Genomic DNA, 56,454 nt, shown 5'->3' with positions numbered 1-56,454 from the left:
TCTGATAAATTGTTAAAGAGCAGTGCCGCGATTTCTCAAGCGGCGCGGGATGCGTATATTACGCTTTCCGCATTTTCAGTCAAGCATTTATTTTTGCTTTTCTGAAGGTTGCTGTAAAAGCCACCTGCTTAACGCGACGCTTCGTAAGCCGTTGTGCCGTGTCAGTGGAGGCGCATTATAGGGAGTTCTTCCGGGCTGACAAGTGCTAATTTCGAATTATTTTCCGAGTGCTGATTTTTTCAGCGAAACCGTCTTAAACCGCCAGTTTTTCGAGCAGCGGAAAGCCATAACGCTGTAAAACGCCCGATAATTGCACAGCCTCTTCATCCATAGATGTACAAAATGCAATGTTGCTGCCAGCAGCGGCCGCATCAGGCGCCTCATGCTCAAGCAGCCAGACGGTACGCCTCGCTATAGCGGCACCGGAATCCACCAGCCGGGTGCCGTCCGGCAGGACCTGCTGCAGTTCATCGCGAAGCAGTGGAAAATGGGTGCAGCCCAGTACAACCGTATCTGGCGGCTCTTTCATACGCAGCCAGGGCTGCACTGCCCGGCGTACATCATCCAGTGATACTGGTTCCCCATGCAGCTTCGCTTCTGCCAGTTCAACCAGCTCAGCGGAGCCCAGCATCTCAATAGTGCATTCCCGGGCGAACTGTTTGACCAGTTCATGAGTATAAGGACGCTTTACCGTTCCCCGTGTTGCCAGCAGTCCAACCACTCCATTCCGTGTCAGACGCGCTGCCGGTTTGATTGCCGGCACTACGCCGACGACCGGAAATGCAAACCGTTCGCGCAGCGCCGGTAAAGAGACGGTGCTGGCGGAGTTGCAGGCAATAATGACTAATGCGAGCGGAAAACGCTGTGTGATGGCCGTGACCACTGCCACTACGCGTTCAACGATATACGTTTCCGTTTTTTCACCATAGGGAAACCCTTCGTTATCGAAAGCATAGAGATAGTGCAGGTCCGGCAGCAACTGCCGGACTTCATCATAGACGGAGAGCCCACCTACGCCGGAGTCAAAAACCAGCACGGTGGGACGGAGATCAGAAGCTGTAGCTGGCGCTAAGGTAGTATTCTCGTCCAGGGGTGCGATAGCCATAAACCGTCTCATAATCCTTATCCAACAGATTGGCAATTTTACCACGAACTGTCAGATGAGACGTGACCGGATACGCAGCTGCGAAATCGACCAGGGTATAACCTGGCATGCGCCGCTGTGTCGCTGCGTACTGGTTGGTATTGTTGTTGTAGCTTTTACCAAAATATTGCCAGGCGAAATCAAAATCGACATCCAGTGCCGTCCAGTCGAGCTGATACTTATATTGCTGACGGGAGCGGTGTGCCAGCACCTCATTATCCTGATCGCGGCGCGGATCGATATACTGCAGCGTAATGCGGTGAGTAAAGATGCCGGTATCCGCACTGCCGCTCCACTCAACGCCTTTTATCGTCGCTGACTGTACGTTGTAATACGTACCAACAAAGTTTTCATCGGCTCTGTAGTCAATCAGGTTATTGATCTTATTTTGATAAACGTAGAGGTGCCACTCCACCGGCCCGCTAAGTCCTTCAATACCGGTTTCAATTTGATGTGACTTCTCAGCCCGGAGAGCAGGGTTGGACGCGACAAACAGACGACTCTGTCCATACATCTGCCCCAGCGTAGGCGCCTGAAATGCGGTGCCGTAGGAGACAATCAGGCGATAATCAGGCATAAACGCCCATCCCGCTGCCGCCTGCCACGTGCCGTTCCAGCCAAACTGATTGTTGTCGTCACCGCGCAGGGCGCCTTCCAGCGTAATCGTATCGAACTGCTGCTGCGTGGTCAGGTAGTAACCGGTGTTATTACGCCTATAGCTGTCGGCATTGAACCGATCGCGGGACACCAGTTTTTGCTGCTGCCAGTCGATGCCGGCGCTGAGTGTGCCATTTGCCATGGCGACACTATTACCCCACTGCAGATTGCGCTGGCTCATATCATCCAGCGACGTGCCGGGACCATAAAGGCCAAGCGTGCTGGCATAGTTATAGTCTTTATAACGCTGGTAGCTGTAGGTCAATTCTGAAGAGTAGCGCTCCTCACTGAACTTCATGCCACCTTCATAGGTGTGATTATAAACCTGCCGTTTATCACTGCCGTCCTGATAGCCTGCATCATACGCACTATTATTACCGTAGCCGTAGCCGCGAAAGAAGGCGGATAAACTGTCGCTGAAACGGTGATTCACACCGGCCCAGAACGTTTTACTGCGAAAGCCATCGCGATCGCCATCAACCGCGTACGCCGACTGTGGCTGGATGTTGTAGCCGCGCGTCGACTGAAAGGCTCCCGCTGCGGTTACCAGCGTATCTTCACCCACCTTTTGTCGCAGTGCAGCGTCATACTGCTGATAGCGATTTGAACCGAGGCCCGCCGTTATCTGTCCGCCTGGCTCGCTGTTCTCAGTGATTATGTTAATCACACCACCAATGGCATCGGCGCCGTAAACGGCGGAGCGTGGTCCGCGGATCAGCTCAATACGCTGAATCAACGCCAGCGGAATCTGGCTAAAGTCAGCGATCCCGGTGATCCCCGACTTCGCCAGCGGAATACCATCGATTAACACCAGCGTATGGCGCGCTTCCGCACCGCGGATATAGATGTAACTGGTCTGGCCCGGCCCGCCGTTTTGCGCAATATCCACACCCGGCAGGCGCCGCATGACATCTGTCAGCGATTTAGCCTGCCAGCGATCAATATCTTCCCGCGTGATCACCTCACCCGGTGCCAGCACGCTGCTGACCGGCTGCTGAAAGCGGTTAGCGGTGACAAGCTGCGTGTTATCATTTTGCCGGGCATAGCCAGAGGGCGCCCAGAGCGACAGCGCTGTTGCACTCAGGGCGAACAGCGATGCAGACGTTATTTTCATTGTTGTAGCATCCAAAAGATCGGGCCGGATGCCGCAGGCCTGAGATCGATAGCACGCGATGATCTCAGCGTTTGCGACGATACACCGGCAGGTCTTCGGGCTGAGAATCATAAATGGTGAAGACTTCCCGTCCGTCAGGACAGTGTCTGCCTGGGCGATCACCATGACATTCTTTTACCGCTGCGCGTCAGCTCCAGATTTGCACTGGATTCCCTTTTAACTCAATGAGGCCGGCGGCCGCAGTCTACGGTTAAGCCCGCTGCCGATCCACCCCTCCCGCTTTCTGACATTCGGTTGGGCTGGACATCAGCAGTTGAATGCCTACAATCGCCCGGCAAGCAGGCTTATTACCAGGATTGAAGATGACACCCGAACAGCTCCCGATTGACCAGTATGATGCGCAACTCGCTGAAAAAGTCAGCCGTTTAGAGGCGATGATGACCCCTTTCACCGCGCCTGACGTGGAGGTGTTCCGATCGCCGGTCAGTCACTACCGTATGCGCGCCGAGTTTCGCATCTGGCACGACGGTGACGACCTCTATCACATCATCTTCGACCAGGGGACCAAACAGCGCATTCGCGTGGACAGCTTCCCGGCCGCCAGCGAACTGATTAACCAGATGATGCCTGAAATGATGGCAGCGATACGCGATAATCAGGTGCTGCGCTTCAAGCTATTCCAGATCGATTATCTCTCCACGATGAGCAACCAGATAGTGATCTCGCTGCTCTATCATCGCAAGCTGGGAGAAGAGTGGCATGCCGCCGCCAGCACACTGCGTGACCAGCTGCGCGCCAAAGGATTTGACGTGCAGCTGATTGGACGCGCCACCAAAACCAAAATTTGTCTGGATCGCGACTACGTGGATGAGCGCCTGCCGGTGGAGGGCAAAGAGATGATTTACCGCCAGGTGGAAAACAGCTTTACCCAGCCTAATGCTGCCATGAACATTCAGATGCTGGAGTGGGCGCTGGATGTTACGCAGCAGTCGCGGGGCGATCTGCTGGAGCTTTACTGCGGCAACGGCAACTTTTCGCTGGCGCTGGCGCGTAATTTCCGTCGCGTGCTGGCAACGGAGATTGCCAAACCTTCGGTGGCGTCGGCCCAGTACAATATCGCCGTGAACCAGATCGATAACGTGCAGATTATTCGTATGGCGGCAGAGGAATTTACACAAGCCATGAACGGCGTGCGCACCTTTAACCGGCTGGAAGGCATCGATCTCAGCAGCTATCAGTGCGAGACCATTTTTGTCGATCCGCCACGCAGCGGGCTGGATGATGAAACGGTAAAAATGGTGCAGGCGTATCCGCGCATTCTGTATATCTCCTGTAATCCGCAGACGCTGTGCGACAATCTGGCTGTACTGTCAGGCACGCATCAGATTGAGCGGCTGGCGCTGTTCGATCAGTTCCCCTATACCCACCATATGGAATGCGGCGTGGTGCTGACGCGTAAAGCATAAAAAAAGGGAACCCGCGGGTTCCCTTTTTATTACTGCCGGCTTCTGGCGCGACGGAAACGCGTGCCAATCCAGAACACCAGCGCCACCATCAGAATGACAGGAATGAAGTTTGAGCCGATATCCGGATATTCTGCGCGCACCATGGCGCTGTAAACCAGGATGCCCAGCAGGAAAAATGCCGCGGCCAGTGACGGCATGCCGTCAGGCATATTGCGATTAAGATAACGCTGATGCAGGCACCATGCTGACAGCCCAAGCGCTATCAGCGGAAAAATGGAAAACGGCACAAAGGTACTGAACAGCGCCGAAAAGGAGCCATTGATTGCTAAACCAGTGATAAAAGCCAGTAATAACGTTCCTTTATCACGAGGATGCTGCTCAATCATTTCATTATCCTTATCACGTTACTTTTCAGGGATTTCCAGGGTTACCGCCAGCCGTTCTTGTTCCCGGCGATACCAGTAGTAGGCGCCTTTGGCGATCATACGCAGCTGCAGTACCAGCCGCTCTTCCAGCTTACGCCGCTGGTCAGGATCCACATCCAGCGCTTCAGCACCGGCGCTAAAAACAATGGTCACCATTGCTTCAGCCTGCGCTTCGGTAAAGCTGCGCGGCATGCGGCTTTCCAGCTCCAGATAGTCAGCCAGTTCTGCAATAAAATGCTGAATCTCACGGGCAACAGCGGCGCGGAAGGCGGCAGACGTGCCGGAGCGTTCACGCAGCAGAAGCCGAAACGCATTCGGGTTGTTGCCGATGAACTCCATAAAGGTTGCCACCGACGTTTTAATGATGCTGCCACCTTTCGCGATACGCTGACGCGCCTGGCGCATCAGCTGGCGCAGCATCAGCCCGCTCTCATCAACCATGGTCAGTCCAAGCTCATCCACATCACGGAAGTGACGATAGAATGAGGTAGGGGCAATGCCGGCTTCACGTGCCACTTCGCGTAAACTCAGGCTGGCAAAACTCCTTTCTGCACTAAGCTGACTGAATGCAGCTTCAATCAGCGAACGTCTTGTACGTTCTTTTTGTTGCGCCCGAACGCCCATTTTTGCGGCCTTGTGAGTAATCAGGCGCTCACTATAACAAACTTTTCAGCGTACAGCCGGGCAAACTTTGTCACCGCCTGTTAACCTCACTGATTGTCAAACTTCTGCATTTTTCACTGTTAGAATTCAGATGTGCGCGGCGAGATGTTAGAATCTCGTTGTAAAAATGTATAGAAGAATAGGACGTACTGGTATGCAAAAGTCTTACGATTACGATGCCATTGTGATTGGCTCCGGTCCGGGCGGCGAAGGTGCGGCGATGGGGCTGGTCAAGCAGGGAGCGCGCATCGCAGTGATCGAACGCTACCACAACATTGGCGGCGGTTGTACACACTGGGGAACCATTCCCTCCAAAGCGCTGCGTCATGCTGTCAGCCGCATCATTGAATTTAATCAGAACCCGCTCTACAGCGATCACACCCGTCTTCTCCGCTCTTCGTTCGCTGACATACTCAATCACACCGAGAACGTTATCAGCCAGCAGACTGCCATGCGCCAGGGTTTTTATGAGCGCAACCGCTGCGAACTCTATCAGGGCGACGCGCACTTTGTGGATGCCAACACGATAGAGGTGGAGCAGCCTGATGGCACTCGCGAGCAGCTGACGGCAGAAAAATTTGTCATTGCCTGCGGCTCACGTCCCTACCATCCGGCCGACGTCGACTTTACGCATCCGCGCATTTACGATTCCGACTCCATTCTGAACCTGCATCATGAACCGGGTCATGTGATTATCTATGGTGCCGGCGTCATTGGTTGTGAATACGCCTCTATCTTCCGGGGTCTTAACGTCAAGGTCGATCTCATTAACACCCGCGATCGTCTGCTGGCGTTTCTCGATCAGGAGATGTCCGACTCTCTCTCTTACCACTTCTGGAACAGCGGCGTGGTGATCCGTCACAACGAGGAATTTGAGAAGATCGAAGGCGTCAGTGATGGCGTGATTATGCATCTGAAGTCAGGCAAAAAAGTGAAAGCGGATTGTCTGCTGTATGCCAATGGCCGGACCGGGAATACCGACTCGCTTTCGCTGGAGAACGTGGGTCTGGAAGCGGATGGACGCGGCCTGCTGAAAGTTAACAGCATGTATCAGACCGCACAGCCGCACATTTATGCCGTGGGCGATGTGATTGGCTATCCGAGTCTGGCTTCCGCCGCTTACGATCAGGGACGCATTGCCGCTCAGGCGATCATCAAAGGTGAAGCGAGTGCGCATCTGATCGAAGATATCCCGACCGGTATCTATACCATCCCTGAAATCAGTTCAGTCGGAAAAACAGAGCAGCAGCTGACCGCGATGAAAGTGCCTTATGAAGTAGGCCGTGCGCAGTTTAAGCATCTGGCACGCGCGCAGATTGTTGGCATGCACGTCGGCAGCCTGAAAATCCTGTTTCACCGCGAGACAAAAGAGATTCTGGGGATCCACTGCTTTGGTGAGCGCGCGGCGGAGATTATTCACATCGGCCAGGCCATTATGGAGCAGAAAAACGGCGGTAACACGATTGAGTACTTCGTGAATACCACCTTTAACTACCCCACCATGGCTGAAGCCTATCGTGTAGCCGCGCTGAACGGATTAAACCGCCTGTTTTAACGCGGCGTCAAAATGGCCCTGCATATGGGTTTTGATTGCTTCTGCCAGCTGCTCATAGCGGCTGCGCAGAGGCGAACCCGGCCGGTAAACCAGCGCGATAGTGCGCTGCGGCACCGGTTTATAACAGGGCAGATAGCAGACGCCGTCGCGCACGCGCTCTTTAGGCACCGCCAGCGAAGGCAGTAGCGTAATGCCGCTGCCGGCCGCCACCATATTACGCAGCGTTTCCAGACTGGTGGCGCGGAAATGGGTATCTTCATCAGCGCCCGCCTCAAAGCAGAAGCCCATCGCCTGATCGCGCAGGCAGTGACCATCTTCCAGCATCAGCAGTTTTTCACCCGCCAGATCGGACATCGGGACGCGATCGCGATCGTGCCATGGGTGATCCTGGTAGACCGCCAGCTTCATGGGCTCATCAAACAGCGGCACTTCAATAAAGGCTTCACTCTCTTTAACCAGCGCCAGAATAGCGCAGTCGAGTTTCCCGCTGTCGAGCTGTGCCAGCAGTTGCTGAGTCTGTGCTTCATGCAGATACATCTCCAGCTTTGGGAAAGTCTGATGCAGCATAGGAATAATATTGGGCAGCAGATAGGGGCCGGTCGTGGGGATCAGCCCGATATGCAGCGGTCCGGACATCGCTTCACCCTGCTGGCTGGCCATCTCTTTCAGGACCTTAACCTCACGCAGTACGGTTCGCGCCTGATCAACCAGCAGCAATCCTGCCTGGGTGAACAATACTTTACGGCTGGTACGTTCCAGCAGCATGACGCCCAGTTCATCTTCCAGCTTACGGATCTGCCCGCTCAGGGTCGGCTGACTGACATGACAGGCATCAGCGGCGCGGCGAAAATGGCGGTGTTCCGCAAGTGAAACCAGATACTCGAGATCGCGAATGTTCATTAATATCCTCCAAACCACGATAGCCCGTGGCGATAGATAGAATAGCAACGAACGATTGGCCCTATCAAGACATGCACGGGAATAATAGCGCTCACTGATTTAAGCCCATGCATTTGTAGAGAAATTTATTTATTTCCTGAACGTGTGCCGGGCCTGAACGCTTTTATAAAAACGCTTTTTATGCAGCAAATCTGTTTTGCTGAACCCAATCACTGTGCTGGCGGGGAGTGCCGGTACGCTGATGATGTGCCTATAAAAATATGCAATTCCGAAGCCAGAGGTTGGCGGGCTTTTTTATAAAGCCCGCTTTTTTTATGGCGCATCAAACCAGCGGCAGCGGCCGGAATTAGCTATTGCAGGCGCGCCTGTGCTTCACGGATTGCCAGGGCGACCTGCTGCGGTGCAACACCGCCGCGCGCGTTACGCTTGTCGAGGCAGGACTGCAGTGAAAGCACCGGATAGACATCCTCTTCAATAACGTCACTGAACTGTTTCAGCTGTGCCAGGCTCAGTGCCTCCAGCGCCACGCCATGCTGGATAGCCGCGACCACCGCCTCTCCCACAATATGGTGCGCCTCGCGGAACGGCACGCCTTTCGCAACCAGATAGTCTGCCAGCTCGGTGGCATTGGCGTAGCCCTGCTCAGCGGCTTCCTGACAACGCGGACGTTTAACCTGAATGCCGTCCAGAACCAGCACTGACATATGCAGACAGTCGAGCCAGGTATCCAGCGCGTCAAACAGCCCCTCTTTATCTTCCTGCATATCTTTGTTGTAGGCCAGCGGCAGGCCTTTTAGCGTCATCATCATGCCGGTCAGTGCGCCCTGTACACGGCCGCATTTACCGCGGATCAGCTCCAGCGCATCAGGGTTTTTCTTTTGCGGCATCAGCGATGAGCCTGACGTCACTTTATCGGACAGCTCGACGAAACCCGCCTCGCCCGTATTAAAGAAAATCAGGTCTTCCGCAAAGCGCGACAGGTGCACCATGCCGATTGACGCATCAGAGAGCAGTTCCAGCACGTGATCGCGATCGGATACGGTATCCAGGCTGTTACGCGTTGCCGACGCAAAACCGAGCCAGCCCGCCAGCTGCTCGCGGTCAATCTCATAAGCGGTACCGGCCAGCGCTCCGCAGCCCAGCGGGCTGACATCCAGCCGCTTCAGCGTATCCTGCAGACGGCTCTCGTCACGCGCCAGCATTTCGGTATACGCCAGACACCAGTGGGCAAACGTCACCGGCTGCGCGCGCTGCAGATGCGTATAGCCCGGCATGACGGCATCCTGATTTGCTTCTGCCGTTGTCACCAGCGCACGCTGCAGCTGACGCGTGGCATCCAGCAGCAGGGCAACCTGCTCTTTACACCAGAGCTTCAGATCGGTGGCAACCTGGTCGTTACGGCTGCGCCCGGTATGCAGCTTTTTACCCAGCGCGCCGACCTTATCGATCAGTTTGCCCTCGACCCAGCTGTGAATATCTTCTGCATCGCTTTCAAGGATCTGCGACGGATTAGCACGTACGTCCGCCAGCAGTTCGTTCAGCGCTGCTTCAAGCTGCTGCTGTTCCGCCTGGGTTAAAACGTTTACGGTCACCAGCGCTTTTGACCACGCCACAGAGCCGGTGATGTCCTGCTCCGCCAGGCGATAATCAAAACGCAGTGAATCATTAAACTGTTTAAACCGCTGATCTGCTGCCTGCGAAAACCGTCCGCCCCAAAGTGCCATCTGCTTGCTCCTGAAATCGTGTTGAAAAAGGCGGCCTGAGCCGCCCTTGCATAACTGCTGCTGCGTGCTTACTTCTTCTGCTCGTTCAGCGCACGAATGCGTGAAGAGAGGGAGAACAGGCGAATAAAGCCGCCCGCGTGACGATGGTCATACACTTCATCTTCACCAAAGGTAGCGAACTCTTCTGAGTAGAGGCTGTTAGCAGATTTTTTCTGAATCGCTGTTGCCTGACCTTTGTAGAGCTGCAGAACCACTTCGCCGTTAACCTCTTCCGCCAGCGATGCTGCCGCTGCCTGAATAGACTGGCGCAGCGGTGCGAACCAGCGACCATCATAAACCACGTAAGACATCTCCTGGCCCAGCTGCTCACGCCATTTGAAGCTGTCGCGATCCAGCACCAGCTGCTCAACCGCACGCAGTGCGTTCACCATGATAGTACCGCCGGGGGTTTCATAGCAGCCGCGTGATTTAATGCCGACCAGACGGTTTTCCACGATATCGATCCGGCCAACGCCATGTTTTGCACCCAGTACATTCAGTTTTTCCAGGCACTGGAACGGGCTCAGCTGTTCGCCGTTCACGGCAACCACACAGCCTTTTTCAACGGTCACGGTGACATTTTCCGGCTGGTCTGGCGCATCAAGCGGATCCACGGTCCATACCCAGCAATCTTTATTCGGTGCGTTCCACGGGCTTTCCAGCACGCCACCTTCGGTGGAGATGTGCCATGCGTTCTCATCACGGCTGTAGATCTTCTCCAGCGACGCGGTCGTCGGGATATTGCGCTCTTTCAGATAGTCGAGCAGCGCCTCACGCGAACGCAGATCCCACTCGCGCCATGGCGCAACAACTTTAAGCTGCGGTGCCAGCGCGGTATAGGTAGTTTCGAAACGCACCTGGTCGTTGCCTTTGCCGGTTGCGCCGTGGCACAGCGCGTCAGCACCCACTTTCAGCGCCAGTTCAACCTGCGCTTTAGCAATGATAGGACGCGCCATGGACGTGCCCAGCAGGTAGGTGCCTTCATACAGAGCACCGGTTTGCAGCACCGGATAGACGTAATCGCTGATAAACTCTTCACGCAGATCCACTACGTGACATTCAGATGCGCCCGACTGCAGCGCTTTTTTCTCAACGCCTTCCAGATCGGCCGGGTCCTGACCAATATTGGCAACAAACGCCACCACTTCACAGCCGCCGTAGTTCTCTTTCAGCCATGGAATGATGGCTGACGTATCGAGGCCGCCTGAGTAGGCCAGAACGATTTTTTTAATGTTTTGCGTGCTCATGTCTTAATCCTTGATTATGCGAGAATCCGGGTGCCAATCGACACGCCGTTGAAAAGGGTTGGCAGCTGCTCAGCATGACGCCAGCTGGCGATATCGACCGGACGGCCCAGCGTGCGTGCGGCATCCAGTGCGGCGTTGACTTTAACAATCATGCCGTCGGTAATAATGCCCTGCGCAATCAGCTGTTCCGCTTTTGCTGCGGTCATTTCAGCAATGCGCTGGCCTTTACCGTCGAGAATGCCGCTGACATCGGAAAGCAGCACCAGATCGGCGCCGATGGTCGCTGCCAGCGCGGTGGCTGCCTGATCAGCATTCACATTCATCAGCGCCCCGCCGGCGGTAATGCCAATCGAACTGATAACCGGCATATAGCCTGCATTCAGCAGCGTGTTCAGCAGCGCAGGGTTGCCCGGCGTGGCCTGTCCGACATGCCCCAGCGCTTCGTCAAACTGCGCGACGTTGACCAGTCCGGCATCGCCCAGGCACAGCCCGACGGCGTTAATACCGTAACGGGTCGCCCACGCCAGCAGCGTTTTGTTCGCTGTACCCGCCAGCGCGCCGGTAATGATGTCAATCTGATCGGCAGGCGTCACGCGCAGGCCATCTTTCTTTTGCACCGGCAGCGCGAGCTTTTTCATCAGCTCGTCAACCAGACAGCCGCCGCCGTGCACAATCACCAGCGGACGCTGATGTTCATTACGGTACGCCAGCAGCGCATCAAACAGCCGGGCCAGTGCTTCTTCGCTATCCAGCAGTACGCCACCCAGTTTAATGATCAGTGGATTGCTCATGGTTACGTTATCCGTCCGTTAAATCAGAGAGAGCGTTTCAGGGAAACCGAAACGAATATTGAGACACTGAATCGCCTGTGATGACGCGCCTTTTAACAGGTTATCTTCTGCCGCGACCACAATCAGATGTTCGTCCTGCACGGCAAAACCGATATCGCAGAATGGCAGACCCACTACCGCTTTCAGCGCCGGGACACCGTTGTCATAGAGACGCACCAGCGGCTTGTCATGATAGGCCGCATAAAAGGCGTCGGTCACATCCTGCTGCGTAATGCCCGCTTTCAGACGGCAGGTAATGGTTGCCAGAATACCGCGGGGAAAATTACCCAGATGCGGCGTAAAAATAACCGGCGCGCCAAGGTGGGCAACAATTTCCGGATGATGACGATGGTTAAACAGGCCATACGGCTGCAGGCTCACTTCGCAAAAGCTGGTCGCGACGCTGGCTTTACGCCCGGCTCCGCTGACGCCGCTGGTGGCGTTGATAACCGGCCACTGTGCGTCATTCAGCAGATCCGCTTTAAGCAGCGGTTTCAGCGCCAGCTGTGCCGCCGTGGGATAACATCCAGGCACTGCCACCAGCTGCGCTTCTTTAATGCGCTCGTGATTCCACTCAGCCAGACCATATACTGCGTTATCCAGCCACGCCTGATGCTGATGACTGAAGCCGTAGTAACGGGTGTAAAACGCCTCATCATTGACCCGGAATGCGCCTGACAGATCGAAGACCACACAGCCTGCTTTCAGAAATTCAGGCGCCAGATCGTGGCTGACTTCATGCGCCGTCGCAAGGAACACCACATCGACTTTCTCTGCCCACGCTGCCGGATCGCTCAGCGGCTGCAGCGGCAAATCAACGATGCCTTTCAGCTGCGGATGGAGATCGGAGAGCAATTTTCCGGCATCCGGGCTTTGCGCTGAAACCGCTAAAGCGGTTATGTTCATATGCGGATGGCGATTCAGGTAAGTGGCAAGCTCTACGCCAGCATAACCACTGGCACCAACGATCAGCGTATTCAACATCAGGCTGTATACCTTTTTACAGTCAACGTATCGGGTCGCGGCCGTGCCCCGTTGCCCACGATGCCGTTTGCACTTTTTCAGTTCACATGCAGACGACGTTAATGTATTTTTATTCACTATTAGTGCATGAATATTGATACATCCTAACCTAAGGACCGTCAACAGTGAAGTCAAAAATTCCACCTTTTATCGAACTCTACCGCCAGTTGATCGCCTCACCATCAATCAGCGCAACCGACAGCGCGCTTGACCAGAGCAACGAAAGTTTAATCAATTTGCTGGCGGGCTGGTTCCGCGATCTGGGCTTCAGCGTTGAAGTTCAGCCGGTACCGGGTACGCGCCATAAGTTCAACCTGCTGGCACGCAGCGGTGAAGGCGCAGGCGGACTGCTGCTGGCGGGCCATACTGACACCGTGCCCTTTGATGACGGGCGCTGGACGCGCGACCCCTTTGTGCTGACTGAACATGACAATAAACTTTACGGACTGGGCACGGCAGACATGAAAGGCTTCTTCGCCTTTATTCTCGATGCGCTGCGCGATGTTGACGTCACTACGCTCAAAAAACCGCTCTATGTGCTGGCGACCGCCGATGAAGAGACCACCATGGCGGGTGCAAAATATTTCGCTGAGTCTGCACAGCTGCGCCCCGACTGCGCCATTATCGGTGAGCCGACCTCGCTCAAACCCGTGCGCGCCCACAAAGGCCATCTATCACACGCTATCCGCATTGAGGGTCAGTCAGGCCACTCCAGCGATCCGGCGCGCGGCGTGAATGCGATTGAGCTGATGCATGCATCCATTACAGAACTGATGAAGCTGCGTCATACCCTGAAAGAGCGCTATCACCACGATGGCTTTGCCATTCCTTATCCGACCATGAACTTTGGTCATATTCATGGCGGTGACGCGGCTAACCGCATCTGCGCCTGCTGCGAACTGCATATGGATATCCGGCCGCTGCCGGGTCTGAGCCTGAACGATCTGGACGGCTTACTGAATGAAGCGCTGGCCCCGGTGAGCGCCCGCTGGCCCGGCCGTCTGACCGTAAGCGAACTGCATCCGCCTATCCCGGGCTATGAATGTCCGGCTGACCATGAGCTGGTCACGGTGGTGGAAAAACTGCTGGGTGTGCCGACGGAAGTGGTTAACTACTGCACCGAAGCGCCGTTTATTCAGCAGCTCTGTCCGACGCTGGTGCTGGGGCCGGGTTCAATTGAACAGGCGCATCAGCCAGATGAATTTATCGATACCGCATTTATTAAGCCCACTCATGCGCTGATAACGCAGGTTGTGCAGCATTTTTGTCACTGATAGATAATCTGCGGGGCATTTCACTGTTTAATCAGCAAAATGCCCCGTCATTATCTGGCGTTTGCTGATAAGAATAACTTATCTCTCTTCTTCCCCGATAAAACTTATCACTTTCCGCACGTTAGCCGCCTGTTTTCGCCAGTTCAGGCTAATTGACGGAGTTCACAAATCGTGGCTAGATAAAAGATGATGTTATACCCGCTGGTTGGGTCCAGGGGGGTTAAAAGACGATAAGGGTGTCAGGGTCAAATGAACGAACAATATTCCGCAATGCGAAGTAATGTCAGTATGCTCGGCAAACTGCTCGGGGATACGATAAAGGATGCACTGGGAGAGAACATTCTCGATCGGGTGGAAACCATCCGCAAACTCTCTAAGTCATCCCGTGCAGGAAATGACTCTCATCGCAGGGAGCTGCTGTCAACGCTGCAGAACCTTTCTAATGATGAGCTGTTGCCGGTGGCCCGCGCCTTTAGTCAGTTTCTTAACCTTACCAACGTGGCTGAACAGTATCAGACCATTTCACGCAGCGGCGATGGCGCTAACCATCCGGAGCTGCTGAAAAAAACGTTTGAACGTCTGAAGCAGCAGGGCGATCTCAGCGAAATGGCTATTCGTCAGGCGATTGAAGAGCTGTCGCTGGAGCTGGTGCTGACCGCCCATCCCACTGAAATTACCCGCCGCACCCTGATCCACAAGCTCGGTGAAGTCAACAGCTGCCTTGAGCAGCTCGATCATGCCGATATCACCGACTATGAGCGCAATCAGGTGATGCGTCGCCTGCGCCAGCTGGTGGCGCAGGCATGGCATACGGATGAGATCCGCAAATACCGTCCGACCCCGGTTGATGAAGCGAAATGGGGCTTCGCCGTCGTAGAAAACAGCCTGTGGGAAGGGGTCCCCGCGTTTCTGCGTGAACTGAATGAACAGGTCGAAGAGACGTTTGGCATTCAGCTGCCGGTGGATTTTGTGCCGATTAAATTCACCTCCTGGATGGGTGGCGATCGCGACGGCAACCCCAACGTGACGGCCCCCATCACCCGCCACGTTATGCAGCTGAGCCGCTGGAAAGCAGCCGATCTCTTCCTGCGCGACGTGGGTGTGCTGATCTCTGAGCTGTCGATGTCGGAGTGCAGCGACGAGGTACGCGTGCTGTGCGGCGATCCGGAGGCAATTGAACCTTACCGTATGATCCTGAAACGCATGCGCAGCCAGCTGATGAACACGCAGGCGTATCTGGAGCAGCGTCTGAAAGGCGAACGCCTGCCGCGGCCTGCCGATCTGCTGGTCTCCAATGAGCAGCTCTGGCAGCCGCTGTTTGCTATTTATCAGTCGCTGCAGCAGTGCGGCATGAGCATTATCGCCAATGGTCAGCTGCTGGACACGCTGCGCCGGGTGAAGTGCTTTGGCGTGCCGCTGGTGCGTATTGATCTCCGCCAGGAGAGTACCCGTCATACCGAAGCGCTGGCTGAAGTCACGCGCTATCTGGGTCTTGGCGACTATGAAAGCTGGTCAGAAGCGGACAAACAGGCGTTTCTGATCCGCGAACTGAATTCCAAACGCCCGCTGCTGCCGCGCCAGTGGGAGCCCGGCGACAACACGCGTGAAGTGCTGGAAACCTGTAAAGTTGCCGCCGAGGCGCCGCAGGGTTCAATCGCGGCCTACGTGATCTCTATGGCTAAGACCCCTTCTGACGTGCTGGCAGTGCATCTGCTGCTGAAAGAGGCGGGTATCCCCTATGCCATGCCGGTCGCACCGCTGTTTGAAACGCTGGATGACCTGAACAACGCCAACGATGTGATGACACAGCTGCTGAACATCGACTGGTATCGCGGCTTTATCAACGGCAAACAGATGGTGATGATTGGCTATTCCGACTCGGCAAAAGACGCCGGCGTAATGGCCGCCAGCTGGGCGCAATATCAGGCGCAGGACGCGCTGATCAAGACCTGTGAAAAAGCGGGTATTACTCTGACGCTGTTCCACGGTCGCGGCGGCTCCATCGGTCGCGGCGGCGCGCCCGCGCACGCGGCCCTGCTTTCTCAGCCGCCGGGTAGCCTTAAAGGCGGCCTGCGCGTGACCGAACAGGGCGAGATGATCCGCTTCAAATATGGTTTACCGGAAGTCACCATCGCCAGCCTGTCGCTCTATACCGGGGCCATTCTGGAAGCGAACCTGATGCCGCCGCCGGAGCCTGCACAGGAATGGCAGGAGATCATGAACGGGCTTTCTGCACACTCCTGCGCCATGTATCGTGGCTATGTACGGGAAAATCCTGACTTTGTCCCCTACTTCCGTTCTGCCACGCCGGAGCAGGAGCTGGGCAAACTGCCGCTGGGTTCGCGCCCGGCTAAACGTCGTCCGACCGGGGGCGTTGAATCCCTGCGCGCCATTCCGTGGATCTTCGCCTGGACGCAAAATCGTCTGATGCTGCCAGCCTGGCTCGGCGCCGGTGCAGCGCTGCAGAAAGCGATGGATGAAGGGCACCAGGATCAGCTGGAAACGATGTGCCGCGACTGGCCATTCTTCTCTACCCGCCTGGGGATGCTGGAGATGGTTTTCTCCAAGGCTGACCTGTGGCTGGCAGAATATTACGATCAGCGCCTGGTCGACAAAGCACTCTGGCCGCTGGGTAAACAGCTGCGCGATCAGCTGGAAGCTGACATTAAAGCGGTGCTGACCATCGCAAATGATGCGCATCTGATGGCGGATCAGCCGTGGATCGCCGAATCAATCGCGCTGCGCAACGTGTATACCGATCCCCTGAACGTATTGCAGGCAGAGCTGCTGCAGCGCGCCCGCGCACAGGAAGCGCGCGGTGACGAACCGGATGCACGGGTTGAGCAGGCGCTGATGGTAACCATCGCCGGCGTGGCCGCCGGCATGCGCAACACCGGTTAGCCGGGACAAAAAAGGAGCCTCAGGCTCCTTTTTTAATCCTCGTTGCTGCGGGATGAATCAAAGCAGCTGGGCCAGGCGATTCAGATCCGACTGCAGCGCGCCAGCGGTCACGTCGCGTCCTGCACCGGGACCGCGGATCACCAGCGGATTATCACGATACCAGCGGCTTTCAATAGCAAAAACGTTATCGCACGGCAGCAGCGCCGCCAGCGGATGTTCAGCCCGCACCGCTTCTACGCCAACGCGGGCTTTGCCGCTGGCATCGAAGCGCGCCACATAGCGCAGCACCAGGCCCAGCTCCTGCGCCGCTTCATAGCGCTGCAGCATCTGATTATTCAGCTCGTCGGCGTTTTCAAAAAAGTGATCAACCGATTCTGCTTCGCAGTCGGCTGGTACCAGCGACTCTACCCGCACCTGATCCGGTTCAATATCATAGCCCGCCTCACGCGCCAGGATCACCAGCTTGCGCTTCACATCCTGTCCGGAGAGATCAACGCGCGGATCGGGTTCCGTCAGCCCCTGCTGCCACGCCTGATCCACCAGCTCGCTAAAGGGAACGCTGCCGTCAAACTGCAAAAACAGCCATGACAGCGTGCCGGAGAATATGCCGCTGATAGAGAGTATCGTGTCACCGCTTTCACGCAGATCGCGTACCGTATGGTTAACCGGCAGACCGGCACCCACCGTTGCGTTATAAAGCCAGTGACGCCCGGTTTTAGCGAATGCATCGCGGATCTGACGCCAGCTCTGGCTGTCTGATGCGCCGGCCACTTTATTCGCACTGATCACGTGAAAACCGTGGCTGGCAAAATCGAGATACTGCTGCGCCAGCGGTGCACTGGCGGTCACGTCAAGCACCACCAGGTCATCAAACGGATGCGCGCACATCCACAGGAACAGCGACTCCTCATCCAGCGTCTGCGCTTCATCATCGAAAAAGGCCAGCGTGCGGCTGGCATCCAGCCCTTCGTAGCTCAGCAGGCTGCGGCGGCTGTCAGCCACGCCGGCCAGCACAAACTCAAAGCCGGTGCGGGCGGAGAGGGTCTCCTGCTCGCGGGCAAACAGCTCCAGCCAGCGCGCGCCGATATTGCCCTTTCCAAACAGCATCAGGCCAATGCGCTTTTCTGCGCGAAACAGCGACTGATGTAATCCCTGAATCAGATGTGCAGTCGGCCCTGTGCGCAGCACCGCGACCAGGCTGATATGCTCTTCTGACTGCCAGACAAACTCAACCGGCTGATCTTTAATCTGCTGCCAGAAACGGTGGCTGTGCAGCGGGTTACGCGTTACGCCGGCGCCTACCAGTGCCACCAGCGCCATGCCATCGCGCAGCTGCAGATGGCCCGGCAGGGCCGCATCCTGTAACAGCGTAAAGGCGCTGTTCACCACTTCAGCGGTATAGCAGAGCTGCAGCAGACGACGATCGGGATGCAGGCCGCTTGCCAGCGGACGCAGCTGGGCACGCTTCAGCAGCTGATCGATCTCTTTTTGCTGCGTGGCAAAGTCGTGACCTTCAGAAAGCTGGATCTCCACCAGACAGACATCGTCGTGACTGGTGACAATCCGCGCGCCGGTGCCGGAAGCAAGCACACGCTCAATACGCGTTGATCCCTGCTCAGGCTGATAGCTGCAGCGCAGCTGTAAATCGATATCGCTGCTGGAGACGGGCTGCAGCGTACGCGTATGCAGTACCGGTGCCGCCAGACGCGCCAGCTCGCTGGCTTCATCCAGTCGCAGCAGCGGCAGCAGGCAGGCATCAGAAACTTTGCGCGGATCGGCGCTATAGACGCCGGCCACATCGCTCCAGATCGTGACGCGTCCCGCCCCGGCGAGCGCACCAATCTGGGTGGCAGAATAGTCAGACCCATTGCGGCCCAGCAGCACGGTTTCACCCGCCTCGTTACGACTGATAAATCCGGTTACCACCAGACGTTTATGCGGATGCTGTGTCAGCAGCGCCTGCAGCAGCGGCCAGGATTTACCCTCATCCACCTGTGGCTGAGCGGCGCGTTCAGCCCGCAGGAAATCACGCGCGTCCAGCCAGGTGGCGTCAATATCGCGCTGACTCAGTACTGCAGCCATCAGGCGCGCTGACCAGATTTCGCCATGCCCGACGACTTCCGCATATACCGCTTCGGTTATCGCGCCATCCAGCAGCGCCGCCAGCCGCTCCAGATCGCGGATAAAGAGGCTGGTCAGGCGGTCGGCCGCTTCAGCCGGCAGCAGGGCAGCAATCAGATCGCTATGGTAGCGGCGAAGCGTCTGTTGCACCTGATGCGCAGAGAGGCGATCGCTCTGACTCAGCTTCAGCCAGCTGATCAGCTGATTCGTGGTGCTGCCTGCGGCAGAGACCACCATCAGATCGCCTGGCTGACTGTAATCAGCCATAATGGCCGCTACACGCTGGTAGCAGCTGGCATCCGCCAGGCTGCTGCCACCAAATTTATGCAACTGCTTCGTCGGCGTTCCCGCGCCTGCTGTACTGGTCATGATTACTCCCCGGCTGCGATTCGGAAGGCATTATCCAAATCGGCAATTAAATCTTCGTGATCTTCAATGCCGACGGAGACCCGCAGCAGCGTTTCAGAGATCCCGGCGGCCGCACGCGCTTCCGCGGACATGCCGGCATGTGTCATGGTGGCCGTATGTGAAATCAGGCTCTCTACCCCGCCCAGCGATTCCGCCAGCGTAAACAGCTGTAACGCTTTCAGAAAACGGCGCAGACGCGCTTCATCTGCATCCAGCTCGAAGCTTAACATTGCGCCAAAGCCGCGTTGCTGACGCCGCGCATATTCATGACCGGCATTTTCCGGCAGAGAAGGATGATACAGCTTTTTCACCAGCGGCTGCTGCTTCAGGTAGTCCACTATCGCCAGCGCGTTACGCTGGGCGGCCGCCATGCGGGGCGCCAGCGTCCGCAGGCCGCGCAGCAGCAGATAGCTGTCAAACGCCGCGCCGGTCACGCCGATGTTATTGGCCCACCAGGCGAGCTCAGTGGCAACGGCCGGATCTTTTGCAATCACCGTACCGGCTACCACATCAGAGTGGCCGTTGAGGTATTTGGTGCAGGAGTGGATCACCAGGTCAGCCCCCAGAGCGAGCGGATTTTGCAGTGCCGGGCTCAGGAAGGTGTTATCCACCACGCTGACGGCGCCCGCCGCGCGCGCGGCCTGACAGATTGCCGCAATATCCACCACGCGCAGCAGAGGATTGCTCGGACTTTCCACCAGCACCAGCTTTGGTTTTTCCGCCAGCGCTGCGGCCAGCGCCGCGCTGTCGCCCTGGTCGACAAATTTCACACGATAAGCGCCGCGCTTGCTCAGACTGTCAAACAGGCGATAACTGCCACCATAGCAGTCGTGAGGAGCAATCAGCAGATCGCCAGGTTTCAGGAACACAGTGGTAACCAGATGAATCGCAGACATGCCGGTATTCGTCAGTACGGCACCCGCGCCGCCCTCCAGCTCGGCCAGCGCGCGCTGCACCACATCACGCGTCGGATTACCACGACGCGAATAGTCATGGGCACGCGGCTCATTAAAGTCGAGAAAATTATAGGTGCTGGAGAGGTGAATGGGCGGGACTACGCAGCCATACTGCTCGTCATCATTCAAACCGCTGCGTACTGCGATGGTTGCCTGTTTGCGCGTCATGGGCTCTGCTGTTCCTGAAGAGGGGTAAAGTGCCCACAGGATAACATTCCGCTAACAGACGTCAATACATCTGGACATCTAAATGTCTTTGCGTATAGATTGAGCGTAACGCGAATAACCGCTAAAATTATACGTTATTGCCTGCTGAGCAGCGCATGCGCTTTATTAACGCCGCGCTGAAGCACAAAATCCACGGCGCAGGCGGTCAGGCACACAAAAATCGGGCATAATCCACGGATTATTCCCTATAACACTTTTATTAATTAAGGTAACTCATGGCTGAATGGAACGGCGAATATATCAGCCCGTACGCTGAGCACGGTAAAAAAAGCGAGCAGGTTAAAAAAATAACGGTTTCTATCCCGCTGAAAGTGCTTAAAATTTTAACCGACGAGCGTACACGTCGCCAGGTTAACAATCTGCGTCACGCCACAAACAGTGAGCTGCTGTGCGAAGCTTTTTTGCACGCGTTTACCGGCCAGCCTCTGCCCGATGACGTTGACCTGCGTAAAGAGCGCAGCGATGAGATCCCGGAAGAAGCGAAGCAGATTATGCGTGAAATGGGCATCGACCCGGATAGCTGGGAATATTAAACGCTGATATAAAAAAACCCAGCCGAAGCTGGGTTTTCTTTTGCATCCGGGATAACCCGGCGGCAAATAAATCTTATTTTTTGCTGCCCGGAATGCTGAAACGCTTGTTGAAGCGATCAACGCGGCCGCCGGTGTCAACAACACGCTGCTTACCAGTGTAGAACGGGTGGCATTTGCCGCACACGTCCAGGTTCAGGTCGTGGTTCATGGTAGAACGGGTGTTGATCACGTTACCGCAAGAGCAAGTGATGGTCACTGCTTCGTACTTCGGGTGAATACCTTGTTTCATGGGAAAACCTCATAAAAGGCCGTGTCGCTCTCCATGCCAGGCGAACCTGCACAGCACCACACGCGGTTGAACATTATATGTATCTCTGGCGAGCCATCTCACCAAAGGCGGCATAGTATACAGAATTTAACCGCCCAAGGCAAACATTGCTCAGCCATACACGCCTGCGGCCCCAGCGTGTACACTACCGTCCCTGATTACAGAACTGGATAGAGATCGCGATGTCCGTCGTAAAGGTTGCCCTGCCCGTCCCGCTACCGCGCCTGTTTGATTATCTGCTTCCTGCTGACGCTTCGCAGCCGGCAACCGGCAGTCGCGTCAGCGTGCCCTTTGGCAATCGTAAGCTGACTGGCATTGTGACCGGCGTGGCCGAAAGCAGCGATTTGCCGCTGAAACAGCTGAAACCGATAGACGCGGTGCTGGATGACAGCAGCCTGTTTTCGCCCGCGCTATGGCGCATTCTGAACTGGGCGGCAGGTTACTACCATTCACCCGTCGGGGAAGTGCTGAGTCATGCGCTGCCGGTTCTGCTCCGCCAGGGTAAACCGGCGCAGGAAGCGCCGCTGTGGCAGTGGGTGATAACGGAGGCCGGGCGTGAAGTGGCTGCTGAAAGTCTGAAGCGCGCACCAAAGCAGCAGCAGGCGCTGGCCGCCCTGCGTCAGCGACCACTCTATCGCCATCAGGTGAGCGAACAGAGTTTTAATGACGCCGCACTGCAGGCGCTCAGAGCCAAAGGGCTATGCGAGCTGCGCGAACATGCGCCACCGACTGCAGACTGGCGGACGCATTTTGCCATTAAAGGCGAGCGTCTGCGGCTTAATACCGATCAGGCCATGGCCGTTGGTGCGATCCGCGCAGAAGACGATCGCTACGTTCCGTGGCTGCTGGCCGGGATCACCGGCTCCGGTAAGACCGAGGTTTATCTCACTATTCTGGAAAACATTCTGTCGCGCGGTATGCAGGCGCTGGTGCTGGTGCCGGAGATTGGCCTGACGCCGCAAACCATCGCACGCTTCCGTGAACGCTTTGATGCCCCGATTGATGTCCTGCACTCTGCGCTGAATGACAGCGAACGGCTGGCGGTCTGGCTGCGCGCCCGGCGCGGCGAAAGTGCGATTATCATTGGTACACGCTCCGCGCTGTTCACCCCACTGGCGCGGCCCGGCGTAATCATTATCGATGAAGAGCACGACAGCTCCTATAAACAGCAGGAGGGCTGGCGTTATCAGGCACGCGATCTGGCGGTGTTTCGCGCGCATGAAGAGAACATCCCGATTGTGATGGGTTCGGCCACTCCCGCGCTGGAGACGCTGCATAACGTGCGCGTCGGCAAATACCGGCAGCTCAACCTCACCCAACGCGCCGGTAATGCAAAACCGGCGTTGCAGCAGTTGATCGATCTTAAAGGACAACCGCTTAAAGGCGGTCTGGCACCGGCGCTGCTCAGTAAAATGCGTCAGCATCTGCAGGCAGACAATCAGGTGCTGCTGTTTCTCAACCGGCGCGGCTTTTCACCGGCGCTGATGTGCCACGACTGCGGCTGGCTGGCGGAGTGCCAGCGGTGTGACAGTTACTACACGCTGCATCAGCATCACCGTCAGCTGCGCTGCCATCATTGCGACAGTCAGCGCCCGCTGCCGCTGCAGTGCCCCGGCTGCGGATCAACCCATCTGATGCCGGTTGGCGTAGGAACAGAGCAGCTGGAGCAGCAGCTGGGCACGCTGTTTCCGGATGTGCCAATCTCGCGCATCGATCGCGATACCACCAGCCGGAAAGGTGCGCTGGAGCAGCATCTGGCGGATGTGCATCGCGGCGGTGCGCGAATACTGGTGGGCACACAGATGCTGGCAAAAGGCCATCACTTCCCTGATGTTACCCTGGTGTCGCTGCTGGACGTTGACGGCGCGCTCTTCTCTGCTGATTTTCGTGCGGCAGAGCGTTTCGCGCAGCTCTATACCCAGGTTGCGGGTCGTGCCGGACGCGCCGGTAAACAGGGCGAAGTGCTGCTGCAGACGCACCATCCGGAACATCCGCTGCTGCAGACGCTGCTGCATCGCGGCTACTTTGCGTTTGCTGACCAGACGCTGCTGGAACGCCAGTCAGTGCAGCTGCCGCCCTGGACCAGCCACGCGCTGTTTCGTGCCGAAGATATGGATAATCAGCAGGCTGCCGCTTTTCTCGTGCAGCTGCGTAATCTGCTGGAGGCGAGCCCGCTGAAAGATGAAGCGACCTGGCTGATGGGCCCGGTACCGGCGCTGGCACCCAAGCGCAGCGGCCGCTGGCGCTGGCAGCTGCTGCTGCAGCATCCGTCACGCAAACGGCTGCAGCAATTATTGGGCAGCTCGCTGCCGCTGCTGAGCACATTACCCGCTGCACGCAAAGTGAAATGGACGCTGGATATCGATCCTGTTGAGAGTTGACAGCGCCTGCATCTGCGAGCCAGATCGAAAAAAGTCGAACAAGTCACAGTTTTTATGCAAATTAAGTAACAACCCTGTCCGCCAATGCGTTATCAATAGAGCAATCCGGCCAGGACCGGCCCTTGCAGGCAAACTGTACGCTGTATCATGCCAGGAGTAATACGTTGGACCCGAAGCAAACTTCATCTGCTGCCACGATGAAAGATGTGGCTGAGCACGCAGGCGTCTCGACGGCGACCGTTTCCCGGGCGCTGATGAATCCGGAGAAAGTGTCTGCTGCCACCCGGCAAAAAGTGGAGCAGGCGGTCGTTGCGACAGGCTACGCAGCGCATGGCCTGGCGCGCAATGCCAGACGCAATGAAACCCGGACTATCCTGGTGATTGTGCCCGATATCTGCGATCCCTTTTTCAGTGAAATTATCCGGGGCATAGAGGTCACTGCCGCGCAGCAGGGGTATCTGGTGCTGATTGGCGACTGCGCGCATCAGGATCATCAGGAAAAAACCTTTCTTAATCTGATGCTGACGCGACAGATTGATGGCATGGTGCTGCTGGGCTCACAGCTGCCGTTTGACGCCGATCCCGAGGCACTGCGCAGCCTGCCACCCATGGTCATGGGCAATGAGTTTGCGCCGGAGATGGCGCTGCCTACCGTGCACATTGACAACCTGACCGCTGCGTTTGAAGCGGTCAACCATTTGCTGCAGCTCGGACATCGTCGTATCGCCTGTGTTACCGGGCCGGAAGCAGTTCCGCTCAGCCAGTATCGTCTGCAGGGTTATATTCAGGCGCTGCGCCGCAGCAGCCTCCCCGTTGAACCCACGTTTATCGTGCGTGGCGATTTCTCTTTCGAAGCCGGTGCACGCGCCCTGAAGCAGCTGATGAGTCTGCCGCAGCCACCGGAAGCGATATTCTGCCACAGCGATCTGATGGCGCTGGGCGCCATGAATCAGGCGCGCAAACTGGGTATGCGCATTCCGCAGGATCTCTCCGTCGTCGGCTTTGATGATATTGAGCTGGCGCGCTATTACGAACCCCCTCTGACTACCGTGGCGCAGCCCCGCTTTGACATTGGCCGTGAAGCAATGCTGCTGCTGCTGGATGAGCTGCAGGGCAAGCGGGTAAATAATGGTTCGCGCCTGCTGGATGCAGAACTGCGCGTGCGCGGCAGTACGGCACCGGCTAAAAAGCGTTAGGTGATGCGTGCCGCACTGCGCATTTTCAGCAGATTCTGAAGACAGAGTCTGCTGGTCAAAGTTCGCACCCTTGAGTAACATGGCGCATTCATTGCCGGGCGGTTTACACCTCATTTACACCCGTCATTTTTCAAGCTGCAGCCAGGCTGGTTGCAACTCACACTGTTCAGGGCCTACGCCCGCAGGCATTTTGAAGGTATCAGGACGAAAGTGGCACAAAGAGATTATGTAGGCCGCGGGCGTTCAACAGGGACGCGTCGCAAAAAACCCGCCGGCCGCAGCAGCAAAAAAAGCAAAGGCGGCTCGGGTATATCGAAAGTGATGGTGGTACTCGCTGCGGCAGTACTGGTCGCTTTTGCCGGTGGCTTATGGTTCATCGCGCACCATAAAAAAGAAGAGACGCCGGTTATTCCGAATCACAAAGTCAATGGTAACGGCCTGCCGCCCAAGCCGGAAGAGCGCTGGAAATACATCAAGGAGCTGGAAAACCGGCAGATCACGGTTCCCTCACCGACTGAGCCTTCTGCTGGCGGTGAAGTGCAGTCGCAGACGCAGCTGACTGATGAACAGCGTCAGCTGCTGGAGCAGATGCAGGCGGATATGCGTCAGCAGCCTACTCAGCTGAACGAGGTGCCGTGGAATGAGCAGACGCCAGCCCAGCGGCAGCAGACATTACAGCGTCAGCAGGTGCAGCAGCAGCAACGTCAGCAGCAGATGCAGGCACAGCAGCAGCAGGTACAGCAGCGGCAGCAGCAACAACAGCAACGTCAGCAACAGTTACAGCAGCAGCGTCAGCAGCAGTTGCAGGCTCAGCAGCGTCAGCAACAGCAGCAGGCTGACCGACCGGCACCGGTACAGCAGGCAAAACCAGAAGCCACCAAAGTGAAGCCGGAAGAGAAAGCCTCTTCACAACGCTGGATGGTGCAGTGTGGCTCCTTTAAAGGCAGCGATCAGGCGGAGTCGGTGCGCGCCGGTCTCGCTTTCGAAGGTTTTGAAAGCCGTATCACCACCGGCGGCGGCTGGAATCGTGTGGTGATTGGTCCGTTTAAAGATCGCAGTAAAGCTGACAGTACCGTGAAGCGGCTGCACAGCGCCGGTCACGGCAGCTGCATTCCGCTAGCCCTGCCCTGATAGTACCAGCCCTGCTCCCGGCGTCTGATGCCACCGGGAGCAGGCGCAGCCGAATTAAGATAAACCCCATCTTCCTGAGGGGTTGAAACCTTCTTAACCCACCCCATATCTGTTTGCATGATACGCCGCGCCGGGTGCGTGGTGTCTTTTTTCAACTGCAACAAGGGGTCTGCCCGTGACAACAATAGTAAGTGTACGACGCAACGGCCGGGTCGTTATTGGTGGTGATGGCCAGGCAACGCTCGGCAACACCGTAATGAAAGGCAACGTCAAAAAAGTGCGTCGTCTTTACAACGATAAAGTGATTGCGGGCTTTGCGGGCGGCACTGCCGACGCCTTTACCCTGTTTGAACTGTTTGAGCGTAAGCTGGAAATGCATCAGGGCCATCTGGTTAAAGCCGCAGTTGAGCTGGCAAAAGACTGGCGCACCGATCGCATGCTGCGCCGTCTTGAAGCGTTGCTGGCTGTAGCGGATGAGAACTCTTCGCTGATCATCAGCGGTAACGGCGATGTTATTCAGCCGGAAAACGATTTAATCGCTATTGGCTCCGGCGGCCCCTACGCCCAGGCAGCGGCCCGTGCGCTGCTGGAAAATACCGACATTGGTGCACACGATATTGTTGAGAAAGCGCTGAACATCGCCGGCGATATCTGTATCTACACCAACCATAATATCAACTACGAAGAATTACCGTCTAAGGCGTAAGGACCAAAACCATGTCTGAGATGACTCCACGCGAGATTGTCAGCGAGCTTAATCGCTTTATCATCGGCCAGGACGGCGCTAAAAAAGCGGTTGCCATTGCGCTGCGTAATCGCTGGCGCCGCATGCAGCTTGACGAAGAGCTGCGTCATGAAGTCACCCCGAAAAATATTCTGATGATCGGCCCGACCGGTGTCGGTAAAACCGAAATTGCGCGTCGCCTGGCGAAGCTGGCCAACGCGCCGTTTATCAAGGTTGAAGCGACAAAATTTACTGAAGTCGGCTATGTTGGTAAAGAAGTGGACTCCATCATCCGCGATCTGACTGATTCTGCCATTAAAATGGTGCGCAGTCAGGCGATTGAAAAAAATAAGTATCGCGCTGAAGAGATGGCAGAGGAGCGCATTCTTGACGCACTGATCCCGCCAGCTAAAAATAACTGGGGTCAGCCAGAGCAGAATGCTGAGCCATCAGCCGCGCGCCAGTCTTTCCGCAAAAAACTGCGTGAAGGCCAGCTGGATGATAAAGAGATTGAGATCGATCTGGCTGCTGCACCGGCTGGCGTAGAGATCATGGCACCGCCGGGCATGGAAGAGATGACCAGCCAGCTGCAGTCCATGTTCCAGAACCTGGGCGGTCAGAAACAGAAGCCGCGCAAGCTGAAAATCAAAGATGCCATGAAGCTGCTGATTGAAGAAGAAGCGGCAAAGCTGGTTAATCCGGAAGAGCTGAAGCAGGATGCGATTGATGCGGTAGAGCAGCACGGTATCGTGTTTATCGATGAGATCGATAAAATCTGTAAGCGCGGCGGTCAGTCTTCTGGCCCGGACGTATCACGTGAAGGTGTGCAGCGCGATCTGCTGCCGCTGGTAGAGGGCTGCACCGTCTCTACCAAGCACGGCATGGTTAAAACCGACCATATCCTGTTTATCGCTTCCGGCGCATTCCAGGTGGCCAGCCCGTCCGATCTGATCCCGGAGCTGCAGGGTCGTCTGCCGATTCGCGTTGAACTGCAGGCGCTGACCGTGAACGACTTCGAGCGTATCCTTACTGAACCTAACGCGTCCGTCACCGTGCAGTATAAAGCGCTGATGGGTACCGAAGGCGTCAACGTGGACTTTACCGAAGACGGTATCCGCCGGATTGCTGAAGCAGCCTGGCAGGTTAACGAAACCACTGAAAATATCGGTGCACGCCGTCTGCATACCGTGCTGGAGCGTTTGATGGAAGATATCTCCTATGACGCCAGCGATCGCCACGGTGAGTCGATTACCATCGACGCAGAGTATGTCGGCAAGCATCTGGATGTGCTGGTCGCAGACGAAGATCTCAGCCGCTTCATCCTGTAACACCATTCTGACCATCCCCCGCTGCCCGGCCATTGCGCCGGGCATTTTTTTGCGCAGGATATTGATGCGGCGCTGCTTTTTCCCGGTGATGATTTTGCCAACAATCTTCAGATAGCGATATACTTACCTTTCCTGTGGCAAACAGACGGCATCCTTATGAAATACGATACATCTGAACTCTGTGACATCTACCATGAAGAAGTGAATGTGGTTGAACCACTTTTTTCCAACTTCGGTGGACGCACCTCATTTGGTGGGCAGATAACCACAGTCAAATGTTTTGAAGACAATGGCCTGCTTTACGATCTGCTGGAAGAGAACGGGCGCGGACGGGTGCTACTGGTCGATGGCGGCGGTTCGGTACGTCGTGCACTGGTGGATGCTCAGCTGGCCCGGCTCGCGGCGCAAAACGAGTGGGAAGGCCTGGTGATTTACGGCTCGGTACGGCAGGTTGATGAACTGGAGGAGCTGGAAGTTGGCATTCAGGCAATTGCCGCCATCCCCGCGGGTGCTGCAGGTGAAGGCATTGGTGAAAGTGACGTACGCGTCAACTTCGGCGGCGTAACCTTTTTCTCCGGCGATCATCTCTACGCGGACAATACGGGCATTATTCTGTCAGAAGATGCGCTGGATATTGAGTAAACCGCAAACAAAAACGGGTGCCTGAGCACCCGCAGGTTTAAGCGCAGGTGCTTAAACCTCTTCCATTTTTCCCAGCAGTGCCCGCAGACGTTCCTGCCAGACATGCTGCTCTTCTTTCAGATGCTGATTTTCACGCGCCAGCGCGTCCTGGTTGCCGGAAGCCTGGCTTACTTCGTTTTTCAGCGTACTGTTCTGCTCTTTCAGCTCTTCAATTTCCATTTGCAGCAGCGTGATGGTATCAATCGCCTGCTGTACTTTCGCTTCCAGTTTCTCAAATACTTCAAATGACATCGTTCTGACCTCTCCTAAAACTCGCAAGGCGTTGATGAAGCTGCAGGTGCCTGAATAAAGACGCACGCAGCCATGTTGACCCGATTGTATGTAGCCAAACCCGGCAAGTCCAGCGGCACGGGATCCTGGCGGTCAGTCTGTAACACTTTTCAGGTAATGCTTAAAAAATAGACCCGCGGTCTGCCTGGCTGGGTTAAGCGCGTTAACTGACGGGTTAATTAGCCTTAAAGAAAGGTAAAAGACGCGAAAACGCGCATTTTTATGACGCAGTACACAGAATTCAATTTCGCTATTTCTCGTTTATGTTCGTTAACGATAAATTCACATCAACCCTACATTAGCGCTGGGCGACTCAGGGATTGAGAACAAAAACTGATAACATTTAACCTCGCTTCAGGAATTCCATTATGAGTCAGACAACGAACACACTCAAAGGTCAATGTATCGCCGAGTTTCTCGGCACCGGTTTGATTATCTTTTTTGGCGCAGGCTGTGTGGCTGCGCTCAAGCTTGCTGGTGCGGCATTCGGTCAGTGGGAAATCTGTATCATCTGGGGTCTGGCCGTTTCGATGGCGGTGTATCTGAGTGCGGGCGTTTCCGGCGCGCATCTCAATCCGGCGGTCACCGTGGCGCTCTGCCTGTTTGCTAATTTTGAAGGGCGTAAAGTTTTACCTTACATTCTGGCGCAGGTTGCCGGCGCCTTCTGTGCCGCTGCACTGGTATACGGCCTTTATTACAATTTGTTTTTCGATTATGAAGCGAGCCATCAAATGGTGCGTGGCAGCGTGCAGAGCCTCGACCTGGCGGGTATCTTCTCTACTTATCCTAATCCGCACATCACGGTCGGTCAGGCGTTTCTGGTAGAGATGGTGATCACAGCCGTACTGATGGCGGTTATCATGGCGCTGACTGACGATGGCAATGGCGTACCGCGTGGCCCGCTGGCGCCGCTGCTGATTGGCCTGCTGGTTGCTATTATCGGTGGTTCAATGGGTCCCCTGACCGGCTTTGCGCTCAACCCGGCACGTGACTTTGGACCGAAACTGTTTGCCTTTATCGCTGGCTGGGGTGACGTAGCCTTCACCGGCGGCAAAGATATTCCTTACTTCCTGGTGCCTGTGTTTGGTCCGCTGGTGGGTGCATGTCTGGGTGCCTTTAGCTATCGTGCGCTGATTGGTCGCCACCTGCCGGTAAACATCGCAGAAACCAGCAAAACAGAAAAACCTGTAGCGCGCGCTGAACAGCGTAAAGCGTAAGTTTCACTCTTAATCATCAGGACATTATTATGACTACGCCAGATAAAAAATATATCGTCGCGCTCGATCAGGGTACCACCAGCTCCCGTGCCGTCGTACTCGACCATGACGCCAACATCGTTGCTGTTTCACAGCGTGAGTTTACGCAGATCTATCCGAAAGCGGGCTGGGTTGAGCATGACCCGATGGATATCTGGGCTTCACAGAGCTCAACGCTGGTGGAAGTGCTGGCACACGCTGACATTAACTCCGATCAGATCGCCGCTATCGGTATCACTAACCAGCGTGAAACCGCCATTGTCTGGGATAAAGAGACCGGCAAACCTATCTACAATGCCATTGTCTGGCAGGATCCACGTACCGCTGACTACTGTAACAAGCTGAAGAAAGAGGGGCTGGAAGAGTATATCCAGCACACCACAGGTCTGGTTATTAACCCTTACTTCTCCGGCACCAAAGTAAAATGGATCCTCGATCACGTGGAAGGCGCACGCGAGCGTGCAAAACGCGGCGAGCTGCTGTTCGGCACGGTAGATACCTGGCTTATCTGGAAGATGACGCAGGGCCGTGTGCATGTCACTGACCATACCAACGCCTCGCGTACCATGATGTATAACATCCACAAGCTGGAGTGGGATGCACGCATGCTGGAGATCCTCGACATTCCGCGCGAAATGCTGCCGGAAGTTAAGGGCTCCTCTGAGATTTACGGTCAGACCAATATCGGCGGTAAAGGCGGCACGCGTATTCCGATTGCCGGCATTGCCGGTGACCAGCAGGCGGCCCTCTATGGTCAGCTCTGCGTACAGCCGGGCATGGCGAAAAATACCTACGGTACCGGCTGCTTTATGCTGATGAATACCGGTACTGAAGCGGTCACCTCTACCCACGGCCTGCTGACCACTATCGCCTGTGGCCCGCGCGGCGAAGTGAACTATGCGCTGGAAGGTGCCGTATTTATCGGCGGCGCCTCGATTCAGTGGCTGCGCGACGAAATGAAGCTGATCAACGACTCTACCGATTCAGAATATTTTGCGCTGAAAGTTAAAGACACGAACGGCGTCTATATGGTGCCGGCGTTTACCGGGCTGGGCGCCCCGTACTGGGATCCGTATGCCCGTGGTGCCATCTTCGGCCTGACCCGCGGTGCCAATGCCAACCACATTATCCGCGCTACGCTGGAGTCGATCGCCTATCAGACGCGTGACGTGCTGGAAGCGATGCAGAACGACGCCGGTACCCGCCTGCAGTCGCTGCGCGTGGATGGCGGCGCTGTCGCGAACAACTTCCTGATGCAGTTCCAGTCCGACATCCTCGGCACGCGCGTTGAACGCCCGGAAGTGCGTGAAGTCACGGCGCTGGGTGCGGCCTATCTGGCAGGCCTGGCGGTTGGCTTCTGGAACGATCTGGACGAGGTGCGTGCCAAAGCCGTTGTGGAACGCGAATTCCGTCCTGGCATCGAAACCACTGAACGCAACCTGCGTTACGCGGGCTGGCAGAAAGCGGTCGCGCGTGCCAAAGCCTGGGAAGATGAAGCATAAATAGCCCCCTGCCCGCGGTTCATGCCGCGGGTTTCTCCCTCTCCCGCTTTTCCCGCTGTGCTACACTGCCCGCCTGTTTTTCTGTCAGGTGCAGACCATGAAACGAGAACTCGCAATTGAATTTTCCCGCGTCACTGAGGCGGCAGCGCTGGCTGGCTATCGCTGGTTAGGACGTGGTGATAAAAATGCGGCCGACGGCGCAGCCGTTAATGCCATGCGCATTATGCTCAATACCATCAACATCGATGGCCGCATTGTCATTGGTGAAGGCGAAATTGATGAAGCGCCTATGCTCTATATCGGTGAACAGGTCGGCACCGGCCAGGGCGATGCCGTGGACATCGCGGTTGATCCGATTGAAGGCACACGCATGACCGCTCTGGGTCAGGCCAACGCGCTGGCGGTGCTGGCAGTTGGCGACAAAGGCAGCTTTCTGCACGCACCTGATATGTACATGGAAAAACTGATTGTCGGGCCAGGGGCGCGTGGCGCTATCGACCTTAACCTGCCGCTGGAGACCAACCTTAAAAACATCGCTATTGCGCTCGGTAAGCCGCTGACTCAGCTAACGGTATCGATCCTGGCGAAGCCGCGGCATGACACCGTTATTGCGCAGCTGCAGACGCTGGGCGTGCGCGTGTTTGCTTTTCCCGATGGCGATGTAGCGGCGTCGATCCTGACCTGTATGCCTGACAGTGAAGTGGATGTGCTGTATGGCATCGGCGGTGCGCCTGAAGGCGTGGTCTCAGCAGCCGTGATCCGCGCAATGGATGGTGACATGCAGGCACGTCTGCTGGCGCGTCATGAGGTTAAAGGCGAGAGCGAAGAGAATCGCCGGCTGGGTGAACAGGAGCTGCGGCGCTGCGCAGAAATGGGGATCGCTGCAGGCTGTGTGTTAACGCTGAATGAGATGGCACGAAACGACAACGTGATTTTCGCCGCCACCGGCATCACCAGCGGCGATCTGCTGAAGGGCATCACCTGTAACGGCAATATCGCCACCAGCGAGACGCTGCTGGTACGCGGCAAGTCGCGTACCATTCGCCGCATCCAGTCGATCCACTATCTGGACCGCAAGGATACGGCGCTGCACCCGTTTATCCTGTAACCGTCTGCTTGCCGCTCTCGGGATGACGTGAGAGCGGCCACCAGCACAGCAGCATCACCAGCGACGTGACAAACATCAGCAGGCCCAGACTAGACTGATCGTGCTGTGGCAGCAGCGCAGAGAGCCACGCAACCACGCCCGAGCCCAGGTTCTGCAGGCCGCCAATCAGCGCCCCTGCACTGCCCGCCAGCCACGCGTAAGGCTCCATGGCACCCGATGTCGCCAGTGGGAACAGCATGCCGGCCCCGAAGAAAAACAGCGCTGCGGGCACCAGCAGCGTCCAGATATTCATTACACCAAACCACGACGGGATCCACATCAGCAGGCCAGCCAGCAGGCAGCTGTTGACTCCATACCACATCAGCGTATGCCAGGATGTCTCTTCCCGCCCCGCAAACCAGGCACCAAAAAAGGCGGCCGGGATCGGCAGAATAAACAGAATGCTGACGGTCAGGCCATCCAGTCCCAGTACGCCCCCCATCAGCACACCGCAGCTCGCTTCAAAGACGGCAATGCCCGCCAGTGCACCCACCAGCAGCAGCAAATAGCGGATAAAATTGCCGTCGCTGAGCAGCGTGGCGTAGCGGCGCAGAAAAGGCGTAGCCGGGGCATCATTCGGCCGGGTTTCCGGCAGCCAGCGGGCCATGGATGCCGTGACGCCCAGGCACAGCAGCAGCAAAAAGGCGAAGCAGGCGTGCCAGCCAATCAGCCGGGTCAGCAGCGCCCCTATCACCGGTGCCAGCAGCGGACTCACCAGAATGCCCATGTTCAGCAGGCTGTTAGCCCGCCGCAGCGCGGTTCCGGCATACAGATCGCGCGGCATCGTGCGCGCCATAACGCCGGCAACGCCGGTGCCGAGTCCCTGGATAGCGCTGCCCAGCACCAGCATCTGCAGCGATGAGGCAAACAGCGCGATCAGCGCGCCGCAGGCAAAGATCGTCATACCGGTGAGGATCACCGGGCGACGTCCTACGCTGTCAGAGAGCGGGCCATAGATCAGCTGCGATCCGCCATAGGTAATCAGATAAGCAGCCATGACCTGCTGCATTGCGCCGCTGCGCACGTTCAGCGCTTCCGCCATCACGGCCATAGCAGGCACATAAATGGTTTGTGCCATCTGACCTACGGCCACCAGCACAATCAGCATGAATAACAGAAAACGGTTTTGAGTTTTATCGATCTGCATGGAACACGGTATCAGCCTGAAAAAAAGAGTGCGCCGGCAGCACACAAGGTTTGCCGGCAGTAATGGCGGCAAAAATATCAGGATTACCGGGCAAATCGAGAGCTGAGCCGCAGGAAGGCGGGTTGCCAGCCGTCAACCTCCTGTACCAGACTGTAAACAGGCTGCTACAGGTAGTGATCTGTGCGGCGGTTTTGTCGCAAAGAGCGCTTTCGCCGCAGCCGGGCTGACAAGCACGGAGCAGGCTGGTAAAGATAGCGATAACCGGGAGAATTCAACAGGAGCACCTATGGCCGAGTGGATTAATGCAGAAGTAAAAGAGGTAAAAAACTGGACCGACGCGCTGTTCAGCCTGCGCGTTACTGCCCCTATCGATCGGTTTACCGCCGGGCAGTTTGCCAAACTGGCGCTGGAAATTGAGGGCGAGCGCGTGCAGCGCGCTTACTCCTACGTCAACGCCCCCGACGATCCGCTGCTGGAGTTTTATCTGGTCACTGTACCGGAAGGTAAACTCAGCCCGCGTCTGCAGGCACTGCAGCCGGGCGAGCAAGTGATGCTGACCAAAGAGGCGTCCGGCTTTTTTACCCTGGATGAGATCCCTGACTGTCGTACCCTGTGGATGCTGGCGACCGGCACCGCCATCGGGCCTTACCTGTCGATTTTACAGCAGGGTGAAGACCTGGCGCGTTTTGACCATATTGTACTGGTTCACGCTGCGCGCTATGCCAGCGATCTCAGCTTTTGGCCGCTGATGCAGTCGCTGCAGCAGCGTTATGCAGATAAGCTGCATATTCAGACCGTGGTCAGCCGTGAAAGCAGCCCGGGGTCACTACAGGGCCGGGTGCCGCAGCTGATTGAAAGCGGTGAGCTGGAGCGTGCCGTGGGGCTGCCGCTCGACGCAGAAAGCAGCCACGTTATGCTGTGTGGTAATCCGCAGATGGTGCGCGATACCCAGCAGTTGCTGAAAGAGAGTCGCGGCATGCGCAAACATTTCAAACGCAAACCGGGCCACATGACCAGCGAACACTACTGGTAAGGTTGCCGTAACATCCCGCCACGCTTTTCACCGCGCGGGTTTTGACTTTCAGCGGTAAAAACCGTTTTAATCGTGCCCTAAGTGAATGATTCAGGGCCGATGCAATGAAGACACTGCCAGCCGCGCTGCTGCTTAGCTGCGCGCTGTCATCTCCTGCCTGGGCAGACGAGACGCCACCCGATCGCAGTGCGCATCTGCCGGTGGCACCTTATCTGCTGACAGGCGCGCCTGCGTTTGATATGACGATCGCGCAGTTTCGTGAAAGCTATAACGCAGCTAATCCCGCACTGCCGCTGCCGGAATACCGTGCAATAGATAATCGCGATGATAAAAGTCACCTGACGCGCGCAGCCAGCAAAATCAGCGAAACCCTCTACTCTTCCACCGCGCTGGAACAGGGTACCGGAAAGATTAAAACGCTGCAGATCACCTGGCTGCCGGTGCCGGGTCCGGAAATGAAGCTGGCTCAGCAGCAGGCGATAAATTATATGCGCGCACTGCTGCGCTATTTCGTGCCGGGACTCTCACCCGAAGAGGGACGCCAGAAGCTGGACGCATTACTGAGCGCCGGTAAAGGCGCGCGCTATTTTAGCCGCACAGAGGGTGCGCTGCGTTTTGTGGTGGCTGACAATGGCGACAAAGGCCTGACGTTTGCCGTGGAGCCGATTAAGCTCACGCTGCCTGCTCCCTGATATCACAGGCGGAAATGACGAAAAGCAAAGCCAGCGCCCTTTTTGATCTCTATACTGTCTGGCAGACATCGCTGCCATGACGGCAGCGCTATTTCATGAATCGCGTAATGCGGAGGAACGAATGCGACATCCACTGGTTATGGGTAACTGGAAACTGAATGGCAGCAAGCAGATGACTGGCGAGCTGATTGAAGGTCTGCGTACCGCGCTCTCGGGCGTGGATGGCTGTGGTGTAGCGATTGCCCCACCGGCAATTTATCTGGATCAGGCAAAACATGCGATCTCCGGTAGCCACATTGCGCTGGGTGCGCAGAACGTCGATGTTAACCTTTCAGGTGCATTCACCGGTGAAACCTCCGCAGAGATGCTGAAAGATATTGGCGCGAAGTACATCATTATCGGTCACTCTGAACGTCGTACTTACCACAAAGAGAGCGACGAATTTATTGCGAAGAAGTTTGCGGTGCTGAAAGAGGCAGGCCTGGTGCCGGTACTCTGCATTGGTGAAACCGAAGCGGAAAATGAAGCAGGCAAAACAGAAGAAGTGTGCGCACGTCAGCTGGATGCCGTGCTGGAAACTCAGGGCGCAGCGGCGTTTGAAGGCGCAGTCATCGCCTATGAGCCGGTCTGGGCTATCGGTACCGGCAAGTCTGCCACACCAGCGCAGGCACAGGCGGTGCACAAATTTATTCGTGACCATATTGCGAAGAAAGATGCCGCTGTCGCAGAGCAGGTCATTATTCAGTATGGCGGCTCAGTAAACGACAAAAATGCTGCTGAACTCTTTACCCAGCCCGATATTGACGGAGCGCTGGTTGGCGGCGCGTCGCTGAAAGCAGACGCCTTCGCCGTAATCGTGAAAGCGGCGGCACAGGCAAAACAGGCATAAGTCTGTCTGTTTTGTATAAGGCGACCCGCGGGTCGCCTTTTTTATCGCCGCTGACTCAGGGAGAGAGCAGCCGGCAGGTGTGATCCTGCAGCATCTCTGCCGCCCCCGGATTCAGACGCAGCCAGTTACGCTGCAGCGCCAGCAGCACCAGCCTTCCGTCCGGCAGCGCAGCCAGCGCCATACCGTAGCGACCCATTTCGCCGCGCGCCCCCGGCACCTCGCTGGCCAGACGCATAAACGTGCTCTGCTGCGCCAGCTGTGCGGCAGAGAGCGTACGGACCAGATAGTGATGCTGGCGCAGCGTGATGTGCTGCCAGCGCTCACCGAGGCGCAGAGCCTCATCGTCAAGCTGCTGACGCACGTCGGGTTGCAGGCACGAAATATGAATATGCAGCTGATTCTGCGTACGGCCATACTGTGCATTGACCGCCAGCGACAGTGCCCGATCGTTTACAGGTCTGCCCCATCGCTGCGCCAGCAGGCTGCGCTGCTGCCAGGCGGCAGCAAAAAAATCGGGCGTGGCGGGCTGCAGAAGAGCGGGGCTTTCCATACCGGCAATCTTGGTTGTCGGGATCAGCAGATATTGCAGCGGACCGTGAATATCTTTGAGCGTGACATAGCCCTGGGTCAGATTAACCTGCTGACAGGGTGCCGGATTACCCTGGTGACGCATACCCGGCACGCACTGTTCACTGACAATCTGCCAGAGCGCATCGGCGTTTTTATGCAGCCGGTATGCAGTTACCAGCAATCCGGCAATCAACAGCATCAGGCATAGCGTAAGCCACTTCAGTAGCCGGTTTCGTCCCCGCATCATTATTGTCTCAGCCATGCATTTCCGCGCATCCTGCCGTGAACAATGTGCGTTGTCACGGCTTTTCCCGACACCATAATGTAAAACGGCCAGCACATGGCTGACCGTGTTGGCGCAATAATACTGCGTTTACGGTTTCATGACCTGATCGTAGCTGCCACCGTCGGCAAAGTGATCTTTCTGCGCTTTACTCCAGCCGCCAAACTTCTCATCCACGGTGAAGAGTTTTACCGGTGCAAAGGTGCTGGCAAACTTCTTCGCGACCTCTGCATCACGCGGACGATAGAAGTTCTGCGCCGCGATAGTCTGGCCTTCCGGAGAATAGAGATATTTCAGGTAGGCTTCTGCCACGCTGCGTGTACCCTGCGCGTCGACCACTTTATCCACTACGGAAACCGTAGGCTCTGCGAGAATGGATTCGGCTGGCGTCACGATTTCAAACTTATCTTTACCCAGTTTTTCGACTGCCAGATACGCTTCGTTTTCCCAGGCAATCAGCACGTCACCAATTCCGCGTTCAACGAACGTATTGGTTGCGCCACGCGCGCCGGAATCCTGCACCTCAACGTTTTTAAATAACGCTTTTACATAGGCGAGTGCTTTAGCCTGATCGCCCTGATTCTGATCCAGCGCCCAGCCCCATGCCGCCAGATAGTTCCAGCGCGCGCCACCGGAAGTTTTCGGGTTTGGCGTGATCACCGATACGCCAGGCTTAGTCAGATCTGACCAGTCGTGAATATTTTTGGGATTGCCTTTGCGTACCAGAAACACAATGGTGGAGGTATAGGGCGCAGAGTTTTCCGGCAGGCGTTTGATCCAGTTTTTGTCGATACGGCCGCGCTCAGCAATCGCATCCACATCAGACTGCAGCGCCAGCGTAACCACATCGGCACGAATACCGTTGATGACGGAGGTCGCCTGCTTGCCTGAGCCGCCGTGCGACTGACGGATCACCACGTTGTCGCCGGTCTCCTGCTTATAGTGGGCGCTGAAGGCTTTGTTATATTGTTCGTAGAGTTCGCGGGTAGGATCGTATGAGACGTTTAACAGCTGATAATCCTTTGCCAGCGCACCAGACGATGCCAGTAACAAGGTGATGCCAATACTCCACTTATTCATTGCCTGCTCTCCCGCGTAGGTTATGCCGCAAGAGTGACACAAAGCGAACAGTGGATTAAAGAATTAAAAATAAGCAGTTATAACTTGCGAGAATATAGAAACAGCGAAAAGGCGCGAACGGGGTCGCGCCTGTGCACAGGTTAGTAGAGCTTTTTCGCTGTATCGAGCCAGTCACGCTTGAACGGACGCTTCATGTTCTCAATGGCATCGATAATATCGTGGTGCACCATCTTCTCATTCTGAATACCGACGCAGCGGCCGCCATAGCCCTGCAGCAGCAGCTCAATTGAGTAAGCCCCCATGCGTGACGCCAGAATGCGGTCGTAGGCGCAGGGCGCGCCGCCACGCTGAATATGTCCCAGAACGGTGGCGCGGGTTTCACGCTTTGTCTCTTCTTCAATAAAACGGGCCAGATCGTCGATATCGCAGATGTGCTCGGTAATCGCCACGATGGCGTGTTTTTTCCCTTTTGCAATGCCCGCTTTGATCTCTTCAACCAGCTCTTCACGGGTATAGGGAATTTCCGGCAGCACAATAAACTCACAGCCGCCGGCAATGGCCGCTGCCAGCGTCAGATCGCCACAGTAGCGGCCCATCACTTCCACAATTGAGATACGCTGATGCGACGAGGAGGTGTCGCGCAGACGGTCAATCGCTTCCACAACGGTTTCCAGCGCGGTGAAATAGCCGATGGTGTAGTCAGTGCCGGCGACGTCGTTGTCGATGGTGCCTGGCAGACCGATGCAGGGGAAACCCATCTCAGTCAGTCGTTTGGCACCCATATAGGAGCCATCACCGCCAATGACCACCAGCGCATCGATACCCCGCTTTTTCATGTTTTCGATCGCTGCCTGGCGCACCTCTTCATTGCGGAACTCCGGAAAACGCGCAGAGCCGAGAAAAGTGCCGCCGCGGTTAATCATGTCAGAAACACTGTAGCGGTCGAGATTAATCATGCGATCTTCATACAGACCCAGATAGCCGTCATAGATACCAAAAACTTCCAGGCCTTCACTCAGGGCGGAACGGACAACTCCGCGAATGGCTGCGTTCATGCCCGGGGCGTCGCCGCCGCTGGTCAGTACTCCGATTTTTTTGATCATGACAACCTCTGGATTGTTCAAAACTAAGGATTATTCCCGCCGATCGACCGGGTCATGCCTGCTCCCGAACGTGGGGCTTAATAGTTGCAGATAGTATATCAAAGGCTCAATGCTGAATTGATTCAGGTCAGACAAGTTTTCGCTAATTTTTTAAAGAGTTGTTAGCGCTTTGTCATTTTTAACATATAAGCGCCTGAACTAAAAAACTAAAATCGGAAGAAGCCCTGCTGATGTTCCGGGACGACCGAGCAGGGATCCTGGTGAATAATGATGTCGGAACCCGGAAATTTGCGGCGCAGTGCCTGTTCAATCTCATCAGCAACGTGATGCGCCTGAACCAGCGGCAGCGCATCTTCCATTTCCAGATGCAGCTGAATAAACCGCGTCGGCCCTGACTGCCTTGTACGCAATGCATGCGCACCGTGCACGCCAGGCCACTCTGTCACCAGCGCAATAATTTGCTGCTTTTCCTGCTCGGGCAGCGCGCGATCCAGCAACGACTGTACGGCTTCATATCCCATACGCAGCGCGTTATAGAGGATATAGACGCCGATCCCCAGCGCAAATAACGCATCAGCACGCGCAAAACCGTAGCTGCTCAGACCGAGCGCGATCAGGATTGCGCCGTTCATAACGATATCGGACTGATAGTGCAGCATATCGGCGCGAATCGCCTGACTGCGGGTGCGCCGGACAACCCAGCGCTGAAACGCCACCAGCGCCAGCGTGGAAAAAAGGGCAACAAGGGTTACGACGACGCCGACCAGCGGCGCGCGCAGCGTTTCCGGCTTTGCCAGATGCTGGATACCGGTCAGAAAAAGAAAGAGTGCGGAGCCGGAGATAAACATGCTCTGCGCCAGCGCTGCCAGTGACTCCGCTTTGCCATGCCCGAATGTATGATCATCGTCAGCAGGCTGCAGTGCATAACGCACCACCAGCAGATTAGTCAGCGAGGCGGCAATGTCTACCAGCGAATCCACCAGCGCCGCCAGCACGCTGACTGAGCCGGTGTACCACCAGGCGAAAATCTTGACCAGCAGCAGCAGGAGCGCCAGTGAGGTCGCGGCCAGCGCAGCACGCCGGACCAGTGTTGCGTACTCAGAATCCATGTTTCGCCCTATCAGACAGATGCGTGTTCCAGTCGTAACTGAAAACAAGTTTATCATCAGTCCGGCCAGGCTGCGTCTGCGATGCGGCATTTCCCGGCACGCCATACCGCGGGCAAAAAAAACCCCGCCATCATGGCGGGGGAAGACAGGGATGGTGTCTATGGCAAGGAAAACAGGGATACTATGTTACTGGTTACTACGGGTGCTGCTCACTGCTTGCAGCGATGACGATGGCTGCAATCCTGAGAACCGACGAACATCATTCAGCCGTCGTTCATGATTCTTTTTTAATGCCGCCTGCTGCACAGGCGTCAGCAGGTGATACATCTGATTACGAACCCGGGCCATCTCAACCTGCAGGTCAACCTGCGCGCGGGCCTGTTTTTCAGCCAGCTGGCGGATCGCCGATTCATTAAATTTGTCTGCAGTGACAAGGTCATGCATAGTTTCAATATCCTGAACGCTTAACACCGGGCGCTCATGGCGTGCTTGCTGCATCAGGTCCCGCATTTGCTGCCGTTGCTGTTCGGTAAGCTCAATTCCATCGAACATGTGACTTTGCGGATTTTGCGTCATACTGCCTGTCGTCAAGCCGCCGTTTTGATGCATCTCTTCAATCGCTGTCGTCTCTGCTGCAACTGCGCTGGCGTGACTAAGAACCATCGCTGAAGCAATGACGATGACGGTTAAGTTGCGCATCGTTTACTCCCGGTTTGCTCTGTTTTGCGATTCAACGAGACCCAGTTTACGGCGGCAGCTGCAAACAACCGTCAGGGGGTGTAAAACTACGTAAAGCGTTGGATTGCCAGTGTGGGAACACGGTATTTTGCCTGCGGAGGGCAATAAAAAATGAATAAAATCCTGTTGGTAGATGACGACCGCGAATTAACTTCGCTGCTTAAAGAATTACTCGAAATGGAAGGGTTTGACGTCATTGTAGCCAGCGATGGAGAGCAGGCTCTTACCCTGCTGGACAGCTCCGTTGACCTGTTGCTGCTGGATGTCATGATGCCGAAGAAAAACGGTATCGATACGTTAAAAGAGCTGCGTCAGCAGCATCAGACGCCGGTCATCATGCTGACGGCTCGTGGCAGCGAACTGGATCGCGTTCTGGGACTGGAATTGGGGGCGGATGATTACCTGCCTAAACCTTTCAATGACCGCGAGCTGGTGGCGCGTATTCGTGCGATCCTGCGTCGTTCAAACTGGAGCGAGCAGCAGCAACAGCAGCACGATACCAGTTCGCCGACGCTTGAAGTCGACTGCCTGCGCCTGAACCCAGGCCGCCAGGAGGCGAGCTTTGATAACGAAACGCTCGATCTCACCGGCACTGAGTTCACGTTGCTTTACCTGCTGGCGCAGCATCTCGGCCAGGTGGTATCGCGGGAACATCTCAGTCAGGAGGTGCTTGGTAAACGCCTGACGCCCTTTGACCGTGCCATCGATATGCATATCTCCAACCTGCGCCGCAAACTTCCTGAGCGTCGTGATGGCCATCCATGGTTCAAAACGCTGCGCGGACGCGGCTATCTGATGGTTTCTGCATCATGATAGGCAGTCTGACGACCCGCATCTTCGCCATCTTCTGGCTTACGCTGGCGCTGGTGTTGATGCTGGTCCTGATGGTGCCCAAGCTCGATTCGCGTCAGATGACCGCCCTGATGGAAAGCGAACAACGGCAGGGCACCATGATTGAACAGCATGTTGAAGCGGAACTCTCTCAGGATCCCCCTAATGACCTGATGTGGTGGCGCCGGCTGTTTCGCGCTATCGACAAATGGGCACCACCGGGCCAGCGCCTGTTGCTGGTAACCAGTGAGGGCCGGGTGATTGGCGCACAGCACAACGAAATGCAGGTGATCCGTAACTTTATCGGCCAGTCAGATAACGCCGATCACCCGCAGAAGAAAAAATATGGCCGCGTTGAGATGGTGGGCCCCTTTGCCGTGCGCGACGGTGAAGATAACTATCAGCTCTATCTGATCCGACCGGCCACCAGCTCCCAGCTCGATTTTATCAACCTGTTATTTGACCGGCCGCTACTGCTGCTGATTGTCACGATGCTGATTAGCTCTCCGCTGCTGCTCTGGCTGGCATGGAGCCTGGCACGACCGGCGCGCAAGCTGAAATACGCGGCGGATGAAGTGGCCAGCGGCAACCTGCGCCAGCATCCTGAACTGGAGTCGGGTCCGCAGGAGTTTCTGGCGGCCGGTTCCAGTTTTAACCAGATGGTCAGCGCGCTTGAACGCATGATGACCGCGCAGCAGCGCCTGCTATCTGACATCAGCCATGAACTGCGCACCCCACTGACGCGACTGCAGCTGGCTACCGCTCTGCTGCGTCGTCGCCATGGTGAAGGCAAAGAGCTGCAGCGCATTGAGACAGAAGCGCAGCGGCTGGATGGCATGATCAACGATCTGCTGGTGCTGTCACGCACCCAGCATAAAAATGCCCTGGTCAGCGAGGCGATGAAAGCAAATCAGCTGTGGAACGGCGTGCTGGAGGATGCGCGCTTTGAAGCAGAACAGATGGGTAAAACCATGGAAGTGCCTTATCCGCCTGGTCCGTGGCCGCTGTACGGCAACCCGCATGCGCTGGAGAGCGCCCTGGAAAATATCGTACGCAATGCGCTGCGCTATTCTGATTCGCACATCAGCGTGAGCTTCTCGGTGGATATTCAGGGCATTACCGTTCACGTGGATGATGACGGTCCGGGCGTGAGCGAAGAAGATCGCGAGCAGATTTTCCGCCCGTTCTATCGTACGGATGAAGCGCGCGATCGCGAGTCTGGCGGCACCGGGCTTGGGCTGGCGATTGTGGAGACGGCCGTACAGCAGCATCGCGGCTGGGTCAAAGCAGATAACAGCCCTCTGGGCGGCCTGCGTCTGACGCTCTGGCTCCCGCTATACTCTGCCCGGCAGTAATTTGTTATGCTTCGGCCCCTGATTGCGGGGGGCCTTATGCTGAACATTGTTTTATTCGAACCTGAAATACCACCCAACACCGGTAACATTATCCGCCTGTGCGCTAACACCGGCTTTCAGCTGCATCTGATCGAGCCGCTTGGCTTTGCGTGGGATGATAAACGACTGCGCCGCGCCGGGCTTGATTACCACGAATATACCGCGCTGAAAAAACACGCCAGCTACAGCGCTTTCCTCGCATCTGAAGCGCCGCAACGCCTGTTTGCGCTGACCACGAAAGGTACACCGGCACACAGTGCGGTCAGCTATCAGGCCGGAGACTACCTGCTGTTTGGCCCGGAAAGCCGGGGTCTGCCCGCTGAGATCCTGGACGCCCTGCCCGCCGGACAGAAAATACGTATCCCGATGCGCGCCGAAAGCCGCAGCATGAATCTGTCGAATGCCGTATCGGTAGTGGTGTATGAAGCGTGGCGCCAGCTCGATTTCGCCGGCGCGCTGATCAAAGATTAAATCCCGTCGCCATATTCAAAACCGGCGCCGGTGAAGTGCTGATCCATATCCATTGAGGGTTTGTCGCTGGCGGGCTTGCCCACAATGCGCGCCGGTACGCCGGCAGCGGTGGTGTGCGGAGGAACAGGCTGCAGTACAACAGAGCCGGCGCCAATTTTTGCGCCGCGGCCTACGTCTATGTTGCCGAGAATTTTGGCGCCGGCACCAATCATGACGCCTTCGCGAATTTTAGGATGACGATCGCCACTGGTTTTGCCGGTCCCGCCCAGCGTCACGGATTGCAGGATAGAGACGTCATTTTCCACTACCGCGGTTTCGCCGATCACAATACCCGTGGCGTGATCCAGCATGATCCCGCGTCCGATATGGGCCGCCGGGTGAATATCAACGGCGAATGATACGGAGATTTCGTTTTGCAGATAGACGGCCAGCGCGCGGCGGCCCTCTTTCCACAGCCAGTGGCCAATGCGATAGGCCTGTAGCGCATGGAAACCTTTCAGGTAGAGCAGCGGCGTGGAGTATTTGTCTACTGCCGGATCGCGCTGGCGTACAGCCTGAATGTCATAGGCCGCTGAAACAATCATTTCCGGATCCTGACGATAAGCTTCTTCGACAATTTCACGCACGGCGATGGCAGGCATAATAGGATTCGCCAGCTTATTTGCCAGCATGTAGCTGAGCGCACTGCCGAGATTTTCATGCTTCAGCAACGTCGCGTGATAAAAGCTGGCCAGCATCGGTTCGCAATCCGCCAGCGCTCTGGCTTCTGCTTTGATATGGTTCCAGACCAGTTCTAACTCTTCAGACGACATTGCTGTTTACTCCCGATAAAAAAGCGCCGCAGAGGCGCTACAGGTTGATGTGCTGAGCATCCTGCTCTAGCCTGGGCTGTTTTCGTCCTTCCTTGTACGACCCAGTAAGCTCAATGCTGCCTCTCGCGCCGTTTTTTCGCAATACAGTACCTGATAAATCTGCTCGGTTATCGGCATTTCGACGCCCATTCGCGCCGCCAACGCTTTGACTTCTTTGGTATTTCTGTAGCCTTCTACAACTTGTCCGATAATGCGTTGCGCCTCTTCAACGCTCTCGCCCTGACCCAGCATCATGCCAAAACGACGGTTGCGCGACTGGTTATCTGTGCAGGTCAGTACCAGATCGCCCAGTCCTGCCATGCCCATAAACGTCACCGGATCGGCACCCAGTGCCGCGCCCAGACGGCTCATCTCGGCCAGGCCGCGGGTAATCAGTGCGGTACGCGCGTTAGCACCAAAGCCAATACCGTCTGAGATGCCGGCGCCGATAGCGATAACGTTTTTAACGGCCCCGCCCAGCTGAACACCGGTAAAATCAGGATTGTTATACACGCGGAAGCTTTTGCCGCAGTGCAGCTTCTGCTGCAGATCGTCAGCAAACTCTGCATTGGTGGCCGCCAGTGCGATAGCGGTGGGTAAACCGGCAGCCAGCTCTTTAGCAAAGGTCGGGCCGGAAATCACCGCCAGCGGAATAGCATCGCCCAGGATCTCCCGCGCAACCTCCTGCAGCAGACGGCCGGTCTCTTTTTCCAGGCCTTTGGTGGCCCAGACAAGGCGGGAATCTGTACGCAGGTAAGGTTTAATCTGCTGCAGCACGTCGCCAAAAACATGGCTCGGCACCACCACCAGCAGATCGCGGCTCGCGCGAACGACCTGTGCAAGATCGGCTTCAGCAATCAGATTATCAGGAAAAGGAACATCGGGCAGGAAAGCGGTATTACAGCGGTCAGCCTGTAAGCGGGCAACGCTTTGCGGATTATGGCCCCAGAGCAGAACCGGATGCCCGTTGCGAGCTAACGTGATAGCGAGAGCGGTGCCGTACGAGCCGGCACCGAGTACGCTGATAGACGCGTTATGTGTTGTCATCAGGCATCCTGACGTGGCGCTTCGCCTTCACCTTGCTGCTGCAGATAGTTCATGAACAGCGCATCAAAGTTAACCGGTGCCAGATTCAGCTGCGGGAACGTACCGCGCGAAACCAGACTGGTCACACACTCACGTGCGTAAGGGAACAGAATGTTCGGGCAGTATGCGCCAAGGCAGTGTGCCATCTGCGTGCCATCAATACCGCTGATGGTGAAGATACCCGCCTGCTGGACTTCGCACAGGAAAGCGGTCTCTTCGCCTACGGTTGCGGTTACCGTCACGCGCAGCACCACTTCATACACTTCATCAGCCAGCTGAGAAGAGGCGGTATCCAGATCCAGTTTAACTTCCGGCTCCCACTCTTTCTGAAAAACCTGAGGCGCGTTTGGCGCTTCAAAAGAGACATCTTTGGTATAAACGCGCTGGATCTGGAACTGCATTTCGTTGGTGCTTTGTTCTGACATGTTACTAAGTCCTTAAGTGATGATTATCAGTGCAGAAGAGTTAAGCCTGAAGCAGAGGATCGAGTCCCTGACGCCCGTCCAGCGCATAGAGATCGTCACAGCCACCGATGTGCTGAGCGTCGATGAAAACCTGCGGCACCGTGGTGCGACCGCTGCGTCTGATCATCTCTTCACGTTTCATTGCGTCCCCATCAATAGGGATCTCCTGATAAGAAACGCCTTTCTGATCCAGTAGCGCCTTTGCACGATGGCAATACGGGCAGGTTACTTTGGTGTAAATCTCAACATTCGCCATGCGGGATACCTCAGATGATTATTTACCGCGAACCAGCGGCAGGTTTTCGCCACTCCAGCCGCTGATGCCATCTTTCAGGACAGCGACATGTTCAAAGCCTGCGGCGCTCAGCGTTGCTGCTGAATCACCCGCGCTTTGACCGGTGGCACATACCACAATTATGGGCTGCGACTTGTGCTTTTCCAGCTCGCCGAAGCTGCCTTTTTTAATATCTGCTGCTGCCACGTTAACCGCTCCGGAAATATGCCCCTTGCGATAATCGTCGCGTGAACGCACGTCTACTACCACCGCGTTCTCTTTATTAATCAGGTGGGTTGCTTCACCACGGCTGATGGTTTTTACCTTAGAGAACATCCCTTTAACGGTGGTCACAATCACCAGAATAAGTAAAACGACCCATGCCAGACTAAGGATGGGGTGATTGCTTGCAAACTGCATGATTTCTTGCATGAGAGGTAACGACTCCAGACCGGGCTTATAAGCTAAAACAAGGGTTCTGAGTATACCTGCGCCACTTCGCATGTACAGTCGCGATGCGGGCAGAGATACGATTTGTGCGTCATTTTCCAAAAAAAATGTTCTAATCGCAAAATTCAGACAATGTTTATCGCGCTAAGCTTTAAAGCGACATGTTTCGTAATCTAAAAGCTGGCCGGGATAACTGGTAAGCGGCTGTTCATCGTGGAATAATTATTAACTATGAAGGGAAAAGCGCGCATTACACCCACAAGGACCCCTCACAACGGCCCGGCTGCTCAGCTGGTATTCCGCTGGTCCGCCCTCTCCCTCAGCCTGCTGTGTGCGGGTATGTTTTTGCTGCCCGTTACGGGTTACAGCGCTGACGACAACAAAGCGCAGTTAAAAACCATTCAGCAAAGTATCGCGGAAAAAGAGAAGCGCGTTAAAGCGCAGAAAACTGAGCGCAGTAAACTGCTCGATCAGCTCCGGAGTCAGGAGAAAATCATCGCGCAGGCGAGCCGTCAGCTGCGTGAGACGCGCAATAGCTTAAGCACGCTCGACAAAGAAGTGGCTCAGCTTACTGCCTCTATCTCCCGCCTTGAACAGCAGCAGACGCAGCAGGAAAGTCTGCTGTCACAACAGCTCGACGCCGCTTTCCGTCAGGGACAGCATAATGGTGTACAGCTGTTGCTGGGCGGCGCAGAAGCGCAGCGCAGCGAACGTATCCTAGCCTATTTTGGTTACCTCAACGCCGCGCGCCAAAAAAATATTGATGAACTGCGCCAGACCCGGCAGCAGCTGGCTGAACAGCGCCTGACCATGCAGAGCAAACAGCAGCAGCAAAAAAATCTGCTCGTTCAGCAGCAGGCGCAGCAAAGCAAGCTGGAAAACGCCAGCGCTGCCCGCAAAAAAACCCTCTCCGCGCTGGAAAACGCGCTGGAAAAAGATCAGGCAGATCTGGTTGAAATGCGCCAGAACGAAAGCCGTCTGCAGGATAAAATTGCCAGAGCAGAGCGCGAAGCGCGTCAGCGGGCTGAGCGTGAGGCGCGTGAAGCAGAGAAGGTTCGCCAGCGTCAGGCGCAGGCCAAAGCGAAAGGTTCCAGCTATGCCCCAACGCAGAGCGAGCGTGAGCTGATGGCGCGTACCGGCGGGCTGGGGCGCGCGGGCGGTCAGGCTTTCTGGCCAGTCCGCGGCAGAATTGAACACCGCTTCGGTGAATCGATGCAGGGTGAACTCCGCTGGAAAGGACTGGTGATTGACGCACCGGAAGGAACCGAAGTAAAAGCGATTGCGGATGGACGGGTACTGATGGCCGACTGGCTGCAGGGATACGGGCTGGTTGTGGTGCTGGAGCACGGTAAAGGCGACATGAGCCTGTACGGCTATAACCAGAGCGCCCTGGTAAGCGTTGGTGCACAGGTGAAAGCCGGTCAGCCGGTGGCGCTGGTAGGCACCAGCGGTGGCCGCGGTACGCCGTCGCTCTATTTTGAGATCCGCCGTCAGGGCAAAGCTGTTAACCCACTACCGTGGTTAGGAAGATAAGTGCTGTTTTTATCCCGAACGTTACCCGCTCTGCTGTGCGGCTCTCTTCTGAGCTTCAGCGCACACGCGGCAAAATTAGCGATTGTCATTGATGATTTTGGCTACCGTCCTGCTGAAGAGAACAAAGTGCTGGCGATGCCGGCGGCTATTTCCGTTGCCGTACTGCCCAATGCCCCGCATGCGCGCGAGATGGCCACTAAAGCCCATCAGCGCGGCCATGAAGTGTTGATTCACCTGCCAATGGCCCCGCTCAGCAAACAGCCGCTGGAAAAAGATACCCTGACCCCGGAGATGAGCAGCGACGAAATTGCCCGCATTATCCGTGAAGCCAGCGGTAAAGTTCCCTACGCGGTTGGCCTGAATAATCACATGGGCAGTAAAATGACTTCCAGCCTGGCCGGGATGCAGAAAGTGATGCAGGTGCTGAATCACTATAACTACTATTTTCTCGACAGCATGACCATCGGCAATAGTCAGGCCGTTGCGGCAGCACAGGGGACGCAGGTCAAAGTCGTAAAACGTCGCGTGTTTCTTGATGATAATCAAAATGAAGCGATGGTACGGCAGCAGTTTACCCGGGCGGTTAAGCTGGCACAGCGGGACGGGTCTGCTATCGCTATCGGCCATCCGCACCCGACAACCGTACGCGTCCTGCAGCAGATGCTACCTTCGCTTCCGGCTGATGTCACGCTGGTTACGCCAGGTCAGCTGCTGGATGAGCCGCTGCGTCACACCACAAAACCTGCCGCAGCCGTTCCGGCTAAACCCGCAAGCGCGCATTTCCGTGCGCCTGCCCTCTGTAAAGTCAGCGCCACGCCGGTACCGCAACAGCGGGCAGTGGAAATCATCGGCGAAGGTCTGATGCAGAATCCGTTCATGCTCAAACTGAAAGCGCTGTTTTAAATCAGTGGTGCGGGCGACCGCACCACTGACATTCACATTGCAGCCAGAAAGTTTATACTCTTGCCCGAAAACGCACTGCACAGAACAAGGACATCAGCAGGAATGACGCCGCATAAACAAAAAATTCTACTGCTTGATAATGGTCGCGAGTGGGGCGGCGGCACCAATAGCATGCTGGAATTGCTAAAGCGGATCGATCGTAACCAGTTCGATATCACCTGCTGCTTTTATCATAATTATTCGCGCGGCAATGACGAAACCATTGAACAGACTCTTGGATCGTTAGCCATCCCGGTGACGTTTATTCCGCAGCGCAGACAGCCTCTCTGGGCAAAAATCAGCAAAGAAATAGTCCGCACGCTGCTTTTTTTCAGCAAAGAGCGCAGAAAAAAAGCGGTTCATGTCGTGGATCGCCGGTGGCGCATTATTCCGAATGCACACAAGATTGGCGAGCTTCTGCAGGCAGGCCAGTTTGACCTGCTTTATATGAATAATCAGCCCAGTACCAATACTGAAGGCTATCTGGCAGCCCGCCCGCTTGAGATCCCGGTGGTGCAGCACTGCCGTATCGACCCGATGCTGAATCGTCAGCTGGTCACGATGCTGAACCGGGACTGTAAGGCAATTATCTGCGTTTCGCACGGCGTCAGTCATACCCTGCAGCGTCATGGCGTTCATCATCACCTCTGCCATACCGTCAGTAATGCCATCGATATTCACCAGCCGTTGCCCGATCGCACTGCTGTTCGACAGGCCCTGCAGATAGCACCTGAAACGTTTGTATTTGGCTCTATTGGTTCACTGATAGCGCGTAAAGCCAACCACCACACGCTGAGCGCGCTGGGCCGGTTTCATCGCCTCTACCCTCACGCTGACTGGAAAATGCTGATTGTAGGTGCCGGTCCGGAACAGGCTAATCTCGCACAACTGGCAGAAAAAGAGCAGATTGCTGGCCGCATCGTTTTTACCGGTTTTAAAAACAATGCGCTCGATTTTCTGGCAGCGTTTGACGCGTTTATACTGGCCTCGCAAAGTGAAGGTTTACCCCGCGTAGTGCTTGAAGCAATGCTGGTTAATACCGCTGTTATCGGATCGCGGGTGACCGGCACAGCTGAACTGATTGAACACAACCAGACCGGCCTGCTGTTTGAATATGGTGATATCGCGCAGCTGACACAGCAGCTGATTGCCCTGTGGGAAAACAAAGAATTACGTCAGAAATTAACTGACACTGCTGCCGGAAAGGTACGCGAACATTACGCTATTGATAACTATATTCAGGGCGTAGAAACGGTTCTGGCTAATGTTATTCAGGAAAAGAGTCATGCTTAATTTTTTTAATAAACGTTTCCGCCATATTCGCGCGCGTCACAATATTCCATACAGCGAGAGTCGCGTGCAGGGCACAATTCCGGTTACCTCCGTGGTGATCCCGTGTGCCGGTGAGGACTATATTGAAGAAGCGCTGCTCAGCGCCTGCTTTGCCAGCCGTTTTGCCACCAGCATCACGGAAATTGTTATCGTCAGCGACCAGCCCGCAACAAAATTTGGTGAACTGCCGGCAAAGACCCGTGTTGCGACGCTGACCATCCCGCATCGCGAAGAGAGCTACCGTTATAAACAGATTTACCGCAGCCGGCTGATTAAACTGCAGGCGCCTTTACAGGCCAGCGGTGATGCCGTTCTGATGATCGACTCTGACCTTAACCTGCTTAAAGACCCTGCCCTCAGCCTGCGGGAAGGTTATCTTTACTCCAGCTTCAGAGAAGGCAGAATGATTGCCAAACTGGAGAATGCAGCTGAAGAGCAGATCCCGGCTTACTATAAACCCGCCATCCGGCCCTATCTGGTTGACCATGTCAATGGCGCTTATCTGGCCGCCACGCGTCAGACCTGGAAGCGTATCTGTCCGCTGTGGCTGACGCTGTTTCAGGATACCTGGGAGCTGATGAATGACAATCAGCCACCCACCGATCAGCTGCCGCTCTCTGCGCTGCTGGATATGCTCGATCTGGTCACGGTCAACCTGGGCGAATGGGCAAACTGGCCGGTCTCCAAGCGCATCGGCGGGACCGCAGCGGTGATCCCGCCTGAGGTCATTGGCGCCCACGGCGGTTTTCCGTTAAGTGAATGGCAGAAGTACCTGCAGGACCCGGCACAGCCGCTGCAGTTTAAAGGTCAGGACTACACGCGCAAAGTACGCTACCTGACTGATGAAGAGAAAAAACGCAGCTGATATGACTCCGGCCCGCGGGCCGGAGTCCGGTCAATCCCAGCTCAGCACGACTTTCCCTGAGCGCCCGGAGCGCATTTCATCGAAACCCTGCTGAAATTCGTCGATATGATAGCGATGGGTGATCACTGGCGTGAGATCCAGTCCGGACTGGATCAGTGCCGCCATTTTGTACCAGGTCTCAAACATCTCACGGCCATAAATGCCTTTGATAAACAGGCCTTTGAAGATGACCAGATTCCAGTCGATCGCCATATCACCGGGTGGAATGCCCAGCAGCGCAATGCGCCCGCCGTGATTCATGGTTTCCAGCATCGTGCGGAAAGCTGCCGGTGCGCCTGACATCTCCAGTCCGACATCAAACCCTTCGGTCATACCGAGCTCCTGCATCACGTCGCGCAGATTCTCCTGCGCCACGTTAACGGCCCGGGTCACACCCATCCCGCGCGCCAGACTCAGACGGTAGTCATTCACGTCGGTGATCACCACGTGACGGGCACCCACATGCCTGCAGACGGCGGCGGCCATAATACCAATCGGCCCGGCGCCGCAGATCAGGACATCTTCACCTGGCAGATCAAATGACAGCGCAGTATGTACGGCGTTGCCGAACGGATCAAAGATGGCGGCCAGCTCGTCAGAAATGTTATCGGGAATTTTAAACGCATTGTACGCCGGGATAACCAGATACTCCGCGAAGCAGCCCTGCCGGTTTACCCCCACGCCCACCGTATTGCGGCACAGGTGCGTTCGCCCGGCCCGGCAGTTACGGCAGTGACCGCAGGTAATATGGCCCTCTCCGGAAACGCGATCGCCGATGGCGAAGCCTTTGACCTCCTGCCCCATGCCAACCACTTCACCGACATACTCATGTCCGGTGATCATCGGCACCGGAATGGTTTTGCGTGACCACTCATCCCAGTTGTAGATGTGAATATCCGTGCCGCAAATAGCGGTTTTGCGGATCTTAATCAGCAAATCGTTATGCCCGGGTTCCGGCACCGGCGCATCCCGCACCATCCAGATCCCCTCTTCAGCTTTCAGTTTAGCAAGTGCTTTCATTGTTCTGCTCCTGCGGCAATCACGCCCAGCTGCTGGCCCACGCGGATAAACGCGGCGATGGCCTGTTCCAGCTGCGCCTGCGTATGAGCAGCAGACATCTGCGTGCGAATGCGCGCTTCACCCTGCGGCACCACCGGATAGAAAAAGCCGGTGACGTAAATGCCTTCCTGCTGCAGCAGCGTGGCAAACTGCTGCGCCACGTTTGCTTCACCCAGCATCACCGGAATAATGGCGTGGTCAGCCCCGGCCAGCGTAAAGCCGGCAGCGCGCATTTTTTCGCGGAAAAAGCGTGCATTATCCCAGAGCCGCTGGCGCAGGCCGTCGCCCTCACTCAGCAAATCCAGCACCCGCAGTGAGGCAGAGACAATGGCCGGCGCCAGCGAGTTAGAAAACAGATAGGGGCGTGCACGCTGACGCAGCCACTCCACCACCTCTTTTTTCGCAGCCACGTAGCCGCCGGACGCGCCGCCCAGCGCTTTACCTAATGTCCCGGTGAGAATATCGACGCGATCCATCACGCCGCAGTATTCATGCGTACCGCGTCCGGCTGCGCCGACGACGCCCACCGCGTGAGAATCATCCACCATGACCAGCGCATCAAACTCCTCCGCCAGGTCGCAAATTCCCTGCAGGTTAGCAATCACGCCATCCATGGAGAACACGCCATCGGTGGCAATCATTATATGACGGGCACCCTTATCACGCGCCTCCTGCAGACAGGCACGCAGCGCCTGCATATCGTTATTGGCGTAGCGATAACGCTGTGCCTTGCACAGACGTATGCCATCGATGATGGACGCGTGATTCAGCGCATCGGAAACAATGGCATCCTCCGGCCCCAGCAGCGCCTCAAACAGGCCGCCGTTAGCGTCAAAACAGGAGGAGAACAGAATCGCCTCTTCCATACCAAGAAAGTCAGCCAGCTTACGCTCCAGCTGCTGATGCGTATCCTGCGTACCACAGATAAAGCGCACCGATGCCATACCAAAGCCGTGAGAATCCATACCCTCTTTGGCCGCCTGAATCAGCGCCGGATGGTTAGCCAGACCGAGATAGTTGTTAGCACAAAAGTTAATGACCGGGGCGCCGTGGTCGACGCTGATCTCTGCCTGCTGGGCCGACGTAATGCGGCGTTCCTGTTTGAACAATCCGTCCTGACGCGTTGTCTCAAGCTGCTGACGGATTTGCGAATAAAACTGACCGGACATGATTCTGCTCCTTAGATCGCCAATTACCGGGGCATCTTACTGAGCAAATGGTGTGCAGACGATATTTCAGCCAGCTAAATGTTCGTTTTGCAGCATAGTTCACGCCATGGCCAGCGTTTGTGCGATACGCCTCACGCATCTGGCTGTCCGGACAGGGCTGAAATGTTATGATGATAGGTATTCGTGCGTGAAACCTTCTGTTTCACCCTAACTGATTAAAGGCTAAGCATATGATTATCGTTACCGGCGGCGCTGGCATGATTGGCAGCAACATCGTTAAAGCGCTTAACGATCGCGGTCATAGCGACATTCTGGTCGTGGATAACCTGAAAGATGGCACCAAATTTGTGAATCTGGCGGATCTGAATATCGCCGATTATATGGATAAAGAAGAGTTTCTCTCTTACATCATGTCAGGCGAAGATCTGGGACCCATTGAAGCGGTCTTCCATGAAGGTGCCTGTTCAGCCACCACCGAGTGGGATGGCAAGTACATGATGGATAACAACTACCAGTACTCCAAAGATCTGCTGCATTTCTGCCTTGAGCGTGAGATCCCGTTTCTCTACGCCTCTTCTGCTGCGACGTATGGTGGCCGCAATGAGAACTTTATCGAAGAGCGCCAGTATGAAGAGCCGCTGAACGTCTATGGCTATTCAAAAATGCTGTTTGATCACTACGTGCGTCAGATTCTGCCTGAAGCAGATTCGCCGGTATGTGGTTTCCGCTATTTCAATGTGTATGGTCCGCGCGAAGGGCACAAAGGCAGTATGGCCAGCGTGGCATTTCATCTGAATACGCAAATCAGCAACGGCGAAAACCCTAAGCTGTTTGAAGGCAGCGACAGCTTCCGTCGTGATTTTATTCATGTAGATGATGTTGTTGCGGTGAACCTGTGGTGCTGGGAGAACGGCGTATCCGGTATCTATAACTGCGGCACCGGACGCGCAGAGTCGTTCCAGGAAGTGGCTGATGCCGTGCTTAAATTCCATCAGAAAGGCCAGATTGAGTACATTCCTTTCCCGGATAAGCTCAAAGGGCGTTATCAGGCATTTACCCAGGCCGATCTCACAAAACTGCGTGAAGCGGGCTATGACAAGCCCTTCAAAACCGTCGCACAGGGCGTAGGCGAATATATGGCCTGGCTGAATCGCAACGCATAAGGACACCCGCATCAGCGATGAAAATTCTGGTTATTGGCCCTTCCTGGGTCGGCGATATGATGATGTCGCAAAGTCTCTATCGCACTCTCAAGGTGGCGCATCCTGATGCGGTCATTGATGTTATGGCACCTGCCTGGTGCCGCCCGCTGCTGTCACGCATGCCGGAAGTGAATCAGGCGCTGGCGATGCCGCTGGGACACGGCGCGCTGGCGCTGGGCGAGCGCCGTCGTCTTGGCAAAACCCTGCAAGCCAGCGGTTACGACCGCGCTTACGTCTTGCCGAATTCATTTAAGTCGGCGCTGGTGCCGTTTTTCGCCGGCATTCCGCGACGTACCGGCTGGCGCGGTGAAATGCGCTACGGCGTGCTCAATGATGTGCGGGTACTGGACAAAGCGGCGTTTCCGCTGATGGTAGAGCGCTATGTTGCTCTGGCGTATGACACGCCGGTTACCTCAGCTGAGCAACTGCCGCAGCCTCTGCTCTGGCCGCAGCTGCGCGTAGAGGACGATGAAAAGCGCATGACAGCCGCGCAGTTTGGCCTCTCCGCCGATCGTCCGGTTATCGGCTTTTGTCCGGGCGCAGAGTTCGGGCCGGCGAAACGCTGGCCGCATTATCACTATGCCGCCCTGGCAGAACAGCTGATTGCAGAGGGCTACCAGGTCGTGCTGTTTGGCTCAGCCAAAGATCGCGATACCGGTGAGTCCATTCTGCAGG

52 protein-coding genes and 1 riboswitch (1 of these 53 running past the window's edge) are annotated in these 56,454 nt (G+C 56.0%); of the genes, 26 read left to right on the top strand and 26 right to left on the bottom strand.

Annotated elements, in window-relative coordinates; genetic code table 11:
• Positions 1 to 253: 253 nt before the first annotated feature.
• Together murI and btuB are read right to left on the bottom strand one after the other, a co-directional pair.
• The gene (gene murI / locus B3041_RS11840; protein WP_065648463.1) at positions 254 to 1,105 is read right to left on the bottom strand and encodes a glutamate racemase; all 852 of its coding nucleotides are present in this window, start codon (positions 1,103 to 1,105) and stop codon (positions 254 to 256) included.
• The gene (btuB, locus tag B3041_RS11835) at positions 1,050 to 2,915 is read right to left on the bottom strand and encodes a TonB-dependent vitamin B12 receptor BtuB (protein ID WP_292974300.1); all 1,866 of its coding nucleotides are present in this window, start codon (positions 2,913 to 2,915) and stop codon (positions 1,050 to 1,052) included. The genes murI and btuB overlap by 56 nt, the downstream gene beginning before the upstream one ends.
• A 69-nt stretch (positions 2,916 to 2,984) precedes the next feature.
• A riboswitch (cobalamin riboswitch) is annotated at positions 2,985 to 3,164 on the bottom strand.
• A gap of 113 nt (positions 3,165 to 3,277) precedes the next feature.
• Between btuB and trmA the strand changes: the two genes are divergently transcribed.
• On the top strand, positions 3,278 to 4,381 hold the full coding sequence (trmA, locus tag B3041_RS11830) for a tRNA (uridine(54)-C5)-methyltransferase TrmA (protein ID WP_292974299.1): 1,104 nt from the start codon (positions 3,278 to 3,280) through the stop codon (positions 4,379 to 4,381).
• A 29-nt stretch (positions 4,382 to 4,410) separates the two neighbouring features.
• Here trmA and B3041_RS11825 read toward each other — a convergent pair whose 3' ends face one another.
• On the bottom strand, positions 4,411 to 4,767 hold the full coding sequence (locus B3041_RS11825; RefSeq protein WP_065648460.1) for a YijD family membrane protein: 357 nt from the start codon (positions 4,765 to 4,767) through the stop codon (positions 4,411 to 4,413).
• 18 nt (positions 4,768 to 4,785) lie between these two features.
• Entirely contained in the window at positions 4,786 to 5,430 is a 645-nt protein-coding gene (gene fabR / locus B3041_RS11820) for an HTH-type transcriptional repressor FabR (protein ID WP_065648459.1), read from the bottom strand.
• A gap of 193 nt (positions 5,431 to 5,623) precedes the next feature.
• Here fabR and sthA point away from each other — a divergent pair, with 193 nt between their 5' ends.
• Complete coding sequence (sthA, locus tag B3041_RS11815; protein ID WP_039381156.1) at positions 5,624 to 7,024, top strand: Si-specific NAD(P)(+) transhydrogenase; 1,401 nt, start codon at positions 5,624 to 5,626, stop codon at positions 7,022 to 7,024.
• Here the strand turns inward: sthA and oxyR are convergent.
• The 5 genes from oxyR to argC form a co-directional block, all read right to left on the bottom strand.
• Positions 7,007 to 7,924, bottom strand: coding sequence for a DNA-binding transcriptional regulator OxyR (gene oxyR / locus B3041_RS11810; RefSeq protein ID WP_065648458.1), 918 nt, complete (start codon positions 7,922 to 7,924; stop codon positions 7,007 to 7,009). The two genes, sthA and oxyR, sit on opposite strands and share 18 nt — an antisense overlap.
• Before the next feature lie 350 nt (positions 7,925 to 8,274).
• Positions 8,275 to 9,648: an argininosuccinate lyase gene (argH, locus tag B3041_RS11805; RefSeq protein ID WP_292974295.1), complete on the bottom strand. Its 1,374-nt coding sequence runs from the start codon at positions 9,646 to 9,648 to the stop codon at positions 8,275 to 8,277.
• 68 nt (positions 9,649 to 9,716) lie between these two features.
• On the bottom strand, positions 9,717 to 10,934 hold the full coding sequence (locus B3041_RS11800; protein ID WP_292974293.1) for an argininosuccinate synthase: 1,218 nt from the start codon (positions 10,932 to 10,934) through the stop codon (positions 9,717 to 9,719).
• A gap of 14 nt (positions 10,935 to 10,948) precedes the next feature.
• On the bottom strand, positions 10,949 to 11,725 hold the full coding sequence (gene argB, locus B3041_RS11795; RefSeq protein ID WP_292974291.1) for an acetylglutamate kinase: 777 nt from the start codon (positions 11,723 to 11,725) through the stop codon (positions 10,949 to 10,951).
• A gap of 18 nt (positions 11,726 to 11,743) precedes the next feature.
• On the bottom strand, positions 11,744 to 12,748 hold the full coding sequence (argC, locus tag B3041_RS11790; protein ID WP_039381168.1) for an N-acetyl-gamma-glutamyl-phosphate reductase: 1,005 nt from the start codon (positions 12,746 to 12,748) through the stop codon (positions 11,744 to 11,746).
• 164 nt (positions 12,749 to 12,912) lie between these two features.
• On the opposite strand from argC, the gene argE reads away from it, so the two are divergent.
• Positions 12,913 to 14,061 (top strand): acetylornithine deacetylase, encoded by a 1,149-nt coding sequence (argE, locus tag B3041_RS11785; protein ID WP_065648456.1) that lies wholly within the window; start codon positions 12,913 to 12,915, stop codon positions 14,059 to 14,061.
• Between the two features lie 249 nt (positions 14,062 to 14,310).
• Complete coding sequence (gene ppc, locus B3041_RS11780; protein WP_065648455.1) at positions 14,311 to 16,962, top strand: phosphoenolpyruvate carboxylase; 2,652 nt, start codon at positions 14,311 to 14,313, stop codon at positions 16,960 to 16,962.
• A 57-nt stretch (positions 16,963 to 17,019) separates the two neighbouring features.
• Here ppc and B3041_RS11775 read toward each other — a convergent pair whose 3' ends face one another.
• The gene (locus B3041_RS11775) at positions 17,020 to 19,452 is read right to left on the bottom strand and encodes a bifunctional aspartate kinase/homoserine dehydrogenase II (protein ID WP_065648454.1); all 2,433 of its coding nucleotides are present in this window, start codon (positions 19,450 to 19,452) and stop codon (positions 17,020 to 17,022) included.
• 2 nt (positions 19,453 to 19,454) lie between these two features.
• Positions 19,455 to 20,615, bottom strand: a complete 1,161-nt coding sequence (gene metB, locus B3041_RS11770; protein WP_039381178.1) for a cystathionine gamma-synthase — start codon at positions 20,613 to 20,615, stop codon at positions 19,455 to 19,457.
• 275 nt (positions 20,616 to 20,890) lie between these two features.
• On the opposite strand from metB, the gene metJ reads away from it, so the two are divergent.
• The gene (gene metJ / locus B3041_RS11765; RefSeq protein WP_065648453.1) at positions 20,891 to 21,208 is read left to right on the top strand and encodes a met regulon transcriptional regulator MetJ; all 318 of its coding nucleotides are present in this window, start codon (positions 20,891 to 20,893) and stop codon (positions 21,206 to 21,208) included.
• A gap of 73 nt (positions 21,209 to 21,281) precedes the next feature.
• Here the strand turns inward: metJ and rpmE are convergent, their stop codons facing one another.
• Entirely contained in the window at positions 21,282 to 21,497 is a 216-nt protein-coding gene (gene rpmE / locus B3041_RS11760) for a 50S ribosomal protein L31 (protein WP_039381182.1), read from the bottom strand.
• Between the two features lie 221 nt (positions 21,498 to 21,718).
• Here rpmE and priA point away from each other — a divergent pair, with 221 nt between their 5' ends.
• The 6 genes from priA (at position 21,719) to rraA (ending at position 28,938) form a co-directional block, all read left to right on the top strand.
• Positions 21,719 to 23,917, top strand: a complete 2,199-nt coding sequence (gene priA, locus B3041_RS11755; protein WP_065648452.1) for a primosomal protein N' — start codon at positions 21,719 to 21,721, stop codon at positions 23,915 to 23,917.
• Positions 23,918 to 24,081: 164 nt separating this feature from the next.
• Positions 24,082 to 25,113: a DNA-binding transcriptional regulator CytR gene (cytR, locus tag B3041_RS11750; protein WP_065648451.1), complete on the top strand. Its 1,032-nt coding sequence runs from the start codon at positions 24,082 to 24,084 to the stop codon at positions 25,111 to 25,113.
• 210 nt (positions 25,114 to 25,323) lie between these two features.
• A complete protein-coding gene (gene ftsN, locus B3041_RS11745) occupies positions 25,324 to 26,244 on the top strand; it encodes a cell division protein FtsN (protein WP_292974284.1) in 921 nt (306 codons plus the stop codon).
• A 175-nt stretch (positions 26,245 to 26,419) separates the two neighbouring features.
• Complete coding sequence (gene hslV, locus B3041_RS11740; protein WP_071668633.1) at positions 26,420 to 26,950, top strand: ATP-dependent protease subunit HslV; 531 nt, start codon at positions 26,420 to 26,422, stop codon at positions 26,948 to 26,950.
• A gap of 11 nt (positions 26,951 to 26,961) precedes the next feature.
• Positions 26,962 to 28,296, top strand: a complete 1,335-nt coding sequence (gene hslU, locus B3041_RS11735) for an HslU--HslV peptidase ATPase subunit (RefSeq protein WP_065648449.1) — start codon at positions 26,962 to 26,964, stop codon at positions 28,294 to 28,296.
• Between the two features lie 156 nt (positions 28,297 to 28,452).
• Complete coding sequence (gene rraA / locus B3041_RS11730) at positions 28,453 to 28,938, top strand: ribonuclease E activity regulator RraA (RefSeq protein WP_292974280.1); 486 nt, start codon at positions 28,453 to 28,455, stop codon at positions 28,936 to 28,938.
• 51 nt (positions 28,939 to 28,989) lie between these two features.
• On the opposite strand, the gene zapB is transcribed toward rraA, so the two are convergent.
• A complete protein-coding gene (gene zapB / locus B3041_RS11725) occupies positions 28,990 to 29,229 on the bottom strand; it encodes a cell division protein ZapB (protein WP_065648447.1) in 240 nt (79 codons plus the stop codon).
• Positions 29,230 to 29,636: 407 nt separating this feature from the next.
• Here zapB and B3041_RS11720 point away from each other — a divergent pair, with 407 nt between their 5' ends.
• The 3 genes from B3041_RS11720 (at position 29,637) to glpX (ending at position 33,134) form a co-directional block, all read left to right on the top strand.
• Positions 29,637 to 30,485 (top strand): MIP/aquaporin family protein, encoded by an 849-nt coding sequence (locus B3041_RS11720; protein WP_039381201.1) that lies wholly within the window; start codon positions 29,637 to 29,639, stop codon positions 30,483 to 30,485.
• A 29-nt stretch (positions 30,486 to 30,514) separates the two neighbouring features.
• Entirely contained in the window at positions 30,515 to 32,026 is a 1,512-nt protein-coding gene (glpK, locus tag B3041_RS11715; RefSeq protein WP_065648446.1) for a glycerol kinase GlpK, read from the top strand.
• Between the two features lie 97 nt (positions 32,027 to 32,123).
• Positions 32,124 to 33,134: a class II fructose-bisphosphatase gene (gene glpX / locus B3041_RS11710; RefSeq protein WP_065648445.1), complete on the top strand. Its 1,011-nt coding sequence runs from the start codon at positions 32,124 to 32,126 to the stop codon at positions 33,132 to 33,134.
• Here glpX and emrD read toward each other — a convergent pair.
• Positions 33,124 to 34,320, bottom strand: coding sequence for a multidrug efflux MFS transporter EmrD (emrD, locus tag B3041_RS11705; protein WP_065648444.1), 1,197 nt, complete (start codon positions 34,318 to 34,320; stop codon positions 33,124 to 33,126). The genes glpX and emrD overlap by 11 nt on opposite strands.
• A 286-nt stretch (positions 34,321 to 34,606) precedes the next feature.
• Here emrD and fpr point away from each other — a divergent pair, with 286 nt between their 5' ends.
• From fpr to tpiA, 3 genes are all read left to right on the top strand, one after another.
• Positions 34,607 to 35,353, top strand: a complete 747-nt coding sequence (gene fpr / locus B3041_RS11700; protein ID WP_292974276.1) for a ferredoxin--NADP(+) reductase — start codon at positions 34,607 to 34,609, stop codon at positions 35,351 to 35,353.
• Positions 35,354 to 35,457: 104 nt separating this feature from the next.
• Complete coding sequence (locus B3041_RS11695) at positions 35,458 to 36,045, top strand: YiiQ family protein (protein WP_065648442.1); 588 nt, start codon at positions 35,458 to 35,460, stop codon at positions 36,043 to 36,045.
• Positions 36,046 to 36,166: 121 nt separating this feature from the next.
• Positions 36,167 to 36,934 carry a triose-phosphate isomerase gene (tpiA, locus tag B3041_RS11690; RefSeq protein ID WP_065648441.1) on the top strand — a complete coding sequence of 256 codons (768 nt, stop codon included), beginning with the start codon at positions 36,167 to 36,169 and terminating at the stop codon, positions 36,932 to 36,934.
• A 55-nt stretch (positions 36,935 to 36,989) separates the two neighbouring features.
• Here the strand turns inward: tpiA and B3041_RS11685 are convergent, their stop codons facing one another.
• The 5 genes from B3041_RS11685 to cpxP form a co-directional block, all read right to left on the bottom strand.
• Entirely contained in the window at positions 36,990 to 37,748 is a 759-nt protein-coding gene (locus B3041_RS11685) for a CDP-diacylglycerol diphosphatase (RefSeq protein ID WP_292974304.1), read from the bottom strand.
• Positions 37,749 to 37,877: 129 nt separating this feature from the next.
• Entirely contained in the window at positions 37,878 to 38,867 is a 990-nt protein-coding gene (locus B3041_RS11680; protein WP_065648440.1) for a sulfate ABC transporter substrate-binding protein, read from the bottom strand.
• Positions 38,868 to 39,007: 140 nt separating this feature from the next.
• Entirely contained in the window at positions 39,008 to 39,970 is a 963-nt protein-coding gene (pfkA, locus tag B3041_RS11675; RefSeq protein WP_039381217.1) for a 6-phosphofructokinase, read from the bottom strand.
• Between the two features lie 206 nt (positions 39,971 to 40,176).
• Positions 40,177 to 41,079 carry a CDF family cation-efflux transporter FieF gene (gene fieF / locus B3041_RS11670; protein WP_065648439.1) on the bottom strand — a complete coding sequence of 301 codons (903 nt, stop codon included), beginning with the start codon at positions 41,077 to 41,079 and terminating at the stop codon, positions 40,177 to 40,179.
• A gap of 186 nt (positions 41,080 to 41,265) precedes the next feature.
• A complete protein-coding gene (cpxP, locus tag B3041_RS11665; RefSeq protein ID WP_065648438.1) occupies positions 41,266 to 41,778 on the bottom strand; it encodes a cell-envelope stress modulator CpxP in 513 nt (170 codons plus the stop codon).
• Positions 41,779 to 41,928: 150 nt separating this feature from the next.
• Here cpxP and cpxR point away from each other — a divergent pair, with 150 nt between their 5' ends.
• The 3 genes from cpxR to trmL are packed head-to-tail and all read left to right on the top strand — an operon-like array spanning position 41,929 to position 44,513.
• Complete coding sequence (cpxR, locus tag B3041_RS11660; RefSeq protein ID WP_065648437.1) at positions 41,929 to 42,630, top strand: envelope stress response regulator transcription factor CpxR; 702 nt, start codon at positions 41,929 to 41,931, stop codon at positions 42,628 to 42,630.
• Entirely contained in the window at positions 42,627 to 44,003 is a 1,377-nt protein-coding gene (gene cpxA, locus B3041_RS11655; RefSeq protein ID WP_039381221.1) for an envelope stress sensor histidine kinase CpxA, read from the top strand. The genes cpxR and cpxA overlap by 4 nt, the downstream gene beginning before the upstream one ends.
• A gap of 36 nt (positions 44,004 to 44,039) precedes the next feature.
• Positions 44,040 to 44,513 (top strand): tRNA (uridine(34)/cytosine(34)/5-carboxymethylaminomethyluridine(34)-2'-O)-methyltransferase TrmL, encoded by a 474-nt coding sequence (gene trmL, locus B3041_RS11650; protein WP_065648436.1) that lies wholly within the window; start codon positions 44,040 to 44,042, stop codon positions 44,511 to 44,513.
• Here trmL and cysE read toward each other — a convergent pair.
• From cysE to B3041_RS11625, 5 genes are all read right to left on the bottom strand, one after another.
• Entirely contained in the window at positions 44,510 to 45,325 is an 816-nt protein-coding gene (gene cysE, locus B3041_RS11645; RefSeq protein ID WP_065648435.1) for a serine O-acetyltransferase, read from the bottom strand. The genes trmL and cysE overlap by 4 nt on opposite strands.
• A gap of 66 nt (positions 45,326 to 45,391) precedes the next feature.
• Positions 45,392 to 46,411 carry an NAD(P)H-dependent glycerol-3-phosphate dehydrogenase gene (gene gpsA / locus B3041_RS11640; protein ID WP_292974268.1) on the bottom strand — a complete coding sequence of 340 codons (1,020 nt, stop codon included), beginning with the start codon at positions 46,409 to 46,411 and terminating at the stop codon, positions 45,392 to 45,394.
• Positions 46,411 to 46,875, bottom strand: a complete 465-nt coding sequence (gene secB, locus B3041_RS11635; protein WP_039381225.1) for a protein-export chaperone SecB — start codon at positions 46,873 to 46,875, stop codon at positions 46,411 to 46,413. The genes gpsA and secB overlap by 1 nt, the downstream gene beginning before the upstream one ends.
• 40 nt (positions 46,876 to 46,915) lie before the next feature.
• Positions 46,916 to 47,170, bottom strand: coding sequence for a glutaredoxin 3 (gene grxC / locus B3041_RS11630; protein ID WP_039381226.1), 255 nt, complete (start codon positions 47,168 to 47,170; stop codon positions 46,916 to 46,918).
• Positions 47,171 to 47,188: 18 nt separating this feature from the next.
• The gene (locus B3041_RS11625; protein ID WP_065648433.1) at positions 47,189 to 47,620 is read right to left on the bottom strand and encodes a rhodanese-like domain-containing protein; all 432 of its coding nucleotides are present in this window, start codon (positions 47,618 to 47,620) and stop codon (positions 47,189 to 47,191) included.
• Positions 47,621 to 47,869: 249 nt separating this feature from the next.
• On the opposite strand from B3041_RS11625, the gene envC reads away from it, so the two are divergent.
• From envC to B3041_RS11605, 4 genes are all read left to right on the top strand, one after another.
• Complete coding sequence (gene envC / locus B3041_RS11620; protein ID WP_065648432.1) at positions 47,870 to 49,171, top strand: murein hydrolase activator EnvC; 1,302 nt, start codon at positions 47,870 to 47,872, stop codon at positions 49,169 to 49,171.
• A 3-nt stretch (positions 49,172 to 49,174) separates the two neighbouring features.
• Positions 49,175 to 50,074 carry a divergent polysaccharide deacetylase family protein gene (locus B3041_RS11615; RefSeq protein ID WP_292974302.1) on the top strand — a complete coding sequence of 300 codons (900 nt, stop codon included), beginning with the start codon at positions 49,175 to 49,177 and terminating at the stop codon, positions 50,072 to 50,074.
• 102 nt (positions 50,075 to 50,176) lie between these two features.
• A complete protein-coding gene (locus tag B3041_RS11610) occupies positions 50,177 to 51,406 on the top strand; it encodes a glycosyltransferase (RefSeq protein ID WP_292974263.1) in 1,230 nt (409 codons plus the stop codon).
• Complete coding sequence (locus B3041_RS11605) at positions 51,399 to 52,310, top strand: glycosyltransferase family A protein (protein WP_292974261.1); 912 nt, start codon at positions 51,399 to 51,401, stop codon at positions 52,308 to 52,310. Before B3041_RS11610 ends, B3041_RS11605 begins: the two co-directional genes overlap by 8 nt.
• A gap of 30 nt (positions 52,311 to 52,340) precedes the next feature.
• Here B3041_RS11605 and tdh read toward each other — a convergent pair whose 3' ends face one another.
• Both tdh and B3041_RS11595 read right to left on the bottom strand, forming a co-directional pair.
• Positions 52,341 to 53,369, bottom strand: coding sequence for an L-threonine 3-dehydrogenase (gene tdh, locus B3041_RS11600; RefSeq protein ID WP_065648429.1), 1,029 nt, complete (start codon positions 53,367 to 53,369; stop codon positions 52,341 to 52,343).
• Entirely contained in the window at positions 53,366 to 54,577 is a 1,212-nt protein-coding gene (locus B3041_RS11595; RefSeq protein WP_065648428.1) for a glycine C-acetyltransferase, read from the bottom strand. The genes tdh and B3041_RS11595 overlap by 4 nt, the downstream gene beginning before the upstream one ends.
• A 230-nt stretch (positions 54,578 to 54,807) precedes the next feature.
• Between B3041_RS11595 and rfaD the strand changes: the two genes are divergently transcribed.
• Both rfaD and rfaF read left to right on the top strand, forming a co-directional pair.
• Positions 54,808 to 55,740 (top strand): ADP-glyceromanno-heptose 6-epimerase, encoded by a 933-nt coding sequence (gene rfaD / locus B3041_RS11590; protein WP_065648427.1) that lies wholly within the window; start codon positions 54,808 to 54,810, stop codon positions 55,738 to 55,740.
• Positions 55,741 to 55,757: 17 nt separating this feature from the next.
• Positions 55,758 to 56,454, top strand: partial view of an ADP-heptose--LPS heptosyltransferase RfaF gene (gene rfaF, locus B3041_RS11585; RefSeq protein ID WP_292974258.1) — the 5' portion only. Its footprint extends 362 nt past the window's final position; only the first 697 of its 1,059 coding nucleotides appear in the window; the start codon lies at positions 55,758 to 55,760; the stop codon falls past the right edge of the window.

Origin of the sequence: Pantoea sp. UBA4549 (assembly GCF_002387285.1) — a bacterium.
In the GTDB taxonomy this organism is placed as follows: Bacteria; Pseudomonadota; Gammaproteobacteria; order Enterobacterales; family Enterobacteriaceae; genus Pantoea; species Pantoea borealis.
The sequence above is the reverse complement of the archived record's forward strand: the minus strand, read 5'-3'. Positions and strand labels throughout refer to the sequence as shown.

Coding starts and splice junctions, on each gene's coding strand:
- B3041_RS11825 (WP_065648460.1), bottom strand. CDS start 4,767: ATGATTGAGCAGCATCCTCGTGATAAAGGAACGTTATTACTGGCTTTT.
- grxC (WP_039381226.1), bottom strand. CDS start 47,170: ATGGCGAATGTTGAGATTTACACCAAAGTAACCTGCCCGTATTGCCAT.
- B3041_RS11800 (WP_292974293.1), bottom strand. CDS start 10,934: ATGAGCACGCAAAACATTAAAAAAATCGTTCTGGCCTACTCAGGCGGC.
- murI (WP_065648463.1), bottom strand. CDS start 1,105: ATGGCTATCGCACCCCTGGACGAGAATACTACCTTAGCGCCAGCTACA.
- trmA (WP_292974299.1), top strand. CDS start 3,278: ATGACACCCGAACAGCTCCCGATTGACCAGTATGATGCGCAACTCGCT.
- B3041_RS11720 (WP_039381201.1), top strand. CDS start 29,637: ATGAGTCAGACAACGAACACACTCAAAGGTCAATGTATCGCCGAGTTT.
- glpK (WP_065648446.1), top strand. CDS start 30,515: ATGACTACGCCAGATAAAAAATATATCGTCGCGCTCGATCAGGGTACC.
- cpxA (WP_039381221.1), top strand. CDS start 42,627: ATGATAGGCAGTCTGACGACCCGCATCTTCGCCATCTTCTGGCTTACG.
- fieF (WP_065648439.1), bottom strand. CDS start 41,079: ATGGATTCTGAGTACGCAACACTGGTCCGGCGTGCTGCGCTGGCCGCG.
- B3041_RS11680 (WP_065648440.1), bottom strand. CDS start 38,867: ATGAATAAGTGGAGTATTGGCATCACCTTGTTACTGGCATCGTCTGGT.
- fabR (WP_065648459.1), bottom strand. CDS start 5,430: ATGGGCGTTCGGGCGCAACAAAAAGAACGTACAAGACGTTCGCTGATT.
- argH (WP_292974295.1), bottom strand. CDS start 9,648: ATGGCACTTTGGGGCGGACGGTTTTCGCAGGCAGCAGATCAGCGGTTT.
- argC (WP_039381168.1), bottom strand. CDS start 12,748: ATGTTGAATACGCTGATCGTTGGTGCCAGTGGTTATGCTGGCGTAGAG.
- envC (WP_065648432.1), top strand. CDS start 47,870: ATGAAGGGAAAAGCGCGCATTACACCCACAAGGACCCCTCACAACGGC.
- B3041_RS11685 (WP_292974304.1), bottom strand. CDS start 37,748: ATGCGGGGACGAAACCGGCTACTGAAGTGGCTTACGCTATGCCTGATG.
- rraA (WP_292974280.1), top strand. CDS start 28,453: ATGAAATACGATACATCTGAACTCTGTGACATCTACCATGAAGAAGTG.
- fpr (WP_292974276.1), top strand. CDS start 34,607: ATGGCCGAGTGGATTAATGCAGAAGTAAAAGAGGTAAAAAACTGGACC.
- zapB (WP_065648447.1), bottom strand. CDS start 29,229: ATGTCATTTGAAGTATTTGAGAAACTGGAAGCGAAAGTACAGCAGGCG.
- hslU (WP_065648449.1), top strand. CDS start 26,962: ATGTCTGAGATGACTCCACGCGAGATTGTCAGCGAGCTTAATCGCTTT.
- tpiA (WP_065648441.1), top strand. CDS start 36,167: ATGCGACATCCACTGGTTATGGGTAACTGGAAACTGAATGGCAGCAAG.
- B3041_RS11610 (WP_292974263.1), top strand. CDS start 50,177: ATGACGCCGCATAAACAAAAAATTCTACTGCTTGATAATGGTCGCGAG.
- trmL (WP_065648436.1), top strand. CDS start 44,040: ATGCTGAACATTGTTTTATTCGAACCTGAAATACCACCCAACACCGGT.
- cpxP (WP_065648438.1), bottom strand. CDS start 41,778: ATGCGCAACTTAACCGTCATCGTCATTGCTTCAGCGATGGTTCTTAGT.
- pfkA (WP_039381217.1), bottom strand. CDS start 39,970: ATGATCAAAAAAATCGGAGTACTGACCAGCGGCGGCGACGCCCCGGGC.
- metB (WP_039381178.1), bottom strand. CDS start 20,615: ATGACGCGCAAACAGGCAACCATCGCAGTACGCAGCGGTTTGAATGAT.
- B3041_RS11625 (WP_065648433.1), bottom strand. CDS start 47,620: ATGCAAGAAATCATGCAGTTTGCAAGCAATCACCCCATCCTTAGTCTG.
- tdh (WP_065648429.1), bottom strand. CDS start 53,369: ATGAAAGCACTTGCTAAACTGAAAGCTGAAGAGGGGATCTGGATGGTG.
- sthA (WP_039381156.1), top strand. CDS start 5,624: ATGCAAAAGTCTTACGATTACGATGCCATTGTGATTGGCTCCGGTCCG.
- glpX (WP_065648445.1), top strand. CDS start 32,124: ATGAAACGAGAACTCGCAATTGAATTTTCCCGCGTCACTGAGGCGGCA.
- B3041_RS11695 (WP_065648442.1), top strand. CDS start 35,458: ATGAAGACACTGCCAGCCGCGCTGCTGCTTAGCTGCGCGCTGTCATCT.
- argB (WP_292974291.1), bottom strand. CDS start 11,725: ATGAGCAATCCACTGATCATTAAACTGGGTGGCGTACTGCTGGATAGC.
- B3041_RS11605 (WP_292974261.1), top strand. CDS start 51,399: ATGCTTAATTTTTTTAATAAACGTTTCCGCCATATTCGCGCGCGTCAC.
- B3041_RS11595 (WP_065648428.1), bottom strand. CDS start 54,577: ATGTCCGGTCAGTTTTATTCGCAAATCCGTCAGCAGCTTGAGACAACG.
- priA (WP_065648452.1), top strand. CDS start 21,719: ATGTCCGTCGTAAAGGTTGCCCTGCCCGTCCCGCTACCGCGCCTGTTT.
- cpxR (WP_065648437.1), top strand. CDS start 41,929: ATGAATAAAATCCTGTTGGTAGATGACGACCGCGAATTAACTTCGCTG.
- B3041_RS11775 (WP_065648454.1), bottom strand. CDS start 19,452: ATGACCAGTACAGCAGGCGCGGGAACGCCGACGAAGCAGTTGCATAAA.
- rfaD (WP_065648427.1), top strand. CDS start 54,808: ATGATTATCGTTACCGGCGGCGCTGGCATGATTGGCAGCAACATCGTT.
- secB (WP_039381225.1), bottom strand. CDS start 46,875: ATGTCAGAACAAAGCACCAACGAAATGCAGTTCCAGATCCAGCGCGTT.
- cysE (WP_065648435.1), bottom strand. CDS start 45,325: ATGTCGTCTGAAGAGTTAGAACTGGTCTGGAACCATATCAAAGCAGAA.
- oxyR (WP_065648458.1), bottom strand. CDS start 7,924: ATGAACATTCGCGATCTCGAGTATCTGGTTTCACTTGCGGAACACCGC.
- emrD (WP_065648444.1), bottom strand. CDS start 34,320: ATGCAGATCGATAAAACTCAAAACCGTTTTCTGTTATTCATGCTGATT.
- ppc (WP_065648455.1), top strand. CDS start 14,311: ATGAACGAACAATATTCCGCAATGCGAAGTAATGTCAGTATGCTCGGC.
- btuB (WP_292974300.1), bottom strand. CDS start 2,915: ATGAAAATAACGTCTGCATCGCTGTTCGCCCTGAGTGCAACAGCGCTG.
- rpmE (WP_039381182.1), bottom strand. CDS start 21,497: ATGAAACAAGGTATTCACCCGAAGTACGAAGCAGTGACCATCACTTGC.
- metJ (WP_065648453.1), top strand. CDS start 20,891: ATGGCTGAATGGAACGGCGAATATATCAGCCCGTACGCTGAGCACGGT.
- gpsA (WP_292974268.1), bottom strand. CDS start 46,411: ATGACAACACATAACGCGTCTATCAGCGTACTCGGTGCCGGCTCGTAC.